General features: G+C 61.9%; 59 protein-coding genes (2 of these 59 cut by a window edge). 40 read left to right on the plus strand and 19 right to left on the minus strand.

The features are described from left to right. Together AC07VI_RS05450 and AC07VI_RS05455 are read left to right on the plus strand one after the other, a co-directional pair. On the plus strand, positions 1-528 hold the 3' portion of the coding sequence (locus AC07VI_RS05450) for an HTH-type transcriptional regulator ArgP (protein ID WP_492996029.1). The gene continues 366 nt to the left of window position 1, outside the view; the window shows 528 of its 894 coding nt (coding positions 367-894); its start codon lies off the left edge, out of view; it ends in the stop codon at positions 526-528. A gap of 249 nt (positions 529-777) precedes the next feature. Further along, positions 778-1,263 (plus strand): tetratricopeptide repeat protein, encoded by a 486-nt coding sequence (locus AC07VI_RS05455; RefSeq protein WP_086147260.1) that lies wholly within the window; start codon positions 778-780, stop codon positions 1,261-1,263. Positions 1,264-1,281: 18 nt separating this feature from the next. On the opposite strand, the gene can is transcribed toward AC07VI_RS05455, so the two are convergent. The 7 genes from can to AC07VI_RS05490 form a co-directional block, all read right to left on the minus strand. Continuing rightward, on the minus strand, positions 1,282-1,953 hold the full coding sequence (can, locus tag AC07VI_RS05460) for a carbonate dehydratase (RefSeq protein ID WP_086147259.1): 672 nt from the start codon (positions 1,951-1,953) through the stop codon (positions 1,282-1,284). Between the two features lie 136 nt (positions 1,954-2,089). Next, positions 2,090-3,223 (minus strand): molecular chaperone DnaJ, encoded by a 1,134-nt coding sequence (gene dnaJ, locus AC07VI_RS05465; protein ID WP_086147258.1) that lies wholly within the window; start codon positions 3,221-3,223, stop codon positions 2,090-2,092. 163 nt (positions 3,224-3,386) lie between these two features. Further along, the gene (dnaK, locus tag AC07VI_RS05470) at positions 3,387-5,330 is read right to left on the minus strand and encodes a molecular chaperone DnaK (RefSeq protein ID WP_086147257.1); all 1,944 of its coding nucleotides are present in this window, start codon (positions 5,328-5,330) and stop codon (positions 3,387-3,389) included. A 90-nt stretch (positions 5,331-5,420) separates the two neighbouring features. Next, positions 5,421-5,957 (minus strand): nucleotide exchange factor GrpE, encoded by a 537-nt coding sequence (gene grpE, locus AC07VI_RS05475; protein WP_034788734.1) that lies wholly within the window; start codon positions 5,955-5,957, stop codon positions 5,421-5,423. A 343-nt stretch (positions 5,958-6,300) separates the two neighbouring features. Next, positions 6,301-7,410 (minus strand): ferrochelatase, encoded by a 1,110-nt coding sequence (gene hemH / locus AC07VI_RS05480; RefSeq protein WP_492996033.1) that lies wholly within the window; start codon positions 7,408-7,410, stop codon positions 6,301-6,303. Between the two features lie 272 nt (positions 7,411-7,682). Next, positions 7,683-9,350 carry a DNA repair protein RecN gene (gene recN / locus AC07VI_RS05485; protein ID WP_086147255.1) on the minus strand — a complete coding sequence of 556 codons (1,668 nt, stop codon included), beginning with the start codon at positions 9,348-9,350 and terminating at the stop codon, positions 7,683-7,685. Between the two features lie 47 nt (positions 9,351-9,397). After that, positions 9,398-10,369, minus strand: coding sequence for an NAD kinase (locus AC07VI_RS05490; protein WP_226935448.1), 972 nt, complete (start codon positions 10,367-10,369; stop codon positions 9,398-9,400). Positions 10,370-10,632: 263 nt separating this feature from the next. On the opposite strand from AC07VI_RS05490, the gene AC07VI_RS05495 reads away from it, so the two are divergent. From AC07VI_RS05495 to gloA, 4 genes are all read left to right on the plus strand, one after another. Then, the gene (locus tag AC07VI_RS05495) at positions 10,633-10,899 is read left to right on the plus strand and encodes a hypothetical protein (protein WP_086147254.1); all 267 of its coding nucleotides are present in this window, start codon (positions 10,633-10,635) and stop codon (positions 10,897-10,899) included. A gap of 51 nt (positions 10,900-10,950) precedes the next feature. Then, entirely contained in the window at positions 10,951-12,261 is a 1,311-nt protein-coding gene (locus AC07VI_RS05500; protein WP_492996036.1) for a PQQ-dependent sugar dehydrogenase, read from the plus strand. A gap of 103 nt (positions 12,262-12,364) precedes the next feature. Beyond that, positions 12,365-12,787: an OsmC family protein gene (locus AC07VI_RS05505; RefSeq protein ID WP_086147252.1), complete on the plus strand. Its 423-nt coding sequence runs from the start codon at positions 12,365-12,367 to the stop codon at positions 12,785-12,787. Positions 12,788-12,911: 124 nt separating this feature from the next. Next, complete coding sequence (gene gloA / locus AC07VI_RS05510; protein WP_070311709.1) at positions 12,912-13,319, plus strand: lactoylglutathione lyase; 408 nt, start codon at positions 12,912-12,914, stop codon at positions 13,317-13,319. Positions 13,320-13,323: 4 nt separating this feature from the next. Here the strand turns inward: gloA and AC07VI_RS05515 are convergent, their stop codons facing one another. Further along, on the minus strand, positions 13,324-14,229 hold the full coding sequence (locus tag AC07VI_RS05515) for a LysR substrate-binding domain-containing protein (protein ID WP_492996038.1): 906 nt from the start codon (positions 14,227-14,229) through the stop codon (positions 13,324-13,326). Positions 14,230-14,322: 93 nt separating this feature from the next. Between AC07VI_RS05515 and AC07VI_RS05520 the strand changes: the two genes are divergently transcribed. Further along, positions 14,323-14,790: a DMT family transporter gene (locus AC07VI_RS05520; RefSeq protein ID WP_099419370.1), complete on the plus strand. Its 468-nt coding sequence runs from the start codon at positions 14,323-14,325 to the stop codon at positions 14,788-14,790. 69 nt (positions 14,791-14,859) lie between these two features. Here AC07VI_RS05520 and AC07VI_RS05525 read toward each other — a convergent pair whose 3' ends face one another. From AC07VI_RS05525 to AC07VI_RS05540, 4 genes are all read right to left on the minus strand, one after another. Further along, the gene (locus AC07VI_RS05525) at positions 14,860-16,182 is read right to left on the minus strand and encodes a TolC family outer membrane protein (protein ID WP_086147249.1); all 1,323 of its coding nucleotides are present in this window, start codon (positions 16,180-16,182) and stop codon (positions 14,860-14,862) included. Positions 16,183-16,325: 143 nt separating this feature from the next. Continuing rightward, positions 16,326-16,649 carry a rhodanese-like domain-containing protein gene (locus tag AC07VI_RS05530; RefSeq protein ID WP_086147248.1) on the minus strand — a complete coding sequence of 108 codons (324 nt, stop codon included), beginning with the start codon at positions 16,647-16,649 and terminating at the stop codon, positions 16,326-16,328. 14 nt (positions 16,650-16,663) lie between these two features. Then, on the minus strand, positions 16,664-17,314 hold the full coding sequence (locus AC07VI_RS05535; RefSeq protein WP_076565841.1) for a protein-L-isoaspartate O-methyltransferase family protein: 651 nt from the start codon (positions 17,312-17,314) through the stop codon (positions 16,664-16,666). Positions 17,315-17,483: 169 nt separating this feature from the next. Beyond that, complete coding sequence (locus AC07VI_RS05540) at positions 17,484-18,134, minus strand: TetR/AcrR family transcriptional regulator (protein WP_086147247.1); 651 nt, start codon at positions 18,132-18,134, stop codon at positions 17,484-17,486. Positions 18,135-18,666: 532 nt separating this feature from the next. On the opposite strand from AC07VI_RS05540, the gene AC07VI_RS05545 reads away from it, so the two are divergent. The 9 genes from AC07VI_RS05545 (at position 18,667) to AC07VI_RS05585 (ending at position 27,901) form a co-directional block, all read left to right on the plus strand. Beyond that, positions 18,667-19,536: a head GIN domain-containing protein gene (locus AC07VI_RS05545; RefSeq protein ID WP_492996041.1), complete on the plus strand. Its 870-nt coding sequence runs from the start codon at positions 18,667-18,669 to the stop codon at positions 19,534-19,536. A 71-nt stretch (positions 19,537-19,607) separates the two neighbouring features. After that, positions 19,608-19,883 carry a YkgJ family cysteine cluster protein gene (locus tag AC07VI_RS05550; protein ID WP_492996043.1) on the plus strand — a complete coding sequence of 92 codons (276 nt, stop codon included), beginning with the start codon at positions 19,608-19,610 and terminating at the stop codon, positions 19,881-19,883. A gap of 149 nt (positions 19,884-20,032) precedes the next feature. Further along, entirely contained in the window at positions 20,033-20,803 is a 771-nt protein-coding gene (locus tag AC07VI_RS05555) for a DeoR/GlpR family DNA-binding transcription regulator (protein WP_086144628.1), read from the plus strand. 37 nt (positions 20,804-20,840) lie between these two features. Then, positions 20,841-21,989 carry an MFS transporter gene (locus tag AC07VI_RS05560; RefSeq protein WP_492996045.1) on the plus strand — a complete coding sequence of 383 codons (1,149 nt, stop codon included), beginning with the start codon at positions 20,841-20,843 and terminating at the stop codon, positions 21,987-21,989. Between the two features lie 156 nt (positions 21,990-22,145). Then, complete coding sequence (locus AC07VI_RS05565; protein ID WP_099374078.1) at positions 22,146-22,991, plus strand: undecaprenyl-diphosphate phosphatase; 846 nt, start codon at positions 22,146-22,148, stop codon at positions 22,989-22,991. Between the two features lie 6 nt (positions 22,992-22,997). Then, a complete protein-coding gene (gene recQ, locus AC07VI_RS05570) occupies positions 22,998-24,821 on the plus strand; it encodes a DNA helicase RecQ (protein WP_070220494.1) in 1,824 nt (607 codons plus the stop codon). Beyond that, a complete protein-coding gene (locus tag AC07VI_RS05575) occupies positions 24,821-25,303 on the plus strand; it encodes a hypothetical protein (protein ID WP_086144631.1) in 483 nt (160 codons plus the stop codon). Before recQ ends, AC07VI_RS05575 begins: the two co-directional genes overlap by 1 nt. Positions 25,304-25,347: 44 nt before the next feature. Then, complete coding sequence (locus AC07VI_RS05580) at positions 25,348-26,325, plus strand: LysR family transcriptional regulator (RefSeq protein ID WP_492996048.1); 978 nt, start codon at positions 25,348-25,350, stop codon at positions 26,323-26,325. 289 nt (positions 26,326-26,614) lie between these two features. Beyond that, complete coding sequence (locus AC07VI_RS05585; RefSeq protein WP_086144633.1) at positions 26,615-27,901, plus strand: Glu/Leu/Phe/Val family dehydrogenase; 1,287 nt, start codon at positions 26,615-26,617, stop codon at positions 27,899-27,901. Positions 27,902-28,204: 303 nt separating this feature from the next. Here the strand turns inward: AC07VI_RS05585 and galE are convergent, their stop codons facing one another. The 7 genes from galE to AC07VI_RS05620 form a co-directional block, all read right to left on the minus strand. Further along, on the minus strand, positions 28,205-29,224 hold the full coding sequence (gene galE / locus AC07VI_RS05590) for a UDP-glucose 4-epimerase GalE (protein ID WP_492996050.1): 1,020 nt from the start codon (positions 29,222-29,224) through the stop codon (positions 28,205-28,207). A 154-nt stretch (positions 29,225-29,378) separates the two neighbouring features. Further along, positions 29,379-30,059: a tRNA (guanosine(46)-N7)-methyltransferase TrmB gene (trmB, locus tag AC07VI_RS05595; RefSeq protein WP_086144635.1), complete on the minus strand. Its 681-nt coding sequence runs from the start codon at positions 30,057-30,059 to the stop codon at positions 29,379-29,381. Between the two features lie 388 nt (positions 30,060-30,447). Next, positions 30,448-31,311 (minus strand): hypothetical protein, encoded by an 864-nt coding sequence (locus tag AC07VI_RS05600; protein ID WP_492996052.1) that lies wholly within the window; start codon positions 31,309-31,311, stop codon positions 30,448-30,450. Continuing rightward, positions 31,308-31,628: a hypothetical protein gene (locus AC07VI_RS05605; protein ID WP_492996054.1), complete on the minus strand. Its 321-nt coding sequence runs from the start codon at positions 31,626-31,628 to the stop codon at positions 31,308-31,310. Before AC07VI_RS05605 ends, AC07VI_RS05600 begins: the two co-directional genes overlap by 4 nt. Positions 31,629-32,178: 550 nt before the next feature. Further along, positions 32,179-32,394, minus strand: coding sequence for a hypothetical protein (locus AC07VI_RS05610; RefSeq protein WP_492996056.1), 216 nt, complete (start codon positions 32,392-32,394; stop codon positions 32,179-32,181). Further along, on the minus strand, positions 32,391-33,437 hold the full coding sequence (locus tag AC07VI_RS05615) for a phage portal protein (RefSeq protein WP_492996392.1): 1,047 nt from the start codon (positions 33,435-33,437) through the stop codon (positions 32,391-32,393). The genes AC07VI_RS05610 and AC07VI_RS05615 overlap by 4 nt, the downstream gene beginning before the upstream one ends. A 14-nt stretch (positions 33,438-33,451) precedes the next feature. Further along, the gene (locus AC07VI_RS05620; protein ID WP_492996058.1) at positions 33,452-35,251 is read right to left on the minus strand and encodes a terminase ATPase subunit family protein; all 1,800 of its coding nucleotides are present in this window, start codon (positions 35,249-35,251) and stop codon (positions 33,452-33,454) included. Between the two features lie 136 nt (positions 35,252-35,387). Here AC07VI_RS05620 and AC07VI_RS05625 point away from each other — a divergent pair, with 136 nt between their 5' ends. The 24 genes from AC07VI_RS05625 to AC07VI_RS05740 all read left to right on the plus strand — a co-directional run. Beyond that, positions 35,388-36,188 carry a GPO family capsid scaffolding protein gene (locus tag AC07VI_RS05625; protein WP_492996060.1) on the plus strand — a complete coding sequence of 267 codons (801 nt, stop codon included), beginning with the start codon at positions 35,388-35,390 and terminating at the stop codon, positions 36,186-36,188. A 48-nt stretch (positions 36,189-36,236) separates the two neighbouring features. Then, the gene (locus AC07VI_RS05630) at positions 36,237-37,256 is read left to right on the plus strand and encodes a phage major capsid protein, P2 family (RefSeq protein ID WP_492996062.1); all 1,020 of its coding nucleotides are present in this window, start codon (positions 36,237-36,239) and stop codon (positions 37,254-37,256) included. Beyond that, positions 37,256-37,972: a phage terminase small subunit gene (gpM, locus tag AC07VI_RS05635; RefSeq protein WP_492996064.1), complete on the plus strand. Its 717-nt coding sequence runs from the start codon at positions 37,256-37,258 to the stop codon at positions 37,970-37,972. Before AC07VI_RS05630 ends, gpM begins: the two co-directional genes overlap by 1 nt. 108 nt (positions 37,973-38,080) lie before the next feature. Next, positions 38,081-38,584: a head completion/stabilization protein gene (locus AC07VI_RS05640; protein ID WP_492996066.1), complete on the plus strand. Its 504-nt coding sequence runs from the start codon at positions 38,081-38,083 to the stop codon at positions 38,582-38,584. After that, the gene (locus tag AC07VI_RS05645) at positions 38,584-38,793 is read left to right on the plus strand and encodes a tail protein X (protein WP_492996068.1); all 210 of its coding nucleotides are present in this window, start codon (positions 38,584-38,586) and stop codon (positions 38,791-38,793) included. Before AC07VI_RS05640 ends, AC07VI_RS05645 begins: the two co-directional genes overlap by 1 nt. 46 nt (positions 38,794-38,839) lie before the next feature. Next, entirely contained in the window at positions 38,840-39,211 is a 372-nt protein-coding gene (locus AC07VI_RS05650) for a hypothetical protein (RefSeq protein WP_086138193.1), read from the plus strand. Beyond that, positions 39,211-39,768 carry a glycoside hydrolase family 108 protein gene (locus tag AC07VI_RS05655; protein ID WP_492996070.1) on the plus strand — a complete coding sequence of 186 codons (558 nt, stop codon included), beginning with the start codon at positions 39,211-39,213 and terminating at the stop codon, positions 39,766-39,768. The genes AC07VI_RS05650 and AC07VI_RS05655 overlap by 1 nt, the downstream gene beginning before the upstream one ends. Beyond that, a complete protein-coding gene (locus AC07VI_RS05660; protein ID WP_492996072.1) occupies positions 39,765-40,289 on the plus strand; it encodes a lysis system i-spanin subunit Rz in 525 nt (174 codons plus the stop codon). Before AC07VI_RS05655 ends, AC07VI_RS05660 begins: the two co-directional genes overlap by 4 nt. Continuing rightward, positions 40,273-40,761 carry a phage tail protein gene (locus AC07VI_RS05665; protein ID WP_492996074.1) on the plus strand — a complete coding sequence of 163 codons (489 nt, stop codon included), beginning with the start codon at positions 40,273-40,275 and terminating at the stop codon, positions 40,759-40,761. Before AC07VI_RS05660 ends, AC07VI_RS05665 begins: the two co-directional genes overlap by 17 nt. Next, on the plus strand, positions 40,758-41,225 hold the full coding sequence (locus tag AC07VI_RS05670) for a phage virion morphogenesis protein (RefSeq protein ID WP_492996076.1): 468 nt from the start codon (positions 40,758-40,760) through the stop codon (positions 41,223-41,225). Before AC07VI_RS05665 ends, AC07VI_RS05670 begins: the two co-directional genes overlap by 4 nt. 1 nt (position 41,226) lies before the next feature. Then, positions 41,227-42,324, plus strand: a complete 1,098-nt coding sequence (locus tag AC07VI_RS05675; RefSeq protein ID WP_492996078.1) for a hypothetical protein — start codon at positions 41,227-41,229, stop codon at positions 42,322-42,324. Positions 42,325-42,540: 216 nt separating this feature from the next. After that, entirely contained in the window at positions 42,541-43,185 is a 645-nt protein-coding gene (locus tag AC07VI_RS05680; protein ID WP_492996080.1) for a phage baseplate assembly protein V, read from the plus strand. Further along, complete coding sequence (locus tag AC07VI_RS05685) at positions 43,182-43,526, plus strand: GPW/gp25 family protein (RefSeq protein ID WP_474290168.1); 345 nt, start codon at positions 43,182-43,184, stop codon at positions 43,524-43,526. Before AC07VI_RS05680 ends, AC07VI_RS05685 begins: the two co-directional genes overlap by 4 nt. Next, positions 43,523-44,434 (plus strand): baseplate assembly protein, encoded by a 912-nt coding sequence (locus AC07VI_RS05690; RefSeq protein ID WP_492996084.1) that lies wholly within the window; start codon positions 43,523-43,525, stop codon positions 44,432-44,434. The genes AC07VI_RS05685 and AC07VI_RS05690 overlap by 4 nt, the downstream gene beginning before the upstream one ends. After that, a complete protein-coding gene (locus tag AC07VI_RS05695; protein ID WP_492996086.1) occupies positions 44,427-45,047 on the plus strand; it encodes a phage tail protein I in 621 nt (206 codons plus the stop codon). Before AC07VI_RS05690 ends, AC07VI_RS05695 begins: the two co-directional genes overlap by 8 nt. Beyond that, complete coding sequence (locus tag AC07VI_RS05700; RefSeq protein ID WP_492996088.1) at positions 45,044-46,303, plus strand: phage tail protein; 1,260 nt, start codon at positions 45,044-45,046, stop codon at positions 46,301-46,303. The genes AC07VI_RS05695 and AC07VI_RS05700 overlap by 4 nt, the downstream gene beginning before the upstream one ends. A gap of 16 nt (positions 46,304-46,319) precedes the next feature. After that, complete coding sequence (locus AC07VI_RS05705) at positions 46,320-46,865, plus strand: hypothetical protein (RefSeq protein ID WP_492996090.1); 546 nt, start codon at positions 46,320-46,322, stop codon at positions 46,863-46,865. Positions 46,866-46,898: 33 nt separating this feature from the next. After that, positions 46,899-48,074 carry a phage tail sheath protein gene (locus AC07VI_RS05710; protein ID WP_492996092.1) on the plus strand — a complete coding sequence of 392 codons (1,176 nt, stop codon included), beginning with the start codon at positions 46,899-46,901 and terminating at the stop codon, positions 48,072-48,074. Between the two features lie 51 nt (positions 48,075-48,125). Continuing rightward, a complete protein-coding gene (locus tag AC07VI_RS05715) occupies positions 48,126-48,635 on the plus strand; it encodes a phage major tail tube protein (protein WP_492996094.1) in 510 nt (169 codons plus the stop codon). Between the two features lie 38 nt (positions 48,636-48,673). After that, the gene (locus AC07VI_RS05720) at positions 48,674-48,982 is read left to right on the plus strand and encodes a phage tail assembly protein (protein ID WP_492996096.1); all 309 of its coding nucleotides are present in this window, start codon (positions 48,674-48,676) and stop codon (positions 48,980-48,982) included. Positions 48,983-48,990: 8 nt separating this feature from the next. Continuing rightward, positions 48,991-49,104 carry a GpE family phage tail protein gene (locus AC07VI_RS05725; RefSeq protein WP_071650277.1) on the plus strand — a complete coding sequence of 38 codons (114 nt, stop codon included), beginning with the start codon at positions 48,991-48,993 and terminating at the stop codon, positions 49,102-49,104. Positions 49,105-49,383: 279 nt separating this feature from the next. Beyond that, positions 49,384-52,008 carry a phage tail tape measure protein gene (locus tag AC07VI_RS05730; protein WP_492996098.1) on the plus strand — a complete coding sequence of 875 codons (2,625 nt, stop codon included), beginning with the start codon at positions 49,384-49,386 and terminating at the stop codon, positions 52,006-52,008. A 15-nt stretch (positions 52,009-52,023) separates the two neighbouring features. Beyond that, on the plus strand, positions 52,024-52,632 hold the full coding sequence (locus AC07VI_RS05735; RefSeq protein WP_492996100.1) for a phage tail protein: 609 nt from the start codon (positions 52,024-52,026) through the stop codon (positions 52,630-52,632). Further along, on the plus strand, positions 52,629-53,838 hold the 5' portion of the coding sequence (locus tag AC07VI_RS05740; protein WP_492996102.1) for a phage late control D family protein. It continues 23 nt past the right edge of the window; the window shows 1,210 of its 1,233 coding nt (coding positions 1-1,210); the start codon lies at positions 52,629-52,631; the stop codon falls past the right edge of the window. The genes AC07VI_RS05735 and AC07VI_RS05740 overlap by 4 nt, the downstream gene beginning before the upstream one ends.

Raw genomic sequence — 53,838 nt, forward strand, 5'->3', positions numbered from 1 at the left:
CTGGACCTGACCGTGGAAGACCAGGACCACACCTATACTTTGCTGGAGACGGGCATGGCGATCGGCTGCATCAGCACGGAAGCCAAACCCATGCGCGGGTGCACCGCCGAGCCGCTGGGCGTGATGCGCTACTGGCTGGTGGCCACGCCCGCGTTCCGCCAGCAGTGGTTCGCGCACGGGCTGACGCGCAAGGCGGCGCGCACGGCGCCCGTCGTCGCCTACACGCGCAAGGACACCCTGCAGTCGTCGTTCCTGCAGGAGGCGCTGGGGCTACCGGAAGGCGCCTACCCCTGCCATTACGTGCCGGGCGCCACCTCGCACTTCAACGCCATCCGCTACGGCCTCGGCTACGGCATGGTGCCGGAGTTGCTGCTGAAGGCGAACACGGATGGCGAGCTGGTGGAAATGCTCACGCCCAAGAGCCCGGCCGATGTGGCCCTGTACTGGCACACGTGGAAGGTGCAGTCGCCGCGCATGGAGCAACTGTCGCGGCACATCATCGCCGCGGCGCGCAAGATCTTGAAATAGCGATCGCTGCATGCCCCAGCGTTTCAAGGTGACGCGCTCCAGGCGGCCGCGCGACGGCGGCCGTTCGATGGTGACGCAGGCCAGCCCGTCCAGCAAACGAGGCATTTCTCTATGGATATGCACGGCGCGTTGCGCCACGCTGCAACAGCGGCTGTCGCACAATGGCACAGCAGTAACGGTTTTGCCCGGAAATGGCGCTAGCACGCAACTTGCTTATCTACCAATCTTCAATCGTTGACCAGGAAAACCATGCCCACTCTCGCCCTCTTGCTCGCTCTGCTGCTCGCTGCGCCCTCCCATGCCCAGGAGAGCCAGGATGAAGGCGATCTCAGCTACAAAGCCTATGTACACAGCGACAAGCGCATCAAATGCCTGTACGGCTATGCGGCCGACAAGACGGGCGACCATGCAGCGGCCGTCGCCATCTTTGAAGACTGCATCCGGCGCTGGAATGATGTGTATTCGATGATTTGGCTGGCCCAGCTGTATGAAACGGGCATCGGCGTGACTAAGGATCTGGCGCAGGCGACGGCGCTGATGCGGCGCGGCGCCCATGTGAATGATGATGCCGCCTATGCGCGGCTGGCGCGCTATCACTATGGCGTGGCGCTGGCCGAAGGCCGGGGCACGCCGCAAGACATTCCTCAGGCAAAAACCTGGCTGCGCCGGGCGGCGCAGGAAGGCGTGCGGGAGGCGGCCGATTACCTGGCCCGCCTCGACGGCGCCGCGCCATAGACGCGGCGCCGGCGTCGCTTACGCGATTGCTTCGTAGCGCGCCAGGCGCGTCGCCATGCGCGGCGCCAGCTCGTGGCCGGCCGTGACCGTCACTTCCAGGTCGTTCAGCAAGCCATCCTTCAAGCCGTAGACCCAGCCATGGACGCTGAGTTCCTGGCCCCGTTCCCACGCATCTTGCACGACGGTGGTCTGGCACACGTTCAAGACTTGTTCCACCACATTCAGCTCGCACAGGCGGTCGCCGCGCTGGCGGCTCGTCAGTACGTCGCCCAGGTAGCGTTCGTGCTTCTGGCCCACGTCCTGCACATGGCGCAGCCAGTTGTCGACCAGGCCGATGCGCGTGCCCGTCATGGCCGCATGCACGCCTTTGCAGCCATAATGACCGACGATGATGACATGTTTGACTTTCAGCACGTCCACGGCAAATTGCAGGACGGACAGGCAATTGAGGTCGGAATGCACGACCACATTGGCGATATTGCGGTGCACAAACACGTCGCCAGGCGCCATGCCCAGCAGTTCGTTGGCGGGAACGCGGCTGTCGGAGCAGCCGATCCACAGGTATTCGGGCGATGTCTGCGCTTCCAGGTTCTTGAAGAAGTTCGGGTCTTTTGCCACCATCGAGTCGGCCCAGCGGCGGTTACGCTGCAGCAGTTCCGCCAGGGCCGGGCCATTTTTCGGTTCGGTCATATCGCTCCCATTGTGTAAGTACGACTGCATTGACGGCAGATCGCGCCCATAGGCCGGCGATGTGCGCACATTTCTCAGTCGTAGTGAAAAAAACGCCGGGATGTTGAAGCATCCCGGCGCATGGTATTACGTGTGCTTACTCAAAAAAATCCTTGACCTTGTCTTTCCAGGTCTTGCTTTGCGGACTGTGCTTGGCACCGCCCTCGGTCGTCGACTTTTCAAAGTCGCGCAGCAGGTCTTTCTGTTTTTCCGTCAGTTTCACGGGTGTTTCGATGGCCACGTGGCAGAACAGGTCGCCCGCATAACCGGAGCGCACGCCCTTGATGCCCTTGCCTTTCAGGCGGAAGGTCTTGCCCGACTGGGTGCCTTCCGGGATCGTGAACGACACTTTGCCGTTCAGGGTCGGCACTTCGATTTCGCCGCCCAGGGCCGCCTTGGCGAACGAGATCGGCATTTCGCAATGCAGGTCGTCGCCTTCGCGCTGGAACACGGCGTGCGGCTTGATGTGGATTTCCACATACAGGTCGCCCGACGGACCGCCATTCGTGCCCGGTTCGCCGTTGCCGGACGAACGGATACGCATGCCGTTATCGATACCGACTGGAATTTTCACTTCCAGGGTCTTGTTGCGCTTGATGCGACCGGCGCCGCCGCACGGCGTGCACGGGTCGGTGATGACCTTGCCGCTGCCATGGCATTTCGGGCAGGTTTGCTGGATGCTGAAGAAACCTTGCTGCATGCGCACCTGGCCGTGGCCACCGCAAGTACCGCAGGTGGTCGGCGACGTGCCCGGCTTGGCGCCGCTGCCGTGGCAAGTGTCGCACTTGTCCCAGCTCGGCACGCGAATCGTCGTGTCGAAGCCGTGAGCAGCTTGCTCCAGTGTAATTTCCAGGTTGTAGCGCAAGTCGGCGCCACGGTACACCTGCGGCCCCGCATTGCGGCTGCGTCCACCGCCGCCGCCAAAGATGTCGCCGAAGATATCGCCGAAGCTGTCGGCAAAGCCGCCAGCACCGCCGCCGAAGCCGCCACCGCCGCCCATGTTCGGGTCCACGCCGGCGTGACCATAGCGGTCATACGCATCGCGCTTTTCCGGATTGGTCAGCATCTCGTAGGCTTCTTTGACTTCCTTAAACTTTTCTTCCGATTCCTTGCTATCCGGATTGCGGTCCGGATGGTATTTCATCGCCAGTTTACGGTAAGACTTTTTGATCTCTTCTTCCGAAGCATTTTTTGCGACACCGAGTGTCTCGTAAAAATCACGCTTTGCCATGTTGTCGGCACCTTGCAGTCTATCTACTGATGTAAAAATTACACGAAAAAGCCGAGTCGAGTGCCGCGCTAGGCGCAGCGACTCGGCTCGGCCGGTCTTCGCGGCTAATCCCGCGATGTAGCGTTCAGCCCGGCTGCCCCCAGTTCATGGGAGCGCAAGACAATTACTTGCTGTCTTTGACTTCCTTGAAGTCAGCGTCGACAACGTCGTCCTGCTTGGCGCCTGCATCCGATGCGCCAGCGGCTTGCTGAGCACCTTCCGCGCCGCCGGCAGCTTGCTGCGCTTGCATGTCGGCATACATTTTTTCGCCCAGTTTCTGCGATGCGCTCGACAGTGCTTCCACCTTGGCGTCGATCTCAGCCTTGTCGCCGGCCTTGATGCTTGCTTCCAGGTCGGTGATCGCCGCTTCGATCTTCTCTTTCTCGCCCGCGTCCAGCTTGTCGCCGTATTCGGTCAAGGATTTCCGGGTCGAGTGTACCAGAGCATCGGCCTGGTTGCGCGACTCGGCCAATTCTTTGACCTTCTTGTCTTCTTCCGCGTTCAACTCGGCGTCTTTCACCATCTTCTGGATTTCAGCCTCGGTCAAGCCGGAATTGGCCTTGATCGTGATCTTGTTTTCCTTGCCGGTGGCCTTGTCTTTGGCGCCGACGTGCAAGATGCCGTTGGCGTCGATGTCGAAGGTCACTTCGATCTGTGGCGTGCCGCGTGCTGCTGGCGGGATGCCTTCCAGATTGAATTCGCCCAGGCCCTTGTTGCCGGCGGCGATTTCGCGCTCACCCTGGAAGACCTTGATGGTCACCGCAGGCTGGTTGTCGTCGGCCGTCGAGAAAACCTGGCTGAACTTGGTCGGAATCGTCGTGTTTTTGTGGATCATCTTGGTCATCACACCGCCCAGGGTTTCGATCCCCAGGGACAGAGGAGTGACGTCCAGCAACAGCAAGTCCTTGCGTTCGCCCGACAGGACCGAACCTTGAATGGCTGCGCCCACGGCGACGGCTTCGTCCGGGTTCACGTCCTTGCGTGGATCCTTGCCGAAGAATTCCTTCACTTTTTCCTGCACCTTCGGCATACGGGTCATGCCGCCGACCAGGATGATGTCATCGATGTCCGACACTTTCACGCCAGCATCTTTGATAGCGGTGCGGCATGGTTCCATCGTGGCCGTGATCAGCTCTTCCACCAGCGATTCCAGCTTGGCGCGGGTCATCTTCAGGTTCAAGTGGACCGGTGCGCCATTCGCCATGGCGATGTACGGCTCGTTGATCTCGGTTTGTTGCGACGACGACAACTCGATCTTCGCGCGCTCGGCCGAAGCCTTGATGCGCTGCAGGGCGATCGGATCTTTTTTCAGGTCGATGCCGTTGATCTTCTTGAACTCGTCGATGATGTAATCGATGACGCGCTGGTCGAAGTCTTCGCCGCCCAGGAAGGTGTCGCCGTTGGTCGACAGCACTTCAAATTGTTTCTCACCATCAACATCCGCGATTTCGATGATCGACACGTCGAACGTACCGCCACCCAAGTCATACACGGCGATTTTACGGTCGCCTTTTTCGGTCTTGTCCAGGCCGAATGCCAGCGCTGCCGCGGTTGGCTCGTTGATGATGCGCTTGACGTCCAGGCCGGCGATACGGCCGGCATCCTTGGTAGCCTGGCGCTGCGAGTCATTGAAGTAGGCAGGCACGGTGATGACGGCTTCGGTGACTTCTTCGCCGAGGTAGTCTTCTGCCGTTTTCTTCATCTTGCGCAGGACTTCAGCCGAAATTTGCGGCGGCGCCAGTTTTTTGTCGCGCACGCCGATCCATGCATCGCCGTTGTCGGCTTTCATGATTTGGTAAGGCATCAGGCCGATGTCTTTTTGTACTTCTTTTTCGTCGAACTTGCGACCGATCAAACGCTTCACTGCGTACAGCGTGTTTTTCGGGTTGGTCACGGCCTGGCGTTTCGCCGGCGCGCCGACGAGGATCTCGCCATCTTCTTGATAAGCAATAATCGACGGCGTCGTGCGTGCGCCTTCAGCGTTTTCGATTACCTTTGGTTGACCGTTTTCCATGATGGAAACGCAGGAATTCGTGGTTCCCAGATCGATACCGATAATTCTACCCATGATTTTTTCCTTTTATTTGCTAGATTTCAGATGGTTCTTATATGTGGCAAAGCGGCATGGTTTCAAGGCTTGCTTGATGCCGCGCTCTGATTATTTTGCTTGCGCGGTGGTGACAATGGCCGGACGCAACAGGCGGTCCGCAATCATATAGCCCTTTTGCAAGACTGACACGATGGTATTGGCTTCCTGTTCCGCTGGCACCACGGCAACAGCCTGGTGTTTCATCGGATCGAGCTTCTCGCCCTGCACTGGCAGCACTTCCACCAGGCGATTGCGCTCGAACGCGGCGTTCAGTTGCTTCAGGGTCATCTCGACGCCTTCTTTCAGCGATTCGATGGTCGGTGCTTCCACCGTCAGCGCCGTTTCCAGGCTGTCTTTCACCGGCACCATGGCTTCGGCAAAGCTTTCCACTGCGAATTTATGCGCTTTAGCAACATCTTCCTGCGCGCGGCGGCGGATATTTTCGCCATCGGCCTTGGCGCGCATGAAGGCATCGTGCATCTCTGCAAGACGCGCTTCGGTACTCGCCAGCTGCTCTTCCAAAGTAGGCTCTGCGGGAGTCGATGGGGCAGTCGCCGCGGCGTCCGCTTGCGGATTAGGTACAGCTTGGTTTTCCTGATCTTGCATCTGAAAAGCTCCTACAATCAATGACTTAAATGAGTTAGTCTAACTATCTTTACAACACTAACGGGCAGATGGGGCTATATCCTATTGTTTCAAGGGGTATTCATGGTCAAACCAGGGATAACATCGTTCCATGTTACAGCTTATTACAAAGCACTTCCCATTTCGGGCCGCGATCCGTGCGCGCCCCCTTGATTTTCCAGGCTTCCCACGACAAAGCGGGCATTCTACCAGCCCCGCCGCAGCCGTCGCCACTGGCAGCGTTGCTATATGGATAGTCTGTTGGCCGCGCCAGACATGACAAAGCCGCGCAAGCGCGGCTTTTATTACTAAAAAACAATTCTCTTCAATTCGCCGCCCCCAGGCCCAGGGCCGCCGCGCGCGCCTGCGCGCCCGCTTTCTTGTCCGCTTCGCGCTGCGGCGCCGTCTTCATCGTCGGCCAGCCGATCATGTGCTGCTCGGCAATTTCCGCCATGCCGGCGATCCAGGCCGGCGTTTCATTCAGGCAAGCGATATAGTGAAACTGCTGGCCGCCGGCCGTTTCGAAATCATGCTTCGCTTCCATGGCGATCTCTTCCAGGGTTTCCAGGCAATCGCTGGTAAAGCCGGGACACAGCAGGTCGACACGCTTGATGCCCTGTTGCGCCAGCGCCACCAGGGTGGGCGCCGTGTACGGCTGCAGCCATTCGGCCTTGCCGAAGCGCGACTGGAAGGTCACCACATATTGCTCTTTAGTTAATTTCAACTTTTCCGCCAGCAAGCGCGCCGTTTTCAGGCACTGGCAATGGTAGGGGTCGCCCAGCAGCAAAGTACGCTTCGGCACGCCATGGAAACTCATCACCAGTTTTTCCGGACGGCCATGCGCTTCCCAGTGGTTGAGCACGGAATCGCGCAAGGCGTCGATATACGTGTCGTGCTCGTGATATTGCTTGATAAAACGCAATTCCGGCACATTGCGCACGGTGGCGTAATGGGCGAATACGGCGTCGTAGATGGAACCCGTCGTCGTACCCGAATATTGCGGATACGCGGGCAGGATGGCGATGCGCTCGCAGCCTTCGCTTTTCAGCTGGGCCAGCACCTCGGGCAAGGAAGGCAAACCGTAGCGCATGGCCATGGCCACCGTCACACCGTCATGGCCCCGCTCGGCCAGGGCGCCGGCCAGCAATTTCGCCTGCTTTTGCGTATGCACTTTCAGGGGCGAGCCGTCGCGCGTCCAGATCGACGCGTATTTTTTGGCCGACTGGCCCGAGCGGAACGGCAAAATGATCAGGTTCAGGATGAACCACCAGACCAGGCGGGGAATTTCCACCACGCGCGGATCCGACAGGAATTGTTTCAGGTAGCGCCGCACGGCCGACGACGTGGGCGCATCGGGCGTGCCCAGGTTGACCAGCACCACGGCGCTGCGGTCGATGCTGCCATGCGTGTACGGCGGTTCAGTTTGAAATGACATGAAGGTTCTTCGAAGGCGTTGGAGGGATTAGTCGACCATTATAGTTACATTGCGTCAACATCGGGAAAGATGGAAAGGAACGGCATAAGGCTAACTGCCATTCTCACCAGACCGGTTTACGCTAACAACGCCTAACAAAACCGTAGCGAGCGGCAGCGAGGCTCGGCGCCCCCGTTGGCCTGAGAAGCGCAGCTCTGCGAAGCACGGGACCGCCGAGGCAGTGAGCATCGCAGGCCGCAAATCGCGACGCGCAGTAGGTTTGGTTAGGTGTACTAGATAGCCAGCAACTCGCGCGCATGCTTGCGCGTGGTGGCCGTGATTTCCAGGCCGCCCAGCATGCGCGCCACTTCTTCCACGCGGGCCTTGGCGTCGAGCATGTCGATGCGCGACGCCGTCTTGCCGTTGTCCAGGGTACTTTTTGCCACCTGGAAATGCTGATTGGCCTGGCTGGCCACCTGCGGCAAATGGGTCACGCACAGCACCTGCCGTCCCTGCCCCAGGCGTTTTAATAGCCGTCCCACGACTTCGGCGACGGCGCCGCCGATGCCGCTGTCGACCTCGTCGAAGATCAGGGTCGGCGTGGTGGTGGCGTGCGAGGTGATGACGGAAATGGCCAGCGCGATGCGCGCCAGTTCGCCGCCGGACGCCACTTTCGCCAGCGAACGGGGCGCCGTGCCCGCGTGGCCGGCGACGAGGAATTCCACTTGTTCGAGGCCATGCGCGGCCGGTACGCACGGGTGCAGGGCGATCTCGAAGCTGCCGCCCGTCATGCTCAGGTCCTGCATGGCGCGCGTGACGGCTTGCCCCAGCTCCAGGGCGGCGGCGCGGCGCGTGGCGGACAATCGTTCGGCCACGGCGCGGTACTCGGCTTCGATCTTCGCTTCCTGGCGCAGCAAGCCCTCGATATCGGAAGCGTCGGCCAGGTGCTGCAGCTTTTCCGACAGCTTGGCATGTTCTTCAGGCAACTCTTCGGGCGTGACGCGGAATTTGCGGGCCGTGCTGTGCATGGCTTCCATGCGCGCGTCGAGCTGGTGCAAACGCTCCGGGTCGAGCTCCACGCGGTCCAGGTAATTGTTCAGCGCGTACACGGATTCCTGCAGCTGGATGCGCGACGATTCGATCAGGTCGACGATCGGCTGCAGTTCCGCATCGACGGAGACGAGCTTGCCCAGCTTCTGGTTCAGGGCTGACAATTGCGACACGATGGGGTGGTCTTCCGACTCGGAAATGAGGGACAAGGCTTCCTGCGCCCCTTCCAGCAGGCTGGCCGCGTGCGACAGGCGGCTGTGCTCGTTCGTGATCTCCGTCCATTCGCCCGGCTTGGCGGCCAGTTTTTCCAGTTCGCCGACTTGCCACTCCAGGCGTTCGCGCTCGTACAGCACGTTGGCGGCATTCGTTTCAAACTCTTCTCTCTGGCGCACGAGGGCGCGCCAGCGCTTGTGCAGGGCCGCCACTTGCCGCGCGTCCTGTTCCGACCCCGCTTCGCGCGCCGTCGCCTGGCCGTCGAGCAAGGCGCGCTGCGCTTCGCTCTTCAGCAAGGACTGGTGCGCGTGCTGGCCGTGGATGTCGACCAGCATGTCGCCCAGCTCGCGCAATTGCGCCGCCGTGGCGGGAATGCCGTTGATGTACGCCTTCGAGCGGCCCGCATTGTCGATCACGCGGCGCAGCAGGGCGCCGCCATCGTCGTTGGCGAATTCATTGGCCACCAGCCAGGCTTGCGCCACCTCGCTGACGGAGAAATCGGCCGTGATGTCGGCCTTGGCCGCGCCTTCGCGCACCACGCTGGCGTCGCCGCGCCCGCCCAGCGCCAGGGTCAGCGCATCGATGAGGATGGACTTGCCGGCCCCCGTCTCGCCCGTCAGCACGCTGAAGCCGGCGGAAAATTCCAGTTCAATGGTATCGACAATGACAAAATCGCGAATGGACAGTGTATGGAGCATGGCTTCAGTGGTTAGGCGGCGCACCGCGGGTTGACGTGGAGAAACTATTAGCTGAGCTTGCCCTCGCCCGACGGGTACTCATTCCAGTGCAGTTTTTCACGCAGGGTGTTGTAGTAGCTCCACCCCTCCGGATGCAGGAAGGTAATCGTGTGCGGCGAACGGCGAATGAGGATGCGGTCTTGCTGGACCAGGCTGGCAAAGGTCTGCATGTCGAAGTTGACGCTGATATCGCGCCCGCGCACGATTTCCACGACGATCTGGCTGGAATCGGGCAGGACGATGGGGCGGTTCGACAGCGCATGCGGGGCGATCGGCACGAGCACGATGCCGCCCAGGGTCGGGTGCAGCAGCGGGCCGCCGGCCGACAGCGCATACGCGGTCGAGCCGGTGGGCGTGGCGATGATCAGGCCGTCTGAGCGCTGGTTGTACATGAAGTGGCCGTCGACCTCGACGCGCAGTTCGGCCATGCCGGCGCCGCCGCCGCGCGAGACGACGACATCGTTGACGGCCATGCCCACGTGAATCGACTCGCCGTCGCGCAGCACGCTGCCTTCGAGCAAAGTGCGGCGTTCGGCCTTGAAGCGGCCGCCAAGGATTTGCGCCAGGACAGGCAGCATGCGCTCGAGCGGGATATCCGTCATGAAGCCCAGCCGCCCTTGATTGATACCGATCAAAGGAACATCGAATGGCGCCAGCTGGCGCGCGATACCGAGCATGGTGCCGTCGCCGCCCATGACGATGGCGCAATCGGCGGCGGCGCCGATTTCGGCGGGCGACATGGCGTGCACGCCGGGAAACGCCAGGTTCAGATGCGCGGCCGTCTCCGCCTCGAAGACCACCGTGTGGCCCAGCACTTGCAGGAAATCGACGATGCTTTTAACGGGTTCGGCAATGCCATCCGTATTCTGGCGCACGACCAGGGCGATGGTCTTGGCGCCCAGGTTGAAGCGCTCGCCCGGGGCTGGCAAGGTCGCGGCTGGCTGTTCGGCTCGCTGGTCGGCGTAGTTATCGACGGGCATAAAAATCTCGGTAGTGAATTCGGTGGCAAGCCGCCCCCTGGCTGTCGCGTCGCATGCCGCCATCGCATAATACTGTATATATGAACAGTATAGTGCGCTTGCCGCATGCCTGCAAGGGGCGTTCTCGGTGTTGCACGCAGTGTAGCGCAGAAAAAGAATCGTCCATGCGTGCGCCAGCGCTCCATTGCCGGGCAAATCCGCTTGCGTGGTCCCGCCGGCGGCGGGACACTGGCGGGACGTCATTCTTTCCTTCAGGAGGCCATATGGTTGCCCAACATAGCGAACGCAAGATCAACACGGATGAAAAGGTGAAAAATGACGGTATCGACCGCCTGCCGCACGAGCGCGATGAGGCGCCCGACGCGCAAAACGTGCGCCCGCGCAAGATCATGCGGCAGGCGGCCAGCGACCTGGAGCAAGGCCTGGTCGATACGGACCGCCGCGCCCAGCCCGGCGTGGAAAAGGTCAAGCCCACCGCGCCGCAGCAGGCCCGCCCCGACCCGCAACTGGAACCAAAAAAGGCGCGCTGACTCCAACTGTCACGCCCCGCTACGCGCACTGCGCATGTTATGGAGTACGCCATGCACCGTTACGTCAGTTCATTCCTGCTGGCCGCTGTCTGCGGCACTCATCTCGCCCACGCCCAGGCGCCCGCCATGCCCGTAGGTTTCGGCCCGCAGCCCGCGCTGCCCGCGCCGGACAAGCAACTGATTCCCACCGTCAACGTAGCACCCGTGCAGCGCTGGACGACCGGAGAGCGCCCGGCTGTCGCGGCGGGGCTGGCCATCCGCGCCTATGCGCGCGGGCTCGACCATCCACGCTGGCTGTACGTCTTGCCGAACGGCGACGTGCTCGTGGCGGAAACGAATGCCCCGCCGAAACCGGACGACAGCAAGGGCATCAAGGGCGCCATCATGCAGATGCAGATGAAAAAAGCGGGCGCCGCCACGCCCAGCGCCAACCGCATCACCCTGCTGCGCGGCATCGATAGCAACGGCGCGGCGCAAACGCGCAGCATCTTCCTGCAAGGCTTGCACTCGCCATTCGGCATGGCCCTGGTCGGCAACGATCTGTACATCGCCAACGCGGACGCCCTCGTGCGCTTTCCCTACGAAACAGGTCAGACCGCCATCACGGCCGCCGGCACCAAGGTAATGGATTTGCCGGGAGGCCCCATCAATCATCACTGGACCAAGAACGTCGTCGCCAGCCCCGACGGCAAGTTTCTCTATATTGCCGTCGGGTCGAACAGCAATGCGGGCGAAAACGGCATGGCGGCCGAACAGGGCCGCGCCGCCATCTGGCAATTCACCCGCGCCACGGGCAAGGTGCGCGTGTATGCGACGGGCTTGCGCAATCCCGTGGGAATGGCCTGGCAACCCGGGACGGGCGCCCTGTGGACGGCCGTCAATGAGCGCGACGAACTGGGCGACGACCTCGTACCCGACTACATGACCTCCGTCAAGGATGGCGCGTTTTACGGCTGGCCCTACAGTTACTTCGGCCAGCATGTCGATGCGCGGATCCAGCCGCCCCGTCCCGAACTGGTCGCCACGGCTGTTGCCCCCGACTATGCGCTCGGTGCGCACACGGCCTCGCTGGGCCTGGCGTTTTATGACGGCAGCTTGCTGCCCGAACGCTACCGGGGCGGCGCCTTCATCGGCCAGCACGGTTCATGGAACCGCAAGCCCTACAGCGGCTATAAAGTCATCTTTGTTCCGTTTGCCGATGGCGTGCCCAGCGGTCCTCCGCAGGACGTCGTCGCCGGCTTCCTCGACAAGGCTGGCCATGCGCATGGGCGCCCCGTCGGCGTGGCCGTCGACAAGGCCGGCGCGCTGCTGGTGGCGGACGACGTGGGCAATGTCGTCTGGCGCGTGACGCCGGCGCCGTGAGCGGCGATGCCCCGCCGCGCATGCCCCCCTGTGTGGCGCAACGAACGGAAGCGCCAGGGCGGGACGTGCATGATGGGCGCTCGAACCACGCAAGGAGTACATCATGAAAAAAACAGGATCAGCCGTCTGGAGTGGCGGCCTTAAGGATGGCAAAGGATTCATCTCCACCGAAAGCGGTGCGCTCGACAATGTGGCCTATGGTTTCAACACGCGCTTCGAAGACGGTCCCGGCAGCAATCCGGAAGAACTGATCGGCGCGGCCCATGCGGCCTGCTTCACCATGGCCCTGTCCGGCCAGCTGGGCGAGGCTGGCTTGCGCGCCACGGCCCTGAAAACCACAGCCGATGTCAGCCTGGAAAAAATCGATGGCAGCTATGCCATCACGGCCGTCCACCTGACCCTGGTGGCCACCATTCCCGGCGCCAGCGACGAAGCGTTCCAGGACGCGGCCCTGCGCGCCAAGCTCGGCTGCCCCGTGTCCAAATTGCTGGCCACGGAAATCACCCTGGACGCCCATCTGGAGTAATTCCAGAGGGACCAAGGTCACCGTCCGCTGCCGTCGCATCACCGGGCGGCAGGGGCGGTCTCGGCACGAAAGCCGCAAAACGCATAAAATCCTGCCATTCCCCTATCACCCTCAAGGATTTACGATGCGTATTTTGCACACCATGTTGCGGGTCGGCGACCTGCAGCGCTCCATCGATTTTTACACGAACGTCCTGGGCATGAAGCTGCTGCGCACCAGCGACAATCCGGAATACCAGTACACGCTGGCCTTCGTCGGCTACGGTTCAAACCCGGACCATGCGGAACTGGAACTGACGTATAACTATGGCACCACCAGCTACGAGCTGGGTACGGCGTATGGCCACATTGCCATCTCGGCCGACGATATCGTCGCCGCCTGCGATGCGGCACGCGCGAATGGCGGCAACGTCACGCGCGAACCGGGCCCCGTCAAGGGCGGCAACACGGTCATCGCCTTCATCACCGACCCGGACGGCTACAAGATCGAATTGATCGAACGCAAATTCGACGGCCAGGGCGGCGGGCTGTAAAGCTTCAGCCTGCTTCGGCGGCCGTTGCAATGGCCGCGCGCAGCCAGGCGATGCCGGCATCGCCGTCCGTGCGGCGGTGCCGTATCACTTCAAACGCAAACGGCGCGATGGCGAACGGCGCGCAGCATAGCGCCAGCCCCTGCGCCGCAGCGCCCTGCAAGGCGCGCCGCGCCACCGTCAAAATCATGTCCGTCCCCATCAACAGCTCGGGTGCGACCGTCCAGTACGGCACGCGCACGGCGATGCGGCGCGCCTGACCCAGCTGGGCCAATGCCGCGTCGACTTCGGCGGCCATGCCCCCTTCGCCGGACGCCACCAGCACGTGCGAGCGCGCCAGATAGGCCTGCAAGCTCAAGGGCTCGCCCGGCGCCAGGCTGGCCGGGTCCAGCGCGCATATGAAGGTTTCCTCAAATAAAGTTTCTCTATGTAACTGCTCGGGCAGTTGCGGGAACACGCCCAGCGCCAGGTCGATCTCGCCATCCTGCACGCCAGCGATCACGGCCGGGCGGCTCGCATAGCTGACGGCCAGATCGATGCCGGGCGCTTCCACGCGCAAGCGCCGCAGCAATGCGGGCAGGATCAGCGCCGCCCCGTAATCCGACATGGCCAGGCGAAACACGCGCTGCGCCGTGGCCCCCTCGAAGACGGCGCCGCCGAGCACGGAACGCACGCTTTGCAGGGCGTCGGCCAGCGGCCGCGCCAGTTCCAGGGCACGCGACGTCGGCTGGAAGCCGCCCTTGCCGCGCAGCAACAGCGGATCGTCGAGCAAGTGGCGCAGGCGCGCCAGCGCATGGCTGACGGCGGGCTGGCTCATGTGCAGGCGCTCGGCCGCGCGCGACAGATGGCGCTCACTGAGCAGCGCATCCAGGATCACCAGCAAGTTCAAATCGACTGACCGCAGATTATTCATTTGGTGCATAGTTTGGTGACAAACTACGAATTGGATTTAATCACGACAGCATAATACGATGACGCCATCAACTCAACACGCATGGAGTCGCACATGAACGGATGGATCACCTTGTTTGCCCCGCTGGCCATGCTGGCCGGCGCCGTCGTCCCCTTCCAGGCGGGCGCGAACGCCGCGCTGGGCCGCAATCTGGGCCACCCGCTGTGGGCCACCCTCGCCTCGCTGGCCGTCAGCGCCGTGCTCGCGTCGCTCGTGATGCTGGTCTGGCGGGTGCCGGCGCCCGATGTCAGCCTCGCCATGCGCGGGCCGGGCTGGTCCTGGCTGGGCGGCGCGGCCGGCGTGTTTTATATTACGGCCGCGCTGATGCTGGCGCCGCGCATGGGGGCCGGGCCCTTCATGGCGGCCGTCATCGGCGGGCAGATGCTGGCCGCATTGGCCATCGACCGCTATGGTTTGCTGGGATTTGCCGTCAAGCATATTTCTCCGCTGCACTGGGCCGGAGCGGGCCTGGTGGTGGCCGGGGTCGTGCTGACACAGTTCGCCAACAGCCGTGCCGCGTAACAAGAGCCCCGGACGAAAAAAAACCAGCACCGCTGCCGGTGCTGGTTTTCATGTAGAGCAAGAACGCGCTTACTTGTCGAGCAAGGCGTTGACGGGCATCAAGTCCGTTTCCTTCAGGGTGCCGGCCGCGGCCTTCAGGCGCAAGCCGTTCATGATGGTGTCGTAGCGGGCTTTCGACAGGTCTTTCTGCGTCGAGAACAGTTGTTTCTGTGCATTCAGCACGTCGATATTGATGCGCACGCCCACCTGGTAGCCGAGCTGGTTCGATTCCAGCGCCGATTTGCTCGACACTTCCGCCGCTTCCAGCGCCTTCACTTGCGCCAAGCCACTGTTGACGCCGAGGAAAGCCTGGCGCGCGCCTTGCGATGCCGCGCGGCGTGCCGTTTCCAGGTCGTTGCGGGCCTTGTTTTCCAGCGCAATCGATTCGCGCACCTTGCTGGTAACGGCAAAGCCGCTGAAGATCGGGATGCTCCATTGCACGCCGATGGCGTTGTTGTTGGAATTGCCGTTGCCGCCGCCCGTCGTATAGGTGTGGCCAGCGTTGGCGATCAGGTCCAGGGTCGGATAGTGGCCGGCGCGGTTGCGGCCGATGTCGCGCTTGGCCGATTCCACGTTGAACTGGGCCGTGACGACGCCGTAGTTCTGCTCTTCCGCCGAGCTCACCCACGGATCGATGGCGGCCGGTTCCGGCGCGCTGAGGACCACGCCCGTGCGCATCGGCGCCAGGCTCGTTGGCGCTTCGCCGATGATGGTTTGCAGGGCGCTGCGCTTGTTGGCCAGGTCGTTGATGGCGGCAAATTCCTGCGCCACCACCAGGTCGTACGCCGCTTGCGCTTCGTGCGTGTCGGTAATCGTTTGCGTGCCAACCTCGAAGTTGCGCTTGGCCGATGCCAGCTGCTCCGTCGTGGCGACTTTTTGCGCCTGCGTGGCGCCCAGGTTGTCTTGCGCGCTGAGCACGTCGAAATACGCCTGCGCCACGCGCGTGATCAGATCTTGTTGCACTTGTGCAAATTGCGCTTCAGCAATTGCCTGTGCCAGCTTGCTTTGCTGATAGCTTTCCCAGCGATCCCAGCGGAACAGCGGCTGCGCCAGGGTCAGGTTGTAGGTATTCGTGTGCACCTTGACGGTCGGCATGGAGATCGTGCTGGTGATCGGCTCGATGCTGTTGCGCGTATTGCTGCCCGAGGCGGACACTTGCGGCAACAAGCCTGCCAGCCCCTGCGGAACCCGCTCCATCCCGGCCGACAGGGCCGCGCGCGCACTGGCGTACTGCGCGTCATTGGCCAGCGCCTGCTGGTACACCTGGATGAGATCGGCCGCCTGCGCTTGCAGCGAACATGTCAGCGAGACAAAGGCGCTGCTCATCAGTACGGCGATAAGGGGTTTCCGCATTGCATTTCTCCGTTGGAGTCGTCAAAAGTTGATGGAATCAAAAATCTGCTACCGCTTGCCTGCTACCCGCCGGGTAAGCGGGGTACAGGTCTCCGCAGGCATGCGCGAAAGCATGCCTGGAAGTGCATCTACTGCAAAATAACTTAGTATTTAGGCATGCTGCTGTCGACTTGCAGCGCCCAGGCGTGAACGCCGCCCGTCAAATTACTGATCTTGCCAAAACCATGGCGTTCCAGGAAAGCCGCCACTTGCATGCTGCGCGCGCCGTGGTGGCAGATGCAGACGATTTCGGCATCCTCATCGAGGTCGTCGATGCGTGCCGGAATCGAATTCATCTGCATCAGGGTGGCGCCGTCGAGGTGGCACAGCTCAAACTCCCACTGCTCGCGCACATCCAGCAAGAGCGGACGCGGGCGGGAAGTGTCAGCCAGCCAGGCGGCCAGCTGCGGTGCGCTCAAATGCTCCATCGCGTCTCCGTCGCTTAGAACTGGAAGTGCGACGGCGCCACTGCCTGCAAGGGCGTGACATTGGTTTCAAACAGCTTGCGCGTGTCGTAGGCCTTGTCCGAGCTGCGCGTGATCAAATGCGCGGACATGATCGGTGCCTCGCCGATGATGGCCAGGATGCGGCCGCCCACTTTTACTTGTTGCAACAGCGCTTCCGGCAACACGGACAGGGCGCCGGAAACGACGATCACGTCGTACGGCGCACCCTTGCTCCAGCCCTGGGCGCCGTCGCCCAGTTCCACGGTCACGTTGGTCACGCCATTGGCGGCCAGGTTCTGCTCGGCCAGGGTTTTCAATTGGGGAACGATTTCCACGCTCGTCACATGACGCGCCTTGTGCGCCAGCAAGGCGGCCATGTAGCCGCTGCCGGTGCCGATTTCCAGCACATTCTCATGCTTCTTGACGGCTACGTCTTGCAAAATGCGCGCTTCCAGCTTCGGCGTGAACATGCATTCGCCGCCGCCCAGTGGAATTTCGGTATCGACGAAGGCCAGGTTTTTATAGGCGGCCGGCACGAAATCTTCACGCTTGACCACGTTCAACAGCTCCAGCACGTCGAGATCCAGTACGTCCCACGGACGGATTTGCTGTTCGATCATATTGAAGCGGGCTTGTTCGATATTCATCTTTGGACTCGGTAAGTGAAGTAATAATCCGCCATTTTATCGTTGAACTGGCTGAAAGCACATGTTAACCATAAAGACGGGGAATGGAGGAAATTTGCGACGATCTGCAGATTTGAGGGGGCGAACCTTGGAAAAGGGGCAACTGAACGGTGGAAGCGGACTCCGCACGTCAGCTTTTCCCGGGCGCCTCCACCTGCAGGCTGCGCAAGCTCATGTCGATAAAGGCATCCATGTAGGCGAGCGGGTCGATGTTCTTGACCTCGCATGGCAGGAAGGAATGCGTCCACATCATGAGCATGGTGACGGGCGCGCCGAGGATGGTGCTGACCAGCACGGGATCGACCTGGCGGAATTCGCCGCGCTGCATGCCCCGCTCGAGCAGGCTGACGACCAGCGCATGGCCGCGCGTGACGACTTCTTCGTTGTAAAACTGCGCCAGTTCCGGGAAATTGTTCGCCTCGGCCATCATCAGCTTGGTCAAGCCGGCCAGTTTGGTGGCGCCGAACTCTTCCCACCATTGCATCATCACCTTGCGCAGCAGGTCGGCGCTGCTGTCTTCCGAGGCGGCCATGCTGTTTTCCGCCTCGCCGATCGACTGCACGATATTGTCGCGCACCACGGCCTTGAACAGTTCCTGTTTGTTCTCGAAGTACAGGTACAAGGTGCCCTTCGACACACCCGCCCGCTTGGCCACATCTTCCAGGCGCGTCGACGCGAAACCCCGTTCGACGAACAGGTCGAGGGCGGCGGCGAGCAATTCCTGGGGGCGGGCATCCTTGCGCCGCTCCCAGCGGGGCTTGGTATCAATCGGGGCTTGCATGTATCTTTCCAAGTAACTTACTTTTGAGTCATTAATATTAGACCTGTCTGCCGCCAAGGTCAAGCGCTGCCCGCCGGCACCATGGAGGACGGCTCACCTTGCAGCAAAGCACAGGCATTGTACCCCTCGAGATAGGCCGGTGCGGCAGATGCATGCCGCCACGCCAGCCTTCAACCGTGCAACTCATGCAAGATTGCCGTTGCGGCACATCTATAAACGACGGCATACCGATACAGTATAGCAATGCGCAATGCCATCGGATAAGCCAGCACTCCCTGCATGCCGCTTCCATGCGCTGGCGCCTGTCGATGCTACTGCCCCCCCCCTCCTCGCCGCCGCGCCGGTATTACGCCGCCGACATGCAGTTTCGGGCAAGGCAACATGCAGTTCAGTCCCCATTTTGCGCAGTTCATCGCATTTCCATTCACGCCCCCGCGCCACTTTGCTATCTTGCCATCGACAGCACGGCAGCCGCGGCGCGGCAGCCGGCTTATTTCCTGTTCCAAACTAAAACAATCATAAAGGAAACACCATGCGTACCTTGCTGGCCCTGTGCTGTGCCCTTGCCCTTGGCGGTTGCGCCATCGTCATCAACCCCGGCGATGGCGAAGTACGCCATGCCGACTCGGGTGGCAGTGCCATCCAGGGCAACGAGCAAGTGAGCCGCGACGTGCGCCAGGTCAGCAACGTCGACACACTCGACATCGACAGCATGAAGCGCATCGATATCAAGATCGACGTGCGCGTCGGACCGGCAAGCTCGCTGGTGATCGAGGCGGACAGCAATCTGCAACCACTGATCCATAGCGACGTGAGCGGCAATACACTGCGTATCTGGAGTGACAGCAACATTCGTAGCGGCAATGGCATCCATGTCATCTACACGACGCCGCGCTTGAGCAAGATCAATATCTCAGGCTCGGGCCGCCTGGTGGCCAGCGGTTTCAACGGCCAGGACTTCAGCCTGGTGCAGCGCGGCTCGATGAAGAGCGAGCTGTCCGGCAAGGTGGGCCGCCTTGACGTGGCCAACAACGGTTCGGGCAGCATCAACGCGGCCGCCCTCGCCAGCGGCAATACGGACGCCGTGCAGAACGGCTCGGGCCGCATCCAGCTGGGCGATGTGCGCGGCGAACGCATCAACGTGGCCGTCAACGGCTCCGGCAACATCAGCGCCAGCGGCGCCGTGCAGCGCCTCGACACCAACGTCAACGGCTCGGGCGACATCAACCTGGCGGCGCTGAGCAGCGACGTGGCCTACCTGGCGAGCAACGGTTCCGGCGACATCGATGTCACCGTGCAGAGCGAAGTCAACGCCCGCACCAGCGGCTCGGGCCGCATCACCGTGCATGGCGATCCGCTCCGCCGCACCTTGTCGGGCAAGCGCATCAGCGTCGTGCGCTAGGCCAGTCCTGGCGCTGCCGCGGGGCCGGCTTGCTATACTGTCGGCCCCTGACCCTTTTCCAGCCTGCCGCCATGCCGTCCCCCGCCGTTTCCCTGGCATGCCGCCCTTCCTGCGGCGCCTGCTGCACCGCGCCGTCCATCACCAGCCCGATTCCCGGCATGCCGGATGGCAAGCCGGCCGGCGTGCGCTGCATCCAGCTGGCCGACGACAACCGCTGCAAGATCTTCGGCCAGCCGGAGCGCCCCGCGTTTTGCGGCGGCCTGCAGCCATCCGATGAGATGTGCGGCAGCAGCCGCGAACATGCGGTGCACTGGCTGGCGGAGCTGGAACGGCTGACGGCGCCCTGAGCGGCTTGGCGGCGCGCACCGCCCCAGAATCAGTATTCCTGATGACCATCCATGGCCGCGCATAAGGCTGCGGCTGACAGATAACTGTTGACCACATTTGCACGTTTGCGTATATTCATGCACATTCCTGCACGTTTTAATTAAAACCTATGTCCGCCGCCCTGCTACTCAAACAACGCCACGCGCTGATCCAGCAACAACTGCACGCCGACGGCCGCGTGCTGGCGCTGGACCTGGCGCGCCAGCTCGACGTGTCCGAAGATACGATACGGCGCGATTTGCGCGAGATGGCGGCGGCCGGCCTGTGCCAGCGCGTGTATGGCGGCGCGCTGCCGCTGGCGCCGGACGGCGGTACCTTGACGCAGCGCAAGCAGGCGGCGCCCGAGCGCAAGGCGCGCCTGGCGCAGGCCGCCGCATCCCTCGTGCGCGCCGGCCAGGTGCTGTTCCTCGATGCGGGCTCGACCAACCTGGCCATCGCCAGCGCCTTGCCGCAGTTGGCGCTCACTGTCATCACCAACGCGCCATCCATTGCCATGGCCCTGATGGAACATCCCGAGATCGAGCTGATCATGGCTGGCGGCAGGGTCGACCGCCGTGCGGGCGCCAGCCTCGGTCCGCAGGCGCTGCGCACAGTCGAGCGCATGCACCCCGACCTGTGCTTCCTCGGCGCCTGCGGCGCCGATGCGCACGCGGGCATAACGGCGTTCAACTATGACGAGGCGGAATTCAAGCGCAGCATCGCCGGCGCCAGCAAGGCCGTCGTCGTGGCCGCCACCAGCGACAAGCTGGGCACGGCCGCGCCGTTCGGCGTGCTGGCCACGGGCTTGCTGCAGCATCTGGTGCTGGAAGCGGACGCCGATGCAGCCCATGCCGCCGCCTTTGAACGGCTGGGCGTGCACGTAATACGTGCCCGCGCCTGATCTTCATTCATCCCTCTGTCCCTGGAAAATCTCCCTCATGCACCTTACCGGCACCCTGCAGCAACGCGCCACGCGCCTGGTCTTCTTCGCGGCCGGCCTCGGCATGGCCGCCTGGGCCCCGCTGGTTCCCTATGCCAAGTCGCGCCTGGGCCTCGATGAAGCGACTCTCGGCATTTTGCTGCTGTGCCTGGGCGCCGGCTCGCTGTGCGCGATGCCGTTTACAGGCATGCTTTCAAGCCGCTTCGGCTGCCGCAAGGTCATCGTCGGCGCCGGCCTGTTGCTGATCGCCATCCTGCCCGGCCTGGCGCTGGCGGCCACGCCGCTGCAACTGGGCCTGGTACTGCTGGTGTTCGGCGCGGCCATGGGCACCTTCGACGTGGCCATCAATATCCAGGCCGTGATCATCGAAAAGGCCAACGGCGGCGCCATGATGTCGGGCTTTCACGCGCTGTTCAGCGTGGGCGGCTTTGCCGGCGCGGCCTGCATGGCCCTGCTGTTGTGGCTGGGCCTGACGCCGGCCTGGTCCTGCGTGGTGGTGATGCTGCTGCTGTGCGGCGTGCTGGGCGCGGCGCAAGGCCACCTGCTGCCGACGGCGTCCGCCTCCGACGAAAAGACGCCGCTGTTCGTCATGCCGCATGGCGCCGTCATTTTCATCGGTCTGCTGTGCTTTATCGTCTTCCTGGCCGAAGGCGCCATCCTCGACTGGAGCGCCCTGTTCCTCACCACCACGCGCGGCGTGGAGGAAGCCAAGGGAGGCCTCGGTTACGCCGCCTTCGCCATCGCCATGACGGTGGGCCGCTTCACGGGCGACAAGGTGGTCAGCCGCTTTGGCGGCAAGCGCGTGCTCACTTTCGGCGGTCTGTGCGCGGCTGGCGGCTTCTTCCTGGCCGTGCTGGCGCCGCATGCCAGCGTGGCCATGCTTGGCTTCGTGCTGATCGGCCTGGGGGCGGCCAATATCGTGCCCATCCTGTTTACGGCGGCAGGCAACCAGCAAGCGATGCCGGCCAGCCTGGCCGTGGCGGCCATCACCACCATCGGCTACGCGGGCATCCTGGCCGGTCCGGCCGTGATCGGCTTCGTGGCGCACGCCACCAGCCTGAATATCGCTTTCGCCATGCTGGGCGCCGCCCTGCTGCTGGTGGCGGCCAGCGCGCGCCTGGCTGCGCCGCCCCAAAAGGCTTCCTGAAGCCTCCCCCTGCCTGGCGGACAGCGGCAAAAAACCGCTGCCCGCCAGCGTCCAAATCGGCTCGCCGGACCTCCGGCATGGTAAGCTTCGACCCCGCGTACATTGCTGGCGCAACGCGGTCCCCCCATCCTGTCACTTATACCCGTTTATACATCTATGGATCTCATTCTTGCGTTAAAAGCCATCATCATGGGGCTGGTCGAAGGTTTTACCGAATTCTTGCCGATTTCGTCCACGGGACATCTGATCCTGGCCGGCAGCCTGCTCGACTTTACCAAGGATGTCTCGAAAGAAGTCATGGATGTCTTCGAGATCGCCATCCAGGCCGGCGCCATCCTGGCCGTGTGCTGGGAGTACCGCCAGCGCATCGGCAGCGTGCTGACCACCTTCGGCAGCGAAGCGAAGTCGCGCAAGTTCGTGCTGAACGTGGCCATCGCCTTCCTGCCGCTGGCCGTCATCGGCTTAGGCGTAGGCAAGATGATCAAGCATGCGCTGTTCAAGCCAGTACCGGTCGCCATGGCCTTCATCATCGGCGGCGTCGTGATTTTGCTGGTGGAGCGCCGCGCGCGCACCAATCCCGTCACCGTGCGCGTCAATTCGGTCGATGAAATGACGCCGTTCGACGCCCTGAAGGTGGGCTGCGCGCAGGCGTTCGCGCTGATTCCCGGCACCAGCCGTTCCGGCTCGACCATCATCGGCGGCATGCTGCTGGGCCTGTCGCGCAAGACGGCCACCGAATTCTCGTTCTTCCTGGCCATCCCGACCCTGCTGGCGGCCACCTTCTACTCGCTGTATAAAGCGCGCGACATCCTGTCGGCCACCGACGTGCCCCTGTTCGGCCTGGGCACCGTGGCCGCCTTCATTTCCGCCTTCCTGTGCGTGCGCTGGCTGCTGCGCTATATCAGCTCGCACGACTTCACGTTTTTTGCCTGGTACCGCATCGTGTTCGGCTTGCTGGTGTTGGCCAGCGCCCACTACGGCTGGGTTGTTTGGGCAGAATAAGGCACTATGAATCAAGATCTTAACCAGCGCGCGCTGCACCTGCTGCAAACCGTTTTCGGCTACCCGGCCTTCCGCGGCCAGCAGGCCGACATCGTCGACCACGTCAGCCATGGCGGCGACGCGCTGGTGCTGATGCCCACGGGCGGCGGCAAGTCGCTGTGCTACCAGATTCCCGCGCTGCTGCGCGACGGCGTCGGCGTCGTCGTCTCGCCGCTGATCGCACTGATGCAGGACCAGGTCGATGCGCTGGAAGAAGTGGGCGTGCGCGCCGCCTTCCTGAACTCCACCCAGACCTACGAAGAAGCGAGCCGCATCGAACGCCTGGTGCGCACGGGCGGCATCGACGTCGTCTACGTGGCGCCCGAGCGCCTGATGACGCAGCGCTGCCTGGACCTGTTCCAGGCCTCGAAAATTTCGCTGTTCGCCATCGACGAAGCGCATTGCGTGGCCCAGTGGGGCCACGACTTCCGCCCCGAATACATCAAACTGTCGGTGCTGCACGAGCAGTTCCCGGACGTGCCGCGCATCGCGCTGACAGCCACGGCCGACCCGCAGACGCGCGCCGAAATCGCCCTGCGCCTGCAACTGGAAGACGCGCGCCAGTTCGTCTCTTCCTTCGACCGGCCGAACATCCGCTACCAGATCGTGGAAAAGGCGAATGGCCGCAAGCAGCTGCTCGACTTCATCAACACGGAACACGCGGGCGACTGCGGCATCGTCTACTGCCTGTCGCGTAAAAAAGTGGAAGAGACGGCGGAATTTCTGAACCAGAGCGGCATCCGCGCCCTGCCCTACCACGCAGGCATGGAATACGCCAAGCGCAGTGCCAACCAGGCGCGCTTCCTGCGCGAAGAAAACATCGTCATGGTCGCCACCATCGCCTTCGGCATGGGCATCGACAAGCCCGACGTACGTTTCGTAGCCCACCTGGATCTGCCGAAAAGCATCGAGGGCTATTACCAGGAAACGGGGCGCGCGGGCCGCGACGGCATGGCCGCCAACGCCTGGATGGCGTACGGCTTGCAGGACGTAGTGCTGCAGCGGCGCATGATCGACGAGTCGGAAGCGGACGACACTTTCAAGCGCGTGCTGGGCGTGAAACTCGATGCCATGCTGGGCCTGTGCGAAACGCTCAGCTGCCGCCGCATGCGCTTGCTCGAATACTTCGGCGAACCGGCTTCGCCGTGCGGCAATTGCGACACCTGTCTGGTGCCGCCCGTGTCCTTCGACGGCACCGTGCCCGTGCAAAAACTGCTGTCGGCCATCTACCGCGTCGACCAGCGCTTCGCCGGCGGCCACGTGATCGACGTGCTGCGCGGCGTGGAATCGGAACGCATCAAGACCTGGCACCACGATTCCCTTTCCGTCTTCGGCATCGGCTCGGATTTGGGCGAAGCGGAATGGAAATCGATCCTGCGCCAGGCCATCGCGCTCGGTCTCGTCTCGGTCGACCATGAACAATACAGCTCGCTGAAACTGACGGACGCCTCGCGCCCCGTGCTCAAGGGCGGCCAGAAAGTGCAGCTGCGCCAGTACCAGAAACCGGTGAAGACCAGCAAGCGCAGCACCAGCGTGGCGAAAGGTTATGTCGAGACGGACTTGTCTACCAGCGAGCAGGCGATCTTCGACAAGCTGCGCTGGTGGCGCGTGGAGACGGCGCGCACGCACAACGTGCCCGCCTACGTGATTTTCGTCGACGCCACGCTGCGCGAAATCGCCAAGGCCAAACCCACCTCGCTGGAACAGATGCGCGGCGTGAGCGGCGTGGGCGAGAAAAAACTGGCCTCGTACGGCGACGAAATCGTCGCCATGATTCTGGAGATGATTTGATGGAAGCACTCTCGCCGGACCTGATTTACCAGGCCGTGAAAATCCTTGGCGCCCAGCCTGACGCCGAAGACGCGGTGGAAGCGCAAGTACGTACGCTGGTGCAGGACGACCTCACCGTGCGCCGCCTGGCCGACGTGGTGCCGGAAGCCTTCGGCCTGGTGCTGGCCTCGCACCTTCCCGGCGCCGAAAACATGACCTTGCCCAACACCTTCTGCGCCCAGGACGAGGATGGCGAGTGGGTGGAGTTCCCCCTGCGCCGCGAGCCGATCTTTGTCGTAGCTGCGGACATCGCCCAGCATACCTTCCACAACGGCCCGCGCGCCCTGATAAAAAATCTCGCCGACCGCAGCTCCCTGCTGGCGGCCATCAACAAGGCCCTGAACGCGGGCGGCTCGCTCGACGGCACGACCCTGGGCCCGCCGTCCTTCTTCGGCCTGCCCGCCGCCCTGTACCAGCCGGCGGCATCTCCCGATACGCCCTGACCACGTCATCTTGCCTCTGCCCTTGATAAAGGAACGCCGCCGCGATGGAAACCAAATGGCTGGAAGACTTCATCTCGCTCGCTGAAACGCATAATTTCAGCCGTTCCGCGGCCCTGCGCCACGTCACCCAGCCGGCCTTCTCGCGGCGCATCCAGTCGCTGGAAAACTGGCTCGGCATCGACCTGGTCGACCGCACCTCGTACCCGACGCGGCTGACGCCGGCCGGTGCCGTGTTCTACGAGCAGGCGCTGGAAATGCTGGGACAAATCAACGGCGTGCGCGCCCTGTTGCGCGGCAAGCGCGCGGCCACGCAAACGAGCGTCGACTTCGCCGTGCCGCATACCCTGTCGCTGACCTTCATGCCGAAATGGCTGACGGCGCTGGAAGAGGGTTTTGCGCCCATCAACAGCCGTTTAATGGCGCTGAACGTGCACGACGCCGTGCTGCAGCTGGTCGACGGCGGCTGCGACCTGCTGCTGTGCTATCACCATCCGCGCCAGCCGGTGCAGCTCGATCCGGGCCGCTACGACATGCTGGTGATGGGCCGCGAAACCCTGCGCGCGTATGCCCGCTGCGGCCAGGACAAGGTGCCTGACTTCGTCCTGCCCGGCAGCGCCAAAGAGCCGCTGCCCTTCCTCTCCTACACCAGCAACGCCTACCTGGGACGCATGGTGGAACTGCTGGTGGCCGACGCCAAGATGCCGCTATTCCTCGAAACCTGCTACGAAACGGACATGGCCGAAGGTCTCAAGATGATGGCGCTGGAAGGCCGCGGCATCGCTTTCCTGCCCGAATCGGCCGTCATGCGCGATGTCAAGTACAAGCACCTGGCGCGCGCCGACGGCGGTGCCCCGGGTTGGGAAATCGAACTAGAAATCCGTCTGTACCGCGAACGCCCGTCAAGCCTGCGCCCGGGCAAGCAGATCGTCGAGAACCTGTGGCAGTACCTGGTGCAGGCGCAGGACGGCAAGACGCGCATGGGCAAGCGCCGCAAACGCGCCACCGAGGCGCCTCGCTCCTGACTGGCAATCCTGGCAATATAACTATGCAATAAATGCATAACTGGATGCGCACAAAGCATTGGCCGGGGCGTGAGGCTATCGCCTACGATGCGGTTCCGCTGCGCGCAACTCAATTGATTGCGCCTACCACAGCATTTTTGAATGCCAGGAAAAATCGTAGCGAACGGCAGTGATTGGTGGCCGAGAAGCGCAGCTGTACCAAGGTACAGCGAGCATCGCCGGCCGCAAAGCACGACGCGCAGTAGATTTTTCGGCATTACACCACCGTTTTGTCAGGAGCTTATCAAGCATGACCAGCAAGCACGCACTTCCTTCCTACCTCAATCCTGAAGACCTGGGCCCATGGGGCGTCTACCTCGAGCAGATCGACCGCGTTACGCCGTACCTGGGCAACCTGTCGCGCTGGGTGGAAACGCTGAAGCGTCCAAAGCGCATCCTGACGGTCGACGTGCCTATCGAGCGCGATGACGGCACCATTGCCCACTACGAAGGCTACCGCGTGCAGCACAATCTGTCGCGCGGCCCGGGCAAGGGCGGCGTGCGCTTCCACCAGGACGTGACCCTGTCGGAAGTGATGGCGCTGTCGGCCTGGATGACGGTCAAGAATGCAGCGGTCAACGTGCCATACGGCGGCGCCAAGGGCGGTATCCGCGTCGATCCGAAGACCCTGTCGCGCAACGAGTTGCAGCGCCTGACGCGCCGCTACACGAGCGAGATCAGCATGATCATCGGACCGAACAAGGATATCCCGGCACCGGACGTCAACACGAATGAACAAGTCATGGCGTGGATGATGGACAGCTATGCCATGATCGGCGGCAATATGTCGACCGGCGTGGTAACCGGCAAGCCTATCTCGCTGGGCGGCAGCCTGGGCCGCCGCGATGCGACGGGCCGCGGCGTGTTCGTCGTCGGCAGCGATGCGGCCGCCAAGGTCGGCATGTCGCTCGAAGGCGCGAAAGTCATCGTTCAGGGTTTCGGCAACGTGGGCGGCGTCGCCGCACGCATGTTCGCTGAAGCCGGTTCGAAAATCGTCGCGGTACAGGATCACAAGACCACCGTCGTGCATTCCGGCGGCCTGAACATCCCGCAACTGCTGGCACACGTGGCCGAAGTGGGCAGCGTCGAAGGCTTCCCGGGCGCCGAGGCATTCGTGCCGCGCGAAGATTTCTGGGGCATCGATTGCGACATCCTGATCCCGGCCGCGCTGGAACAGCAGATCACCGCCGAACGCGCGCAAGTCATCCGCGCCAAGATCATCCTGGAAGGCGCCAATGGCCCGACCCTGCCGGCAGCGGATGACATCCTGACCGACCGCGGCGTGCTGATCGTGCCGGACGTGCTGGCCAACGCCGGCGGCGTGACCGTCAGCTACTTCGAGTGGGCACAGAACTTCTCGAGCTTCTTCTGGACGGAAGAGGAAATCAACAGCCGCCTGACCCGCATCATGCGCGAAGCGTTCGACGCGGTATGGCAAGTGTCGCAAGAGAAGAAAGTGTCGATGCGTACCGCCACCTTCATCCTGGCATGCACGCGCGTGCTGCAAGCTCGCGAAGTGCGCGGTCTCTATCCTTAATGGCTGCCTGAGAAAAAGCCCAGGGCGTTATTGCCTGCCCCTCGCCGTACTAGCGTACTGTCTTCGGGGCGACGCCTAGCCCTGGACATTTTTCAGGCGCCATCGGGTTATTGGCGCTTTTAGAAAAATCCCGCCACACTTTGTGTGAGCGGGATTTTTTGTACTGATCGCTACCCGAAGCAGGGTGCAGCATACTGGCATCCATCCCTGGGCATTGGTTTCAGGCGCATTGGCTTGCTGGCACCTCAAAAAAATCCCGCCACATTGCCATGTGAGCGGGATTTTTTGTATCCGATGACTTTTTTACGCCGCGTAGCCTTGCGGGTTCTGGTGCTGCCAGCGCCAGTGGTCGCGGCACATGTCGTCGATGGTTTTCTGCGCTTGCCAGCCCAGGAGTTCCTTCGCCTTGTCGGCGGAGGCGTAGCAGCTGGCGATGTCGCCGGGGCGGCGCGGGACGATGTCGTAGGGGACCTGGCGCCCGCTGGCGGCCTCGAAGGCGCGCACGGTATCGAGCACGCTGTAGCCGTGGCCCGTGCCCAGGTTGACGGTAAAGCCGCCCTCGGTGGAGAACAGGCGGTTCAGCGCAGCTACATGGCCGAGCGCCAGGTCGACCACGTGAATGTAGTCGCGCACGCCCGTGCCATCTGGCGTCGGGTAGTCGTCGCCGAAGACGGCGAGGCGCTCGCGGCGACCCACGGCTACCTGGGCGATGAAGGGCATCAGGTTGTTCGGGATACCGGCCGGATCTTCGCCGATCAAGCCGCTGGCATGCGCTCCAACGGGGTTGAAGTAGCGCAACACGCCCACTTGCCACTGGGCGTCGGCACGCACGAGATCGGCCAGGATCTGCTCGACCATCAGCTTGGAGCGGCCATATGGGTTGGTCACGGACAGGCGCGACGTCTCCACGATGGGCAAGGCTTCCGGATCGCCATACACGGTCGCCGACGAGCTGAACAAAAATCGCTTCACATTCGCCGCCGCCAGCACCTCCAGCAAGGCTACGGTACCCGTGACGTTGTTATCCATGTACATCAACGGTTGCGCTACGGATTCGCCCACGGCCTTCAGGCCAGCGAAGTGGATCACCGCATCGATAGCGTGTTCGCGCAAGACGGCGGCCATGGCGGCCCGGTCGCGCACGTCGGCTTCATGGAAGGGCACGCTCTTGCCGGAGATGCGCTCCACGCGGACCATCGCCTCGCGTGCGCTATTGCTGAGATTATCCACCGCGACCACGTCAAAACCAGCCGCCAGCAATTCGACGCAAGTGTGCGAGCCGATAAAACCCGATGCGCCAGTCACGAGTATTTTCTTGGTCATAATCTCAATCAATATAAAAAAGATAAGATTAACGGAATTTGGCCACCTTGCCAAGCGTGCACACGGCAGCGCGAACAATAAAAAAGCCCGCTGCGTCACCGCAGCAGGCTAATTCTCGTGTAAACGATACCGGCAGGCAAGCCGCCCAATGCGTTTACTTCTTGATGAACACCAGATCCCACACGCCATGGCCCAGCTTCAGGCCGCGGTTTTCAAACTTGGTCAGCGGACGATATGCTGGCTGCGGCGCATAGCCTTCCGCACTGTTTTGCAATTGCGGCTCGGCGCCCAGCACTTCCAGCATTTGCACTGCGTAATCTTCCCAATCGGTGGCGCAATGCAGATAGCCGCCCGGCGCCAGACGATCGGTCAACTGCTTGACGAACGGCGACTGGATCAGCCGGCGCTTGTTGTGCCGCGCCTTGTGCCATGGATCTGGGAAAAACACGTGGATGCCGGCCAGCGAATTGGCTGGAATCATGTGCGTAAGCACTTCCACGGCATCGTGCTGCAACAGACGCAGATTCGTCAGCGATTCTTCACCGATCAGTTTCAACAGGCTGCCGACACCCGGCGTATGCACTTCGACGCCAACAAAATCCTTCTCCGGCATGGCCTTGGCGATATGCGCCGTGGTCGCGCCCATGCCAAAGCCGATTTCCAGGATGACGGGCGCCTTGCGGCCGAACACCTGCTCGAAATCCATAGGTTCTTTAGCAAAAGGCAACAGGAACTGTGGCCCCAAGGTCTCAAGCGCGCGCGCCTGCGCGACAGACAACCTTCCCGCGCGGGTCACGAAGCTGCGGATGCGGTGTTCGGTCGGATCGTACATCATCGGCCGCGCAGGGCCGTTTGCTGGGATATCTGAAGACATGGGAGTGAAGAAGTAAGTAGCCGCGCCGCACAAAGCCAGGCGCCAGCGGAAAATGGAGCGGGTGAAGGGAATCGAACCCTCGTCGTAAGCTTGGGAAGCTCGACAAGGAACTCAACAACCATGCGGGCTTGCGGCCCGTTTCTGCTCCGCGAAAGTCATATTATAGCAGTCGTCAAAGCTTGCATCCATGCGGTGTATTTTACGTTTGTGGAGCGAGAAAATGACCTTCATGGTCGAACTAAGACTGTTGCCCTAGATCATTACGAAGTGGTTAGACTCCCATATCTCGCAGCGAAAAAAGCAACGCGAATCGTATAAAAGACAATATGAGGCGAGTCCGAAAAGAACACTATGACGGTGTTTTCTTATCTTCTTCTTGCACATTCTGCTGCAGAGGCGCATTCATGTTTTTCCCAAAATAAATGTTAATGGGAAATATTCGTGTAATTTTTTGGTTAAAAATTGTAGTGAAATTAATTTCAATCCCCAGCAATTCATTTGTGTAAGAAAAATATTGAAAACTTCCAGGAGTGCTAACTCGTGACCGCTCTTCAAATTTCTCCTTTACATCAATAGGCAATTCATGGCTTAATCCCGCCCCAATCATTTCAAAGTCTTTCGTCCTTCCGCTTTCCACTGCAGCACGCAACTCTGAAAGCAAAGCAAATGGTAGTCCAATCTTTTGTTGCTGCGGCATATAAATAGCTTTTCGCAAGCGAGCTGGAATAGCCGCACTTCCCTTGAATGTGACTGCCGCCGATTCTTTTTCGCCGCTTTTCCGGGGTAGAAGTATACGAAAAGACACGCTCTCGGCGGGTAAATTTGACGCATTATATACATGTATGGTTAACGCCTCTTCATCGTCACCCAACCATTTCTCAAAAGTATAATATTGCACTTCAATTTCGGTTGGATTACTAGAAACCAGAAATCGTTCCAACTTTGTAAAAAGAGGATCGCGCTTCTCATTACGACGATTTGCCTCTTTTTTTAAGGCAGCCAATAACATTACGATTTGATTGTTATCAACAGCAGAGCTATTAGAAGCTAAATTACCAAAAATAATATTAGTTTGTTGTCCGTGTCCAGAATTTGAGATATTCGTACCATTCTTACCATTATTAACCTGACTCATCACTTCCGCAGAACAGATGACCGGAGTTGCAATCGCAAAAGCCACGCATGCCAATGCTTTATATATTTTAAGTATCATTTTTTATTGAAGTTATTTATTTGTTTTCCGCTACCTGAATTATCAACATTAATGCCATCATCACCAATATTGATCTGCTGATTTTTACTATCAGAATTTTTCTTATTTTTATCCAATTTATTGTTTGAAGATGAATCAATCTCAGCATATTTAAGATAGCCACCATATGCTGAAAAAATACAACACACAATAATTCCTGCCAGTTTTATTTTATTTTTTACAAATACCATTTTAAATATAAAAAAAGCGAGCAAAAGGCAAAAGGCAGAAAATGTAAGCGGATAATGTAGATAAGGTGCCCATTTTGAAAAATCCATGCTGACTCTTATTGACATAGTGGATGACATTTTTGATAATATATACAATAACGATTATTTACAAGTACATGTTGCGAGAAATTTCATTAATTTTCAAAGTGGTATTACTTTGATTATAATTTTTTGACAATAATATTGTGACAATGCAATCCTGAATTTCCCCCCTCAATGGAAACATCAATAAATTAATCGCACCGATTCCACCGAAGAACCGTTGACTAGGCGTTCAGGTAGCAACGCAAAAAAAATCCTTCAAAGCGCGTCAAAATGCGTCAAATCGCATGCCCCCTCTTCGCCCCGCCGCGCCAGTCCTCATGCACCTTCGGCCATGGCGCACATTTGAGTCAAAAGACCCCTATATAGCGGGCAGGTGTGGAGGGGGGACAACTGCGCGCGCCGGGCCGAAATGGGGTTTTTTCTTGCATCCATAGCAACATCATCCATCAGGACGTGAAAAAGCCGCCTCGTGGGCGGCTTGTGCGGTGGCTGGGGCGTTCCGGCGCGGCTGGGCTATCGCGGCCCCGCCCTGCCGGCTATCGCGGCGTGGTGCTCATCCTGCGCGGCCCGCGCGGGCCTTGGCCGCCTGCTCCTTCTCGTAATCGTCGCGGCAGTCCACATTGCAGAACAGCAGCCCAGGCGTCAGCGCCTCGTCGCAATAGTGGCAGCAGCCATGCGCCACCAGGGCGGGCCGGCCACGCACGGCAGCCAGGCCGCGCGCCACCTCGGCAAAGATGATCTTGTCGGTGTTGTCTACGTGGTCGCTCATTGCGCGCCCTCCCCACCGGTCGCCAGGTCATACGGGGCGAAGCGCACCACTTCCACGCCCGCCCATTCGTTGATCGCTTCGAACTGCGCCTGCAGCGGCACCAGCTCGTTACGCGCGAAGACCCGCGCGGCCGGCTCGACGGCGCCGAAGCCGCCGGCATTGTTCGGCAGGATGCCCATCAGTTGCGGCGGCACGCGGTGCGCGGCCAGCTGGTCGTCGCGCGTGACGCTCTTGATGTTGAAAAACTCGTCCTTGGCGGCCACGTCCGACACGGGCAGGATCTGGATGCCGTCCTTCTTGCCGTTCGGCGCGTACATGAACAGGTTGCGGAAGTTGCCCGGCCCCTTGCTGTCGCGCATGGCCTGGCGCAGGTTGTCCACGTCCTGCGTGTTGGCGGCCGCGTCCGTCATGTAGAACACGAAACCGGCGTGCGAACCGTTCTTGTAGTACTTGCGGCGGAACAAGGTGGCCGCCTCGTTGAGCCAGGCCGATTGCAGGGCGCTCAGGTACTGCGGCACCCCGTACAGCTCCTGGTTCACGTCCGGCTCCATCAGGTGGAACACGCGGCCCTTGTCGAATTCATGCACGGCCTGGTAACCGTTGACGAAGAAATACGTGTCGAGGTCCACGCCGCGCCGCATGTACTTGGCCAGCGCATGCTGGTACGCCAGCGCCTTGCCGCTGCGGCTGGGGCGGTCTTCCAGGTAGGCATTGCCGAAGGTCAGATAGTCCAGGGCCATGCGCTTGAAGCCATCGCGCGACAGGTATTTCGTCGGCATCAAGGTGGACGTCAGCACGTTGGCCTTAAAGTGGATGGCGCTGCTGTGGTGCACGCCCGCGTTGAAGGACTTGGCCAGCCCGGCCAGGTTGACGGGCGGCTCATACCAGTGGCCGTTCTTCCAGCATTCGAAGCAGTCGAGAATGTCGGCGTGCTCGAGCACGGGCGTGGGGTCGCCGAAAGAAAATGCCTCGATGCCGGCGGCGGCCGACGCCGTAGCGGCTGGTGGTGGCGCGGACTGGGCCTGCTGGCCGCGCGCGCGCAAGTGTCGTGCTTTGCTCAAGAATAAATCTCCATGAAAGAGTGGTGGTTGTCGGTGGTGCCTTCGAATGGCTCGTGATCGAGGGCGTGCATGCAGGCCCACGCCAGATCGGCGTGGCCGGTTTCATCGCTGCGGCCGGCGACATAGGTCACGTGCCGCCCGCTGGGGGTGAGGGTCTTGTGGATGGCCATGAAGGACTGCGCGATGTCCGTCCAGCCGGCGTCAAACTCCAGCCGGCCCTTGCTGATGATGTTTTTGGCTTTCAGCACCATGCGGGTCTTGACTTCGGGCGAGTAATTCAGGGCCGTCACAGCCGGGAAGAAGCCGCGTACGATGGGCAGCACGCCGATGCCCATGCCCGTGGTATCGATGCCGATGTATTCGACGTTGTAGCGCTGGGTCATCTGGCGGATGGCGTCGGCGTGGTCTTCGAAGCTCTGCCCGCGCCACTGGTGGCGCTCCAGGATGCGGAACTTGCCGCCGGCCGTCATGGGCGGCGCCAGCACCACGCAACCGGCGCTGTCACCGTTCAAGGCCGGGTCATAGCCGATCCACACGGCGCGGTTGCCGAAGGGGCGCAGGCCCAACAGGGGTTTGTAGTCGTCCCATTCAACCCAGGAATCGACCATGCAGCGCTGCAGCTCGGCCAGCGGGAAGACCGAGGCCGAGTCGTCAATAAAATTGCACATCAGCAGGTTGTCGAACTGGTCGGGGCTGTATTCGAAGTTGCGCAGCTCGTCGATGTCGAACAGGTTGCAGCCGCCGCGCTCGGCGTCCAGGATCGTGACGATCTGGCGCCAGATCTTGTCTTCGCCGGTAAAACCCGACGACAAGCGGCCATGGCTCACGTCGATGTTGACCTGATCCGCCTTGGCGCGGCGCTTGTTGAACAGCTCGCCCGTCCAGAACGGGTACGCCTGGTGCGTGGTCGAGGATGGCGTCGAAAAATACGTCTTGCGCCACTTCTTGTGGATGGCCATGCCCGAGGCCACCTTGTTGAGTTCCTGGAAGTTCTGCGTCCAAAAGAATTCATCGAAGTAGAAATTGCCGTGGTAGCCCTGCGCCGTGCGCGCATTGGTGCCCAGGAAATACAGGTGCGCGCCGTTCGGCAGCACGATGGGGTCGCCCGTCAGCTCGATGCCGGCCGCCTCGCGCGCGAATTGCACGATGTATTGCTTGAAGACATGGGCCTGCGACTTCGACGCCGACAGGAAGATTTGATTGCGGCCCGTTTTCATCGCGTCGGCCAGCGCCTCGCGGGCGAAGTACCAGGTGGCGCCGATCTGGCGCGACTTGAGGATGGCGCGCGTGCGCTGGTCGCCGTTGCGATACCAGACCTTTTGATAGTCGAAGAGCGAATCCTGGAAGGCGTCGAGCAGCTGGATTTTCTGTTCTTCGCTGAAGTCGTTGCGCGTCGGCTTCTTCTTCGGGCCAGCATTGCGGTTCGCCAGTTTCGGGTTGAGATCGACCTCGTTGCCGCCCGGTTGCTCATAGCGGCGCACGCGCGCCATCTGCACGATGGTGCGGGCGAGTAAATCGATTTCCTTGTAGTCGCTGCCGCTCTTGACCTCTTTTTCGATCAGCTTGACCAGGCGCAGTTCGGCCGACGCTTCCACGTGCTCGATGGCCTGCGCCTTGTCCCACTCGTCGCGCAGCTTCCAGCTATTGATGGTGCCGCGCTTGATCCCGAGGTGGCGGGCGATGGACGAAATGCGCCAGCCCTTCCAGTACAGGGCGCGCGCGGCACGGCGCGGCTCGGATTCGGGCACGGCCAGTTCGGCGATTTTTTCTTCAGGGGTTTGATGGATTCCTAACATGCCGCCAGCGTAGGCCGCGCGCGCGCGGAGCGGGGGAAGGCAAAAGTCGCTATGGCCCATAGCAACCCGCAGCGCATTGAATCGCAGCGCCAAGACGTTGACCATGGCGTTATCCGATCAACCGAGAACGCCCGCCATGTCCAAACCATCAACCAAACCATCGAAATTCTTCCGCGTCGCCACCGAAGGCGCCACCACGGACGGCCGCAACATCGACCGCGCCACCATTGAGCAGATCGCCGCGACCTACAACCCGAAAACCTACGGCGCGCGCATCTGGCTGGAACACATCCGGGGCATCCTGCCCGACAGCCAGTTCAAGGCCTACGGCGACGTAATCGCCGTCAAGGCCGAAGAAGTGGACACGGACAGCGGCAAGAAACTGGCCCTGTTCGCGCAGATCGAACCCACGCCGGAACTGGTGGCCATCAACAAGGCGAAACAGAAGCTGTACACCAGCCTGGAAATTCAGCCCGACTTTGCCGACTCGTCGCAGCCCTACCTAGTCGGCCTGGGCGTCACCGACAGCCCCGCCAGCCTGGGCACCGAGGCGCTGCAATTCTCGGCCAGCCGCAAGCAACAAAGCACCAACCTGTTTACGTCGGCCGTCGAGGTCGAGCTGGAGTTCGAAGAGCAAGGCATCAGGCTGGCCGACGCCGTGAAAAACCTGCTGTCGCGCTTTTCCCATAAATCCGGCGCCGACGCGGCGCAGTTCACCGACATCAGCGAAGCCGTGCAGGCGCTGGCCGGCCACGTCGTCACCGCCAACGACAACTACGTGGACGCCGTGACGCGCCTGGAAAAAGCCGAAACGGCATTGCAGGCCACGCAGGACGAGCTGGCCGCCTTCAAGGCGCAGATGGACGAGGCGCCCGGCAACGGCCCGCGCCGCCCCGCCGCCACCGGCAACGACGGCGCCGTGCAGACCGAGTTTTAAGCGCCCTCGCCCTTTCTTCCCCCCCATTCAACAACGGAGCACCGAACCATGAAAAAGCAAACGCGCCAGGTCTTTGGCCAATATGAAACCCGCCTGGGCCAGCTGAATGACACGGACAACGTGGCCAAGACGTTCAGCGTCACGCCCAGCGTGCAGCAAAAGCTGGAAAACAAGATGCAGGAATCGAGCGAGTTCCTGTCGAAAGTGAACATCATCGGCGTGGGCGAGCAGGAAGGCGAAAAGCTGGGCCTGGGCGTCTCCGGCCCGATTGCCAGCCGCACCAACACCAAGGACAAGGAACGCGAAACGCGCGACCTGTCCACCATGGACAGCACGAAATACCGCTGCGAGCAAACCAACTTCGACACGCACCTGAGCTATGCCAAGCTGGACGCCTGGGCCAAGTTCCAGGACTTTCAATCGCGCGTGGCCAATGCCATCTTGACGCGCCAGGCGCTGGACCGCATCGTCATCGGTTTCAATGGCGTGAAAGTCATGGCCACCACTGACCTGGCCGCCAATCCGCTGCTGCAGGACGTGAACAAGGGCTGGCTGCAGCACTTGCGCGAGCAGGCGCCCGAGCGCGTGCTGGGCCTGGTCGCCGCCGGCATGCCGGGCAAGGTCATCATCGGCGACGTGGACGGCGCCGACTATGCCAACCTCGACGCGGCCGTCACCGATGCCGTCAACCTGCTGGACCCGTGGTATCAGGAAGACACCAATCTGGTGGCCATCGTCGGGCGCAAGCTGCTGAACGATAAATACTTCCCGCTGGTGAACACCAAGCAGGCGCCCACGGAAACCCTGGCGGCCGACATCATCATCAGCCAGAAACGCATCGGCGGCTTGCCAGCGGCGCGCGTGCCCTACTTCCCGGACAACGCCATCCTGATTACGCGTTTCGACAATCTGTCGATCTACTTCCAGGAAGGCGCGCGCCGTCGCCGCGTCGAGGACGTGCCCAAGCGTGACCGCATCGAGAATTACGAGTCGTCGAATGACGCCTACGTGATCGAAGACCTGGGCCTGGCTGCGCTGGTGGAAAACATCGAGCTGAAAGACAAGTGATGGCCAACCAATCCCCCGCCCTGCGCCACCGCGCGCGCATGCTGGCCGAGCGCACGGCCGGCGCCGCTGCGCCGCAAGGCGTGACCACCGGCACGGCCTACGAAATGATGCTCTACAAGCTGGCCGATGACCGGCGCCGCCTGAAGTCCATTCAGTCCGTGGAACGCAAGATCGAGGTCAAGGCCACCTTGCTGCCGGATTACGCGCAATGGATCGACGGCGTGCTGGCCGGCGGCAAGGGTGCGCAGGATGACGTGTTCGCCACCCTGCTGGTGTGGCACATCGACACGGGCGAATATGACCGCGCCCTGGTCATGGCCGAATACGCGCTGGCGCATAAATTCACCCTGCCCGAGACCTACAGCCGCGACATCGCCACGCTGATGCTGGACCAATTCGCCGAAGGCTATTTGCACGGCAAGCTGGCCAGCGATCCGCAGCACGCCACCCTGGTGCTGGGTCAGGTGGAACAGTTGACTGCCGCCAGCGACGCGCCCGACCAGGCGCGCGCCAAGTTGCACAAGGCCATGGGCCTGGCCATGATCGCCGTGCTCGACCAGGCGGACGAGACGGACATCGCCCCGGAACTGGTGGCGCAGGCGGAAAACGCCATGGCCCAGCTGAAACGCGCCCGCGCGCTGTCGGAATCGTGCGGCGTCAAGAAGGATATGGAAAAGCTGGAGCGGCGCCTCAAGCGCGCGGCCGGTTCCACGTAAAGAGCATCCCCCGCAGCACGGCGGCACGGGGGGATTCTGGCCACGCATCGGCAACGATGTTGACCTGATGAACCCCGTCCACCGCCCTATTTTTTGAAAGCGCCCCGTATGTCCTTCATGGCCCTGCCCCCGTCCATCCCGCCCGGCACCGCCCCGGCGCCGCCAGCACCGGCCGTCGGCATCATCGAGAACGACGGCTGGTTTCCCGACATCCTTCTCTCCGATATGCGCGACGCCATGCGCCTGGACGGCACCGTCACCGACACGCGCCTGGTACAAGCCGTGGTGGACGCCATCCTGCAGGTCAACCGCGAGCTGGCCGACTGGCAGGGCAAGCAGGCTGCTACCGGTATCGCCGCCCTGGTGGACGTGCCGGCCGCGCGCATCAACCGCGAATCCCGTCTGCTGGCGCAGTACCGGCGCGCTGTCTACAGCACGGCGAAAGCGGACCTGATCGAGCGTTACCGCGACTACGACAGCACGGCCACGTCCGTCAGCGACAAGAAAAGCATGGAATGGCTCGACGAGGCGCCAGGCGCGCAGCGGCGCAATGCGCAATGGGCCATCGCCGATATGGTCGGGCGCACGCACCTCACCGTGGAACTGATCTGATGCAGGTGCGCACGCAACAGCACGACACGGTGGACGCCCTGGTGTGGCGCTACCTGGGCGACGGTGCGGGATACATCGAGCACACCCTTGAAATGAATCCCGCGCTGGCACGCCACGGCGCCGTGCTGCCGGCCGGCCTGGTCGTCACCCTGCCGGAACCTACCGCCAGCGTGGCCGCCATGGCCGACGTTGTGCAGCTATGGGACTGACTTCTTCAACAACTTTTAATTTATCCTCATCATGGAGAAACAAGCTATGTCCGCAGAATCGTTTGGTGGCTTCGCCGCCCTGGTCAAACTGTACGGCTTCAAGGCCGCGCTGGGCATGATCGGCGCCGCCATGCTGTATATCGTGCTGCCGCCCTTGAACAGCGACGGCACCTTCAACAAGGGCGAATTCGTCGCCCGCCTGGCCTGCGCCGGCGTGTTCTCGTGCCTGCTGGGCGGCACCGCGTACCAGCTGCTGTGCGCGCAACTGCCCGCCATTGGCGCCATGGTCAACGCCTCCGCCGTCGATTTGATCGTGGGTGCGCCCGGCTGGTGGGTATCGCGCGCCGTGGCCCTGTGGTTCCAGCGCCGCAGCGACAAGGACATCGCCGAGCTGGTCAACGACGCGAAGGAGCATTGATGGCCACCACCGATGCGCTGATCGCGCGCACGATTGATGACGTGCTGCGCGCCGAAGGCGGCTATGTGAACAACCAGCACGACAAGGGCGGCGAAACCAACTTCGGCATCACCGTGGCCGTGGCGCGCGCCAACGGCTACCAGGGCGCCATGCGCGGCCTGCCCGTGGCGCTGGCGCGCGCCATCTATCTGGCCCGCTATATCACGGGCCCGAAATTCGACCAGGTGCTGGCCATCCACGTCGGCATCGGCGCGGAACTGATCGACACGGGCGTCAACATGGGGCCGCGCGTGGCGGCCGAATTCCTGCAGCGCTGGCTGAACGGTTTTAATGATACGGGCGCGCGCTATCCCGTGCTCACCGTCGATGGCAGCCTGGGCGACCAGTCGCTGGGCGCACTGGCCGCCTTTCTCGCCTGGCGCGGCCAGGAAGGCGCCACCGTCATGCTGCGCGCCCTGAACGGCCTGCAGGCGGCGCGCTACCTGGACATCACGGAAGCGAACAAGACGCAGCGCCGCTTCCTGTTCGGCTGGCTGCGCACGCGGGTGGCCCCGTGATCGCGGCGCCACCCTGGCGCGCGCTGGCCATGGGCCTGCTGGCGGGCGCCGTGCTCGGCTGGACGGTGCAGGGCTGGCGCAAGGACACCACCCTGGCCGACTTGCGCCGCACCGCGGCCACCGCCCAGGCAACGGCCGCCGCCGCGCTGGTGCAAGCCACCGGCCGGGTGCTGCTGCTGGAACGCACGGCCGCCAGCGCCCTTGCCGCGCGCACCGATCAACTCATCAAGGACAACCACCATGCACAAACTGACCGCGACCGCTTTATGGCTGACGTGCGCAGCGGCGCTATCCGCCTGTCAATCCCCGTCGCTAGGCATTGCCCCGACACTGGCGCCGGCACTGCAGATACCGCCGCTGCCGGAAGCGATCGCCAGCAAGCGCGCGCCGAACTTGACGGCGCGGCTGCGGCAGCTCTTGACGCCATCGCCAGCGACGGCGACGCCGCCACCCGGCAACTGAACGCCTGCATCGACGCCTACAACCTGATCCGGGACACCTACCATGTACAAACCGAATAGCCTGCGCCAGCACCTGGCCGCCGCCATCCCCGAGCTGCAGCGCGATCCTGACCGCCTCGTCGTCTTCGTGGACGAAGGCAACGTGATCACCACCGCCACCGCCTCCCTCTCCTTCGAATACCGTTTTAAATTGAACCTGATCGTCACCGACTACGCGGGCGACGCGGACGCCATCATGGTGGCCATGATCTCCTGGCTGAAAGTCCACCAGGCCGAACTCATGGCCAACGAGGAACAGCGCAAGCGCGGCATCAGCTTCGAAGTGGATTTCAATAACCACGAAACCGTCGATATTTCCATCAAACTGGACTTGACCGAACGCGTCATCGTCAAGCGCGGCGACGGCGGCCGCCACGACATCCAGCACGCCGCCGAGCCGCAGGGCACGCCTGGCTACGCGGACGCATTCTGGACGCTGTACGACGGCGATACGCTGCTGGCCGAATGGCAAGTACCGCAGGCGGCAGCATGAGCGACGACCTGCACGCACTGGAAGCCTGGGCCGGCGCCCTGCTGACCAAGCTGCAGCCGGCCCAGCGCCGCGCCATCAATCACAAAGTGGCCATCGACCTGCGCCGCAGCCAGGCGCAACGCATCAAGGCGCAGCAGGGGCCGGATGGTACGGCCTATCCGGCACGCAAGCGGCGCAAGGAATTCAAGGGAAAGAAGGGGCGCATCAAACGCCAGAAGGCCGCCATGTTCGCCAAGATTCGCAGTGCAAAATACCTGAAGGTGCATGCAGATCCTGGCCAGTTGACTGTCGGCTTCGTGGCTAAGGTGATGCACGTCACACGTGTGCATCATGAGGGTTTGACGGATAGCGTCTCAAAGAATGGCCCAAAATACAGCTACCCGGCCCGGCCGCTGCTGGGATTCAGTGAAGCAGATCGGACGTTGATCCGTGAATCTTTACTGAATCATTTAGAACAATTCTGAGATGATTAATTCAAAGTTCAACCGGCAGAAGTTATCATTGAGTTATAGTTGCATAGAAATTTCCACTATCGGCCAGGAGTGGATCGTTTCAGTTCATAATTTTTCTAAACCATCAGTACTGAAAACGAAAGCTACGATGAAGCATACTAATTCGAGCGATAAAAAAGCAAAATTATCGGTTTCCTCTACGTCGGCTTTGACAGGGTCCCCAACTTTACCAAGCGCTTCGAACCACCATAAGTCTGAGGCTCGAACGATTTCTTGCAGCACAGACGAAGCATTGGCTATTGTTCTTCGAGTGGAAGAAGCTCTTGCAGCCAGAAAACTGCCTGTGCATTCGGGTAGTTGCTTAGGGGCGTTGTTCGCAAAGATACGACGGCTAAAAAGTCGGGCTAATTCTTTGACGGATAACCAATGGCGCAAGATATTCTTAAAAGCGAATGAGGGCGTATGGATTGCACGCGCGATTGAGGCAGCGCTTAAAGAAGAGCCGGATAGTACACAAGAAATTTTCCATCGGATTGTTCGCAGTCAGATAAGCCTTTCTGAAAGAGAGCAGTCTTTGGGGAAAGACGCGCTTTGGGAGCTTGATTTATATCGTCGAATAAAGCTAGGAACAACTCCAATACGATTCGCGGAGCCTGATCTAGTTGTTTCGCTTGGGGCAGACCTTGGGGAGTATAGTGTCGCTTGCAAGAAAATCTACTCCGAACAGGCAGTCCTTAATCAATTAGAAAGGGCCTGTAGTCAACTTAAAACACATGGGCGCCCTGGCATTGCTGCGTTCAACTTAGACGACCTCGTGCCAGAAAATGAAGTTTGGACTGAGCCTAACAATTCAGCGCTTAAACGTCGCTTGGATAACATGAATCGATCATTCATTTTATCAAATAAGGAAATTTTCAGAGTTGCTTTGGAAAGAGGTGACTGCGATGGTATCGTTGTGTTCACTTCAGTTATTGCCGAAGTTCCAGAGGCAGCGCAGCCAATTCATGTAGCTCACGCGTCAGCATGGTGGAACGAAGGAGCGAGTTCTGTCGCAAAATCTCGTGGCAACGCATTTTTAAGATGCGTTGATCAAGTAGCCTACTTGTCCTGAGTATCGCAAAAAATTTCCACATCAGGTCGGCAATACAAAATATTCAATCAACGGATATGAGCGGTCTGTACCTGTCGTTGAAGAATGCCGGCTTCAGGGGCGAAAGCAGAGATACTGCCACTTGCATCACCCCCTTAACAATAGCCGTAGCCATTAAGCGCTATATCAACCCGCCCCCGCGTGCATCCGCACGCGGACTTCGGCAACATGCATTGCATGAACGCCGACCTGTCCGACATCCTCCGCTTGCTGCAAAACCTGATCCGCCTGGGCACCATCGCCGAGGTCAAAGGGGCCAAGGCGCGCGTGCGGCTCGGGCCGACACTCACCACCGAATGGCTGAAATGGGCCACGCCACGCGCCGGCAGCACGCGCACCTGGTCGGCACCCACCGTCGGCGAACAGGTCATTGTCTTTTCCCCGGGCGGCGACCTGACGCGCGGCATCATCCTGCCGGCGCTGTACTCGCAGGAATTTGACGCTCCCGAATCGAGCGATAGCATCCATACCACGCATTACCCCGACGGCGCCGTGGTGCAGTACGACCACGCGGCCCACGCCCTGACGGCCGTGCTCCCCGGCGGCACGGCCACCATCACGGCCGACAAGGTGACGTCGAACGCGCCCAGCACCATCTGCACGGGTGATCTGACCGTCATGAAAAACCTGATCGTCAACGGCGCGACCGCCCTGAATGGCGGCGTGAATGCCAAGGCCGGCGCCGCTGGCGGCGTGGCCATGGCCGTGCAAGGCACGATCAAAGCCAGCGAAGACGTGCTGGCCGGCGCCATCAGCTTGCTCAAGCATCCGCACGGCGGCGTCAAGCAAGGTGACGACCAGTCGGGCGGGCCACAAGCATGATGGGCATGCACGCCGCCACCGGGCGCAGCCTGACGGGCCTGGGCCACCTGCGCCAGTCCGTGACCGACATTCTCACCACGCCGATGGGTTCGCGCATCCGGCGCCGCCGCTATGGCTCCGAAGTGCCCGAGCTGATCGACCAGCCCTTAAACAGCGCGACGCAATTGCGCATCTACGCGGCCACCGCCTTTGCCCTGCGCCGCTGGGAGCCGCGTTTGCAGCTCGCCAGCGTGCAGCTGACGCGCGACACGGACGGTGCCATCGCCCTACTGCTCGATGGCACGGCGAATGGCCAGGGCATCACCCTGGCCGTGCCTGTCAAGCAAGGCGGCGCCGTATGAGCACACCCATCGACCTGACCCAGTTGCCGGCGCCCAGCGTGGTCGAGGTGCTGGACTTTGAAACCATCCTCGCCACGCGCAAAGCCCACCTGGTGAGCCTGCTGCCGGAAGCCGAGCGCGCCGCCGTCACGGCCCTCCTGGAGCTGGAATCGGAACCGGCCACCAAGCTGCTGGAAGAGAACGCGTATCAGGAAACCATCCTGCGCAACCGCGTCAACGACGCCGGCAAGGCCGTCATGCTGGCGTTCGCCCTCGATGGCGACCTGGACCAGCTGGGCGCCAACGTCAACGTGGCGCGCCTGACCATTACGCCGGCCAATCCCAACGCCCTGCCGCCCGTGCTTGCTGTCATGGAAGACAACGATGCCTATCGCCTGCGCATCCAGGAAGCGCCGGACGGCCTGTCCGTGGCCGGTCCGAAAGCGTCGTATGAATTCCATGCCCGCAGCAGCGACGGCCGCGTCAAGGACGCGAGCGCCACCAGCCCGGCGCCGGCGTACGTCGCCGTCACGGTGCTGGCCAACAACGACACCGGCATCGCCGACGCCGAACTCTTGGGCACCGTGGCGCGCGCGCTCAACGCCGAGGAAGTGCGCCCCCTGGGCGACCGCCTGACGGTGCAAGCCGCCCAGGTCATCGATTACCAGATCGAGGCCACCTTGTTTATCGGCGTCGGCCCGGAAGTGCCGATTCTGCTGGACGCCGCGCGCGCCAACGCCGTGCGCGTCTCGCAGCCGCGCCGCCCGCTGGGGCACAGCATCTACCGTTCCGCCTGCAGCGCCGCCGTGCACGTCGAAGGCGTGCGCAAGGTCGTCTTGACCAGCCCGGCGGCGGACATCGAACTGGACGCCACCCAGGCCGCGCGATGCACCGGCATCAATCTCAACGTGGTGGTGCTCGATGAATAAGCTCGTGCCGACCCTGCCGCCCAACACCACGGCACTGGAACGCGCCATTGCCGTGGCCTGCGCCGAGCTGGTCAACGTGCCCGTGCCGCTGCGCGACCTGTGGAACGCCGACCGCTGCCCCGTTGCCCTGCTCCCATTCCTGGCCTGGGCCTGTTCCGTCGACCGTTGGGACGACGCCTGGCCCGAGTCGATCAAGCGCGGCACCATCAAGGCGTCCTACTTCATCCACAAGCACAAGGGCACGATTGCCGCCGTGCGCCGCGTGGTGGAGTCCCTGGGCTATTTGATCCGCATTACCGAATGGTGGCAGACCACTCCGCCCGGGGCGCCCGGCACGTTCCGCCTCGACGTGGGCGTGCTGGATACAGGCATCACGGACGCCATGTTCCAGGAAATGGAACGCCTGATTGCCGACGCCAAGCCCGTCAGCCGACATTTGACAGGCCTGGCGCTGTATCTGGAAACCCGTGGCCAGGTGCGGATCGGCTTGAGTACCTATCACGGCGATGCGATGACGGTCTATCCGTGGATCGCCGAAGAAATCGAAGTGCGCGGCACGCTGTTACAAGGCGGCGCACCCCATACCATTGACACCATGACCATCTATCCATGAGCACATACTTTGCCATTCTGACGCAGGTGGGTGAGGCCAAGCTGGCGAACGCCATTGCCCTGGGCCAAACCCTGAAATTGAAAAAAATGGGCGTGGGTGACGGCAACGGCGCCCTGCCGATCCCCGACCGCTTGCAAAAGGCGCTCGTGCATGAAGTGCGCCGCGCCGACCTGAACCAGTTGGCCATCGACCCGGCCAACGCCAGCCAGATCATCGTCGAGCAAGTCTTGCCCGAGGACGTGGGCGGCTGGTGGCTGCGCGAAATCGGCATCTACGACGAAGCGGGCGACCTGTGCGCCGTGGCCAACTGCCCGCCCAGCTACAAGCCCCTGATGGTCGAAGGCAGCGGCCGCACGCAAGTGGTGCGCGTGGTGCTGATCGTCGCCAGCGCGGCCGCCATCGAGCTGAAAATCGATCCGTCCGTCGTGCTGGCCACGCGCCAGTATGCCGATCAGCAGGATATCGAGGTGCGCGCCTATACCGACAAACAAGTCGCTGCGCACCTGGCAGCACTTGACCCGCATCCCCAGTACAGCATGAAGGAAGTGTCGACGCGGCCAATGTTCGACGCATCAAAAAAGCTGGTCAATGCTGCTTTTGTACAGCAGGAACAGGGCAATATCGTGGCATCCGGCGCAGTACCGGCGTCGCGCAGCTTGACCGGCGAGGACATCGGCAAATGCCTGTATTTTTCTGCCGACAACGTGCTGTTCACGCTTCCCAAGCCGAGCGAGCTGGGCATCACGACCAATTCCGGCCGCTGTATTCACTTCTTCGGCCTGGCCGGAAAGGTGGGGCGACTTGCCCCCGGCCCCGGCGCCTCGCTCAATGCCGATGTGTCCAGCGTGACCGGCATGGATGTCAAATCCGGCCAGTACATCACCCTCGCCGCCATTACCGATAGCGTATGGCAAGTCATCGACACGACGGCAGAAATGTGGCGTAACGCTGATTTCCTCACGTCCATTACCGGCGCTGGCGTGAGTTCCTGCCAGGCATCGCCCGGCGGCATCATGTGCCAGACAGGAACCTTTGTCGCCAGTAAAACCGGCTACAGCATGCTGACATTCCCAACGGCATTCCCTAATGGGCTGCTGTCCATTCAAGGCAACGTCATCCACGGTTCCCTGGGTGCCGGTTCCGTCAACTTCAACATGGATGCGAAAACGCGCAGCGGCGTGCCGGTGGCGGTAGTCAATTCCAGCGCCAGTGATTACCTGGCTTACCCCATCACCTATACCGCACGCGGCTATTAACAAGAGAAAGCCCCCCATGGATATGCTTGCCCCCGACAACCTCGATGCCGTTTTTTATTCCCTGCAAACGGCAGGCTTCTACCCCGAACGCCTGCGCGCGGCCTATGACGCCGCCGGCTCATGGCCCGCTGACGCCGTGCTGATTCCTGCCGAACTGCTTGCCGGCATGCAGGCGGCGGTGGCCGAAGGCGCCACCGTCTCGCTCGATCCCCGTGGCCAGTGGATCGTGACGGCCCGCGCGCCCACGCCGTATGTGCAATTGGCCGCCGTCTACCTCAACGCAGTGCGCGCGGCGCGTGAAGCCGTCTTGAACCGCCTGGCCGGCATCGGCTTCGCGGCAATGATGAACGGCGAAACGGACATCGTGGAAGGCGCCATCGAAGCGCGCCAGGCGCTGCTCGACATCACCATCTGCCCATCGGTCATCGCCGCGCAGGATATGCCAGCGCTGCAGGCGGCCATCAAAGGCGAGTACGACCGCATCGCCGCCAGCTTGCCGGGCGAAGCCCGCCGCGCCTTCGACGACGCCGGCATTGCCCTCGTGCCCCCCATTGCCCAGTAACGCCCCATTCACCACTCACCAGGAGAACTAATTTTGGCCACCGACTACCACCATGGCGTGCGCGTCATTGAAATCAACGAGGGTTCGCGCCCGATCCGCACCGTGTCCACGGCCGTGCTGGGCCTGATCGCCACGGCCGACGACGCCGACCCGGCCGCCTTCCCGCTCGACACGCCCGTGCTCGTCACCAACGTGCTGGCCGCCATGGGCAAGGCCGGCAAGACGGGCACCCTGTGCCGCGCGTTGGAGGCGATTGCCGCGCAGACCAAGCCATTGTGCGTCGTCGTGCGCGTGGAACAGGGCGAGACGGAAGCGGAAACCACCACCAATGTCGTGGGCGGCGTGTCGCCGGACGGCAAGTACCTGGGCGTGAAAGCCTTGCTGGCCGCGCAAAGCAGGCTCGGCGTGAAACCGCGCATCCTGGGCGCGCCGGGCCTGGATACCAAGGCCGTCACCAACGCCCTGGCCAGCGTGGCGCAGCAACTGCGCAGCTTCGTGTACGCCTCCGCGTATGGCTGCAGCAACGTGGTGGCCGCCACGACCTATCGCGGCCAGTTCGGCCAGCGCGAGGTCATGATTATCTGGCCGGACTTCGTCAACTGGGACAAGACCATCGACGAAGAGGCCAGCATTTCCGCGGTGGCCTACGCCATGGGCCTGCGCGCCAAGATCGACGAGGAAACGGGCTGGCACAAGACGCTGTCGAACGTGGTCGTCAACGGCCCCACCGGCCTGACCAAGGACGTATTTTTCGACCTGCAAGACCCGGCCACCGACGCCGGCGTGCTCAACGCCAAGGAAGTCACGACCCTGATTAACATGGGCGGCTATCGTTTCTGGGGTTCGCGCACCTGCGAAGCGCCGGGCGGCTTCTTCTATTTCGAAAGCTACACGCGCACGGCCCAGGTGCTGGCCGACACCATCGCCGAGGCGCATTTCGCCTTTGTCGATTTGCCCTTGCATCCGTCCCTGGTGCGCGACCTGCTGGAAAGCATCAATGCCAAGTTCCGCGACCTGAAATTGCAGGGCTACATCATCGACGGCCAGGCCTGGTATGACGAGCAGTACAACGACAAGACAGGCTTGAAAGACGGCAAGCTGGCCATCGACTACGACTACACGCCCGTGCCGCCGCTGGAAAATCTGAAATTCCAGCAGCGCATTACCGACCGCTACCTGGCCGATTTCGCCTCGCGCATCGCGGCCTAATTACTTCCCTGCCCGCGCCCGCGCGGGCGCCCCTGACCACTGGAGAAAATTATGGGCATGCCCCACAAACTCAAGCAATTCAACGTGTTTCAAAACGGCGTGCTGTTCATGGGCATGGTGCCCGAAGTCACCTTGCCGAAACTCAGCCGCAAGATGGAAGAGTACCGCGCCGGTGGCATGAGCGGCCCCGTGTCCGTGGACTTCGGCAACGAGGCGCTGTCGCTGGAATGGAGCGGCGGCGGCCTGATCGCCGAAGCCTTGAAGCAATACGGCGCGCATGCGCACGGTGCCGTGATGCTGCGCTTCGCCGGCGCTTACCAGAACGACGAAGACGGCAACGTCGCTGCCGTCGAGGTTGTCGTGCGCGGCCGCTACAAGGAAATGGACATGGGCGGTGCCAAGATGGGCGACGACACCACGCATAAATACACGATGGCCTGCAGCTATTACAAGCTGATGATTGACGGCGCCACCGTCATCGAACTGGACTTCATGAGCGGCATCGAGAACATCGGCGGCATCGATACCAATGCCGCCATCCGCAAGGCCAGCGGCCTGTAATCCCTTTTTATTCACCACCCACACACAAGGACAACACCATGAACACCGAAAACAACAATCAAGCCGTCATCGAGCTGGACGAACCGATCAAGCGTGGCGAAGGCTTCATCACCTCGCTAACGGTGCGCAAGCCCAAAGCGGGCGCCCTGCGCGGCATTTCCCTGATCGAGCTGGCCAACCTGAACGTGTCGGCCCTGCAGATCGTACTGCCGCGCATCACCGAGCCGACCCTGACGGCGCACGACATCGCCAACATGGACCCGGCCGACCTGCTGGCCGTGGGCGCCGAGGTTGCCGGTTTTTTGGCGAGCAAAGCCGATCGCCTTTCGGTATCCCCGGCGAAGTAGAAGACGCCATGGCCGACATTGCCGGCGTCTTCCACTGGACGCCGGCAGCGATGGACGATTTTACGATTGATGAACTGATGGCCTGGCGCGAACGCGCCAGGCAACGAAGCGGAGCGGAATAGATGGCTGGTGGGGATTTGAAGTTACAGGTAGTGTTTGCAGCGCTGGACAAGATTACCGGCCCGCTGAAAAAAATCATGGGCGGCTCCAGTGACACGGCCAAGGCGTTGAAGACCACCAGCGACCGCTTGCGTGAACTGAACACGCAGCAAAGGAACCTTGGGAAATTCCGCGAACTACATAGCGGTATTCGAACAACGGGGGTTGAGCTGAAAGAAGCTCAAAAAAAAGTAAAAGAGCTGGCCGCAAGCATAAAACAGACCGAGTCTCCTACACGCGCCATGACGCGTGATTTGAAGGCGGCTACGAAGGTCACGCAGGCCTTGACGCTAAAAGGCCGAGAACAGAGCCAGCAATTCCGCGTTCTGCGCACCAGCCTGAAGGACGCCGGCATCGACACGCGCCAGTTGGGCAAGGCCCAGGAATGGCTAAAAAACAGTATCCAGTTGACGAACGTTGAACTGGCCTCGCAACAAAAGCGCCTGGCCGCCTCCGCCGCCAAGCAGCAGCGCGTCACCAACGCCACGCAGCACGCCGACAAGCTGCGCAGCAAGGCGGGCAACATTGCCACGGCCGGCGCCGGCGCGACAGCGGCCGGCGCGGTAATGGCTATGCCCATCGCCAATGGGCTGCACGAGGCGAAGCACTACCAGCTGGAAAAGGCCCGCGTGAATGCCCTGGGCCTGGGGCCGAAAACCAGCCAGCAGGCCATCAAGTTTGCCCAGAACATGAAAACCTACGGCACCAGCCAGAACGAAAACCTGGAACTGGTGCGCGACGCGATGTCGATCTTTGGCGATCTGCACCACGCGGAAATGGTCGCGCCCACCCTGGCCAAGATGAAGTTTGCCAACAAGGCATTCTTCGGCGCCGAGTCGGGCGAAGAGAACGAGCGCATCTTCATGGACTTGCTCAAAGTCATCGAGCAGCGCGGCGGCACGGCCAGCTCGGAAAAATTCCACGACCAGGCCAACATGATGCAAAAGGTCATCACGGCCACGGGCGGACGCGTGGGGCCGACGGAGTGGCTGAACTTCATCAAGACGGGCGGCATCGCCGCCAAGATCATGGACGACAAGCAGTTCTATTACCAGATGGAACCTCTGGTCCAGGAAGTCGGTGGCCACCGCGCCGGCACGGCCCTGATGTCCGGCTATACGAACCTGTACCAGGGGCGCACCACGAAACGCGCCGTCAGCAACATGGAAAGACTGGGGCTGATTAAAGACCGTGGTCAGGTCAAGCACGACAAAGTGGCGCAAAGTGCGACCCTTGGCCCTGGCGCCCTGCTGGGCAGTGACATTTTCCGACGCAGCCAGTTTGAGTGGCTGGAAACCGTCTTGCTGCCACAACTGGAAAAGAAAGGCATCACGGATGCTAAGCAAATTGAGGACACCATCGGCAGTTTGTTTTCGAACCGCACGGCCGGCAATCAGTTTCTGGACATGTTCCGGCAACGCATCCAGATGCACAAGAATGCCAAGCTGAACGCAGGCGCGTACGACATCGAGCAGATTTATGACCTGGGCAAGCAGCAGGCCGGCGGCGCCGAATTGGAAGCGACGGCCAGAATGGCCAATCTGAAACTCACCATGGGCGAAAAAATCCTGCCGCTGTATGCGCAGGGACTGGAAATGGCCATCAGTGCCATCACACGCCTGAATGGCTTCATGGAGCGCAACCCGACCGTGGCCAAGGTCATGATCGCTGGCTTTGCCATCCTTGCAGGCATCCTGTTGGTGCTCGGCCCGCTGATGCTGGGCATCGCCGCCCTGGTCGGCCCGTATGCCATGCTGCACGTCATGTTCGCCAAGATGGGCGTGACCGGCGGCGTACTCACGCCCATCCTGCGCGGCCTGGGCGGCGCCTTCATGTGGGCGGGCCGCGCCGTGCTGTGGCTGGGCCGCGCTCTTCTGATGAACCCGATTGGCATCGCCATCACGGTCATCGCCGGCGCCGCCTACCTGATCTATAAATACTGGGAGCCGATCAAGGGTTTCTTTACCGGCATCTGGTCGCACGTCAAGACCGCCTTTGCCGGCGGCGTTAATAGCGTCAGCGCCCTGATCGTCAACTGGTCGCCGCTGGGCCTGTTCTATCGCGCCTTCGCTGGCGTGCTGGGCTGGTTCGGCATTGCGCTGCCGGCCAGGTTCAGCGACTTCGGCAGCGGCCTGCTGCGTGGCATGGCCAGCGGCATCACCAGCAGCTTGAACGTCATCTATCAATGCTGGGAGCCGGTCAAGACGTTCTTTGCCGGCGTGTGGTCGCAGCTCAAGGCGACGTGTGCCGGCGGCCTGGCGGGTATCAGCGCGCTGATTATCAACTGGTCGCCCGTCGGCGTGTTCTATCAGGCGTTCGCGGGCGTCATGAGCTGGTTCGGCATCCAGCTGCCGGCCCAGTTCACCGAGTTCGGCGCCAACATCCTGCGCGGCCTGGTCAATGGCATCACGGGTTCCATGGGCGCCGTCAAGGACGCCATCAGCAATGCCGGTTCCAGCACCATTGCCTGGTTCAAGGAAAAGCTGGGCATCCACAGCCCAAGCCGCGTGTTTGCCCAGCTCGGCGACTACACCATGCAAGGCCTGGCCGTGGGACTGGACCGCAGCGAGGGCGCACCGATTGCCAAGGTTTCCGGCCTGGCGCAGCGCCTGACGCAGTTGGGCGCCGGTATCGCCATCGGCACGGCCACGGCGTTACCCGCCAGCGCCTTCGATACCCGCGCGCCGCTGGCACAAGGCGGGTTCGGCGCCGGCATGACCATCCAGGGCGACAAGATCGAAATCACTTTCAACGTGCAGGCCGGCACCGATCCCCAGGCCATCGCGCGCGCCGTGTATGCGGCCATGGAACAACGCGACCGCGAAAAGGCGGCACGCATCCGCTCATCCCTGCGCGACCACGATTAAAGAAAGAAGCACACCATGATGATGATTTTAGGAATGTTCGTGTTCAGCCTGCCCACGCTGGCCTATCACGAGCTGCAGCGACAAACCGAATGGAAGCACGCCAGCACGGCCCGCGTGGGCCTGCGCGACGCGCACCAGTACGTGGGGCCCGGCGACGACACCATCACCCTGTCGGGCTGGGTGGCTCCGGAACTGACCGGCTCCCTGTACTCGCTCGATGCGCTGCGCATGATGGCCGACACGGGTAAATCGTGGATTCTGATCCAGGGCACGGGCCGCATTCTCGGCTCGTACCGTATCACGAGCATGACGGAAGGCCGCACCATCCTGGACGGCAGCGGCGGCGCGCGCCGCGTCGAGTTCTCGATTGCGCTCAAGCGTGACGACGACGGCGTGCCGGCCATGGTCGGCCTGGGCGACATTGGCGACCTGAAAAACATGCTGAGCATCGACGGCATGACCAGCAGCATCGCCGGCGCGGCCAGGAATGCCGTGGGCAGCGTGGTGGGCAATGTGGTCGGCGGCATCACGTCGAAATACGGCGGTGTCGTCAGCGAAATGAAAGACAAGATCGGCGGCAGCATCAGCGGCGCCATCGGCAGCGCGGCGGACAAGTTCAAATGAGCGAGCATATCCCCGCCTTCAAGGTCAGCATCGAGGACAAGGATTTGACGGCCATCGTTTCACCGCGGCTGATCAATTTGACCTTGACCCTGTGCCGTGGCGACGAGAGCGACCAGCTCGACATTTCCCTGGACGACAGCGACGGCAAGCTGGCCCTGCCGCCGCGCGGCGCGCAGATCGCCCTGGCGCTGGGCTGGCAAGCGTCCGGCCTGGTGGACATGGGCAAGTTCACCGTCGACGAGGTGGAGCACAGCGGCGCGCCCGACACCATTACCCTGCGCGCCAGGTCGGCCAACCTGATCGACACCTTTAAGCAGCAGCAGGAACACAGCTTTCACAAGACCACCCTGGGCGCCATCATCGAGGCGATTGCCTTTCGCAACGAGCTGGCGTCGGGCGTGTCCGCGCGCCTGCGCGACACCGCCGTCGAGCACATCGACCAGACCCACGAAAGCGATGCGGCCTTCCTGCGCCGGCTGGGCAGGAAATACGACGCGGTGGCCACCGTCAAGAATGACACTTTGCTCTTCATTCCCATCAACCAGAGCCGCACCGCCAGCGGCAAGACGCTGCCCGTCATCCCCATCACGCGCGCCCTGGGCGACGGCCACCGCTACCACAGCGCCGAGAGTGACGCCTACACGGGCGTGCGCGCCTTCTGGCACGACGAGCGCTACGCGCGCCGCCGCAGCGTCGTGGCCGGCGTGCCTGGCAACAGCAAGCGCCTGCGCACCACCTTCGCCAACGAAACCGACGCGCGCGCGGCGGCCGTGGCCGAATGGCAGCGCATCCTGCGCGGCCTGGCCACCTTTGAAATGAGCCTGGCCCTGGGCAACCCGGCCGTGTTCCCGCAATCGCCCGTGACGGTGACAGGCTTCAAACCCGAGATCGACGCCACCGAGTGGCTATCGGTCAAGGTCACGCACAGCCTGGGCGGCAACGGCTTTACCACGCGGGTGGAGTTCGAAACGAAGACGGAAGCGGTCGAGGCCGAGCGCGAGGAAGAAAAAGATCCGGACGAGGGCGTTACGGGCGTGGTGGCCAAGTGGAAGGACGTGGCCAGGAAGAAGAAACAGACAGGTCAGGAAATGGCGGGGTCAGTGGGTAATCTCAAAACGTTGGGGCACATTTATACGACCAAGCAGAATGCAGAAAACGCCGTCAAAAAGGCATGGAATCGAATTGTGGAAGTGCGTGACATCATTA

The sequence above is a fragment of the Janthinobacterium sp. GW821-FHT03A03 genome (assembly GCF_059421435.1).

Excerpts from the sequence above, each read along its gene's own strand:
- AC07VI_RS05605 (WP_492996054.1), bottom strand. The coding sequence starts at position 31,628 with ATGGATTTTTCAAAATGGGCACCTTATCTACATTATCCGCTTACATTT.
- galE (WP_492996050.1), bottom strand. The coding sequence starts at position 29,224 with ATGACCAAGAAAATACTCGTGACTGGCGCATCGGGTTTTATCGGCTCG.
- AC07VI_RS05730 (WP_492996098.1), top strand. The coding sequence starts at position 49,384 with ATGACGCGTGATTTGAAGGCGGCTACGAAGGTCACGCAGGCCTTGACG.
- AC07VI_RS05720 (WP_492996096.1), top strand. The coding sequence starts at position 48,674 with ATGAACACCGAAAACAACAATCAAGCCGTCATCGAGCTGGACGAACCG.
- AC07VI_RS05495 (WP_086147254.1), top strand. The coding sequence starts at position 10,633 with ATGGTTGCCCAACATAGCGAACGCAAGATCAACACGGATGAAAAGGTG.
- gpM (WP_492996064.1), top strand. The coding sequence starts at position 37,256 with ATGGCCAACCAATCCCCCGCCCTGCGCCACCGCGCGCGCATGCTGGCC.
- AC07VI_RS05550 (WP_492996043.1), top strand. The coding sequence starts at position 19,608 with ATGCCGTCCCCCGCCGTTTCCCTGGCATGCCGCCCTTCCTGCGGCGCC.
- AC07VI_RS05565 (WP_099374078.1), top strand. The coding sequence starts at position 22,146 with ATGGATCTCATTCTTGCGTTAAAAGCCATCATCATGGGGCTGGTCGAA.
- AC07VI_RS05515 (WP_492996038.1), bottom strand. The coding sequence starts at position 14,229 with ATGAATAATCTGCGGTCAGTCGATTTGAACTTGCTGGTGATCCTGGAT.
- gloA (WP_070311709.1), top strand. The coding sequence starts at position 12,912 with ATGCGTATTTTGCACACCATGTTGCGGGTCGGCGACCTGCAGCGCTCC.
- AC07VI_RS05725 (WP_071650277.1), top strand. The coding sequence starts at position 48,991 with ATGGCCGACATTGCCGGCGTCTTCCACTGGACGCCGGCAGCGATGGAC.
- AC07VI_RS05545 (WP_492996041.1), top strand. The coding sequence starts at position 18,667 with ATGCGTACCTTGCTGGCCCTGTGCTGTGCCCTTGCCCTTGGCGGTTGC.
- AC07VI_RS05735 (WP_492996100.1), top strand. The coding sequence starts at position 52,024 with ATGATGATGATTTTAGGAATGTTCGTGTTCAGCCTGCCCACGCTGGCC.
- recQ (WP_070220494.1), top strand. The coding sequence starts at position 22,998 with ATGAATCAAGATCTTAACCAGCGCGCGCTGCACCTGCTGCAAACCGTT.
- AC07VI_RS05505 (WP_086147252.1), top strand. The coding sequence starts at position 12,365 with ATGAAAAAAACAGGATCAGCCGTCTGGAGTGGCGGCCTTAAGGATGGC.
- trmB (WP_086144635.1), bottom strand. The coding sequence starts at position 30,059 with ATGATGTACGATCCGACCGAACACCGCATCCGCAGCTTCGTGACCCGC.
- can (WP_086147259.1), bottom strand. The coding sequence starts at position 1,953 with ATGACCGAACCGAAAAATGGCCCGGCCCTGGCGGAACTGCTGCAGCGT.
- AC07VI_RS05655 (WP_492996070.1), top strand. The coding sequence starts at position 39,211 with ATGGCCACCACCGATGCGCTGATCGCGCGCACGATTGATGACGTGCTG.
- AC07VI_RS05535 (WP_076565841.1), bottom strand. The coding sequence starts at position 17,314 with ATGAATATCGAACAAGCCCGCTTCAATATGATCGAACAGCAAATCCGT.
- AC07VI_RS05690 (WP_492996084.1), top strand. The coding sequence starts at position 43,523 with ATGAGCACACCCATCGACCTGACCCAGTTGCCGGCGCCCAGCGTGGTC.
- AC07VI_RS05455 (WP_086147260.1), top strand. The coding sequence starts at position 778 with ATGCCCACTCTCGCCCTCTTGCTCGCTCTGCTGCTCGCTGCGCCCTCC.
- dnaJ (WP_086147258.1), bottom strand. The coding sequence starts at position 3,223 with ATGGCAAAGCGTGATTTTTACGAGACACTCGGTGTCGCAAAAAATGCT.
- AC07VI_RS05695 (WP_492996086.1), top strand. The coding sequence starts at position 44,427 with ATGAATAAGCTCGTGCCGACCCTGCCGCCCAACACCACGGCACTGGAA.
- AC07VI_RS05525 (WP_086147249.1), bottom strand. The coding sequence starts at position 16,182 with ATGCGGAAACCCCTTATCGCCGTACTGATGAGCAGCGCCTTTGTCTCG.
- AC07VI_RS05600 (WP_492996052.1), bottom strand. The coding sequence starts at position 31,311 with ATGATACTTAAAATATATAAAGCATTGGCATGCGTGGCTTTTGCGATT.
- AC07VI_RS05715 (WP_492996094.1), top strand. The coding sequence starts at position 48,126 with ATGGGCATGCCCCACAAACTCAAGCAATTCAACGTGTTTCAAAACGGC.
- AC07VI_RS05675 (WP_492996078.1), top strand. The coding sequence starts at position 41,227 with ATGATTAATTCAAAGTTCAACCGGCAGAAGTTATCATTGAGTTATAGT.
- AC07VI_RS05575 (WP_086144631.1), top strand. The coding sequence starts at position 24,821 with ATGGAAGCACTCTCGCCGGACCTGATTTACCAGGCCGTGAAAATCCTT.
- AC07VI_RS05640 (WP_492996066.1), top strand. The coding sequence starts at position 38,081 with ATGTCCTTCATGGCCCTGCCCCCGTCCATCCCGCCCGGCACCGCCCCG.
- AC07VI_RS05650 (WP_086138193.1), top strand. The coding sequence starts at position 38,840 with ATGTCCGCAGAATCGTTTGGTGGCTTCGCCGCCCTGGTCAAACTGTAC.
- AC07VI_RS05585 (WP_086144633.1), top strand. The coding sequence starts at position 26,615 with ATGACCAGCAAGCACGCACTTCCTTCCTACCTCAATCCTGAAGACCTG.
- grpE (WP_034788734.1), bottom strand. The coding sequence starts at position 5,957 with ATGCAAGATCAGGAAAACCAAGCTGTACCTAATCCGCAAGCGGACGCC.
- AC07VI_RS05700 (WP_492996088.1), top strand. The coding sequence starts at position 45,044 with ATGAGCACATACTTTGCCATTCTGACGCAGGTGGGTGAGGCCAAGCTG.
- AC07VI_RS05530 (WP_086147248.1), bottom strand. The coding sequence starts at position 16,649 with ATGGAGCATTTGAGCGCACCGCAGCTGGCCGCCTGGCTGGCTGACACT.
- AC07VI_RS05625 (WP_492996060.1), top strand. The coding sequence starts at position 35,388 with ATGTCCAAACCATCAACCAAACCATCGAAATTCTTCCGCGTCGCCACC.
- AC07VI_RS05685 (WP_474290168.1), top strand. The coding sequence starts at position 43,182 with ATGATGGGCATGCACGCCGCCACCGGGCGCAGCCTGACGGGCCTGGGC.
- AC07VI_RS05500 (WP_492996036.1), top strand. The coding sequence starts at position 10,951 with ATGCACCGTTACGTCAGTTCATTCCTGCTGGCCGCTGTCTGCGGCACT.
- hemH (WP_492996033.1), bottom strand. The coding sequence starts at position 7,410 with ATGTCATTTCAAACTGAACCGCCGTACACGCATGGCAGCATCGACCGC.
- AC07VI_RS05670 (WP_492996076.1), top strand. The coding sequence starts at position 40,758 with ATGAGCGACGACCTGCACGCACTGGAAGCCTGGGCCGGCGCCCTGCTG.
- AC07VI_RS05645 (WP_492996068.1), top strand. The coding sequence starts at position 38,584 with ATGCAGGTGCGCACGCAACAGCACGACACGGTGGACGCCCTGGTGTGG.
- AC07VI_RS05520 (WP_099419370.1), top strand. The coding sequence starts at position 14,323 with ATGAACGGATGGATCACCTTGTTTGCCCCGCTGGCCATGCTGGCCGGC.
- AC07VI_RS05680 (WP_492996080.1), top strand. The coding sequence starts at position 42,541 with ATGAACGCCGACCTGTCCGACATCCTCCGCTTGCTGCAAAACCTGATC.
- AC07VI_RS05540 (WP_086147247.1), bottom strand. The coding sequence starts at position 18,134 with ATGCAAGCCCCGATTGATACCAAGCCCCGCTGGGAGCGGCGCAAGGAT.
- AC07VI_RS05665 (WP_492996074.1), top strand. The coding sequence starts at position 40,273 with ATGTACAAACCGAATAGCCTGCGCCAGCACCTGGCCGCCGCCATCCCC.
- AC07VI_RS05555 (WP_086144628.1), top strand. The coding sequence starts at position 20,033 with ATGTCCGCCGCCCTGCTACTCAAACAACGCCACGCGCTGATCCAGCAA.
- recN (WP_086147255.1), bottom strand. The coding sequence starts at position 9,350 with ATGCTCCATACACTGTCCATTCGCGATTTTGTCATTGTCGATACCATT.
- AC07VI_RS05580 (WP_492996048.1), top strand. The coding sequence starts at position 25,348 with ATGGAAACCAAATGGCTGGAAGACTTCATCTCGCTCGCTGAAACGCAT.
- AC07VI_RS05620 (WP_492996058.1), bottom strand. The coding sequence starts at position 35,251 with ATGTTAGGAATCCATCAAACCCCTGAAGAAAAAATCGCCGAACTGGCC.
- AC07VI_RS05610 (WP_492996056.1), bottom strand. The coding sequence starts at position 32,394 with ATGAGCGACCACGTAGACAACACCGACAAGATCATCTTTGCCGAGGTG.
- AC07VI_RS05630 (WP_492996062.1), top strand. The coding sequence starts at position 36,237 with ATGAAAAAGCAAACGCGCCAGGTCTTTGGCCAATATGAAACCCGCCTG.
- dnaK (WP_086147257.1), bottom strand. The coding sequence starts at position 5,330 with ATGGGTAGAATTATCGGTATCGATCTGGGAACCACGAATTCCTGCGTT.
- AC07VI_RS05560 (WP_492996045.1), top strand. The coding sequence starts at position 20,841 with ATGCACCTTACCGGCACCCTGCAGCAACGCGCCACGCGCCTGGTCTTC.
- AC07VI_RS05490 (WP_226935448.1), bottom strand. The coding sequence starts at position 10,369 with ATGCCCGTCGATAACTACGCCGACCAGCGAGCCGAACAGCCAGCCGCG.
- AC07VI_RS05705 (WP_492996090.1), top strand. The coding sequence starts at position 46,320 with ATGGATATGCTTGCCCCCGACAACCTCGATGCCGTTTTTTATTCCCTG.